Source organism: Kitasatospora sp. NPDC003701 (assembly GCF_053587085.1).
Map to the genome: position 1 here is coordinate 1 of NZ_JBSFNM010000024.1, position 55,246 is coordinate 55,246.

51 protein-coding genes (1 of these 51 cut by a window edge) are annotated in these 55,246 nt (G+C 73.8%); 23 read left to right on the forward strand and 28 right to left on the reverse strand.

Annotation, left to right across the window (positions count from 1 at the left end; translation table 11 throughout):
• The 5 genes from ACWDRR_RS22745 to ACWDRR_RS22765 form a co-directional block, all read right to left on the reverse strand.
• Positions 1-183, reverse strand: a 183-nt coding sequence (locus ACWDRR_RS22745; RefSeq protein WP_449774019.1) for a hypothetical protein, incomplete at its 3' end; no start/stop codon positions are given.
• Positions 180-683 (reverse strand): GntR family transcriptional regulator, encoded by a 504-nt coding sequence (locus ACWDRR_RS22750; RefSeq protein ID WP_449774020.1) that lies wholly within the window; start codon positions 681-683, stop codon positions 180-182. The genes ACWDRR_RS22745 and ACWDRR_RS22750, both read right to left, overlap by 4 nt.
• A 32-nt stretch (positions 684-715) precedes the next feature.
• Positions 716-2,494: a stealth family protein gene (locus ACWDRR_RS22755; protein WP_449774021.1), complete on the reverse strand. Its 1,779-nt coding sequence runs from the start codon at positions 2,492-2,494 to the stop codon at positions 716-718.
• Between the two features lie 414 nt (positions 2,495-2,908).
• The gene (locus ACWDRR_RS22760) at positions 2,909-5,068 is read right to left on the reverse strand and encodes a tetratricopeptide repeat protein (protein WP_449774022.1); all 2,160 of its coding nucleotides are present in this window, start codon (positions 5,066-5,068) and stop codon (positions 2,909-2,911) included.
• A gap of 198 nt (positions 5,069-5,266) precedes the next feature.
• Positions 5,267-5,440: a hypothetical protein gene (locus tag ACWDRR_RS22765; RefSeq protein ID WP_449774023.1), complete on the reverse strand. Its 174-nt coding sequence runs from the start codon at positions 5,438-5,440 to the stop codon at positions 5,267-5,269.
• A 346-nt stretch (positions 5,441-5,786) separates the two neighbouring features.
• Here ACWDRR_RS22765 and ACWDRR_RS22770 point away from each other — a divergent pair, with 346 nt between their 5' ends.
• The 3 genes from ACWDRR_RS22770 to ACWDRR_RS22780 all read left to right on the forward strand — a co-directional run bounded on the left by ACWDRR_RS22770 (position 5,787) and on the right by ACWDRR_RS22780 (position 9,334).
• Positions 5,787-6,953, forward strand: coding sequence for a sensor histidine kinase (locus tag ACWDRR_RS22770; RefSeq protein WP_449774024.1), 1,167 nt, complete (start codon positions 5,787-5,789; stop codon positions 6,951-6,953).
• A 140-nt stretch (positions 6,954-7,093) separates the two neighbouring features.
• Complete coding sequence (locus ACWDRR_RS22775) at positions 7,094-7,750, forward strand: response regulator (protein WP_449774089.1); 657 nt, start codon at positions 7,094-7,096, stop codon at positions 7,748-7,750.
• 669 nt (positions 7,751-8,419) lie between these two features.
• Positions 8,420-9,334 (forward strand): LLM class flavin-dependent oxidoreductase, encoded by a 915-nt coding sequence (locus ACWDRR_RS22780; protein WP_449774025.1) that lies wholly within the window; start codon positions 8,420-8,422, stop codon positions 9,332-9,334.
• 136 nt (positions 9,335-9,470) lie between these two features.
• Here the strand turns inward: ACWDRR_RS22780 and ACWDRR_RS22785 are convergent, their stop codons facing one another.
• A complete protein-coding gene (locus ACWDRR_RS22785) occupies positions 9,471-9,770 on the reverse strand; it encodes a hypothetical protein (protein WP_449774093.1) in 300 nt (99 codons plus the stop codon).
• Between ACWDRR_RS22785 and ACWDRR_RS22790 the strand changes: the two genes are divergently transcribed.
• The 6 genes from ACWDRR_RS22790 (at position 9,678) to ACWDRR_RS22815 (ending at position 14,655) form a co-directional block, all read left to right on the forward strand.
• Complete coding sequence (locus ACWDRR_RS22790) at positions 9,678-10,241, forward strand: terpene synthase family protein (RefSeq protein WP_449774026.1); 564 nt, start codon at positions 9,678-9,680, stop codon at positions 10,239-10,241. The genes ACWDRR_RS22785 and ACWDRR_RS22790 overlap by 93 nt on opposite strands.
• Positions 10,242-10,416: 175 nt before the next feature.
• A complete protein-coding gene (locus ACWDRR_RS22795; protein ID WP_449774027.1) occupies positions 10,417-10,968 on the forward strand; it encodes a YciI family protein in 552 nt (183 codons plus the stop codon).
• 739 nt (positions 10,969-11,707) lie between these two features.
• Positions 11,708-12,118: a DUF6924 domain-containing protein gene (locus tag ACWDRR_RS22800; protein ID WP_449774028.1), complete on the forward strand. Its 411-nt coding sequence runs from the start codon at positions 11,708-11,710 to the stop codon at positions 12,116-12,118.
• A 1,424-nt stretch (positions 12,119-13,542) separates the two neighbouring features.
• The gene (locus tag ACWDRR_RS22805) at positions 13,543-13,728 is read left to right on the forward strand and encodes a hypothetical protein (protein ID WP_449774029.1); all 186 of its coding nucleotides are present in this window, start codon (positions 13,543-13,545) and stop codon (positions 13,726-13,728) included.
• Positions 13,729-13,964: 236 nt separating this feature from the next.
• Positions 13,965-14,297 (forward strand): trypco2 family protein, encoded by a 333-nt coding sequence (locus ACWDRR_RS22810; protein WP_449774030.1) that lies wholly within the window; start codon positions 13,965-13,967, stop codon positions 14,295-14,297.
• Between the two features lie 94 nt (positions 14,298-14,391).
• Complete coding sequence (locus ACWDRR_RS22815; protein ID WP_449774031.1) at positions 14,392-14,655, forward strand: hypothetical protein; 264 nt, start codon at positions 14,392-14,394, stop codon at positions 14,653-14,655.
• Between the two features lie 562 nt (positions 14,656-15,217).
• On the opposite strand, the gene ACWDRR_RS22820 is transcribed toward ACWDRR_RS22815, so the two are convergent.
• Entirely contained in the window at positions 15,218-16,267 is a 1,050-nt protein-coding gene (locus tag ACWDRR_RS22820) for a GlxA family transcriptional regulator (protein WP_449774032.1), read from the reverse strand.
• Between the two features lie 195 nt (positions 16,268-16,462).
• Here ACWDRR_RS22820 and ACWDRR_RS22825 point away from each other — a divergent pair, with 195 nt between their 5' ends.
• The gene (locus ACWDRR_RS22825) at positions 16,463-17,290 is read left to right on the forward strand and encodes a S1 family peptidase (RefSeq protein WP_449774033.1); all 828 of its coding nucleotides are present in this window, start codon (positions 16,463-16,465) and stop codon (positions 17,288-17,290) included.
• A gap of 69 nt (positions 17,291-17,359) precedes the next feature.
• Entirely contained in the window at positions 17,360-18,316 is a 957-nt protein-coding gene (locus tag ACWDRR_RS22830; RefSeq protein ID WP_449774034.1) for a GlxA family transcriptional regulator, read from the forward strand.
• 254 nt (positions 18,317-18,570) lie between these two features.
• Here ACWDRR_RS22830 and ACWDRR_RS22835 read toward each other — a convergent pair whose 3' ends face one another.
• Entirely contained in the window at positions 18,571-19,566 is a 996-nt protein-coding gene (locus ACWDRR_RS22835; protein WP_449774035.1) for a 2-hydroxyacid dehydrogenase, read from the reverse strand.
• A gap of 456 nt (positions 19,567-20,022) precedes the next feature.
• Here ACWDRR_RS22835 and melC1 point away from each other — a divergent pair, with 456 nt between their 5' ends.
• Positions 20,023-20,427, forward strand: coding sequence for an apotyrosinase chaperone MelC1 (gene melC1, locus ACWDRR_RS22840; RefSeq protein ID WP_449774036.1), 405 nt, complete (start codon positions 20,023-20,025; stop codon positions 20,425-20,427).
• A gap of 56 nt (positions 20,428-20,483) precedes the next feature.
• A complete protein-coding gene (melC2, locus tag ACWDRR_RS22845; protein ID WP_449774037.1) occupies positions 20,484-21,311 on the forward strand; it encodes a tyrosinase MelC2 in 828 nt (275 codons plus the stop codon).
• A 98-nt stretch (positions 21,312-21,409) separates the two neighbouring features.
• Here melC2 and ACWDRR_RS22850 read toward each other — a convergent pair whose 3' ends face one another.
• The 7 genes from ACWDRR_RS22850 to asnB form a co-directional block, all read right to left on the reverse strand.
• On the reverse strand, positions 21,410-22,435 hold the full coding sequence (locus ACWDRR_RS22850; protein WP_449774038.1) for a 6-phosphofructokinase: 1,026 nt from the start codon (positions 22,433-22,435) through the stop codon (positions 21,410-21,412).
• Positions 22,436-22,786: 351 nt separating this feature from the next.
• On the reverse strand, positions 22,787-23,515 hold the full coding sequence (locus ACWDRR_RS22855; protein ID WP_449774039.1) for a type 1 glutamine amidotransferase: 729 nt from the start codon (positions 23,513-23,515) through the stop codon (positions 22,787-22,789).
• A gap of 43 nt (positions 23,516-23,558) precedes the next feature.
• Entirely contained in the window at positions 23,559-24,821 is a 1,263-nt protein-coding gene (locus ACWDRR_RS22860) for a MurT ligase domain-containing protein (RefSeq protein ID WP_360625535.1), read from the reverse strand.
• Positions 24,822-25,210: 389 nt separating this feature from the next.
• Positions 25,211-26,626 (reverse strand): GNAT family N-acetyltransferase, encoded by a 1,416-nt coding sequence (locus ACWDRR_RS22865; protein ID WP_449774040.1) that lies wholly within the window; start codon positions 26,624-26,626, stop codon positions 25,211-25,213.
• Positions 26,627-26,814: 188 nt separating this feature from the next.
• Positions 26,815-28,251: a pyridoxal phosphate-dependent decarboxylase family protein gene (locus ACWDRR_RS22870; protein ID WP_449774041.1), complete on the reverse strand. Its 1,437-nt coding sequence runs from the start codon at positions 28,249-28,251 to the stop codon at positions 26,815-26,817.
• Between the two features lie 187 nt (positions 28,252-28,438).
• Positions 28,439-29,566: a hypothetical protein gene (locus ACWDRR_RS22875; protein ID WP_449774042.1), complete on the reverse strand. Its 1,128-nt coding sequence runs from the start codon at positions 29,564-29,566 to the stop codon at positions 28,439-28,441.
• Between the two features lie 202 nt (positions 29,567-29,768).
• Complete coding sequence (asnB, locus tag ACWDRR_RS22880; RefSeq protein ID WP_449774090.1) at positions 29,769-31,619, reverse strand: asparagine synthase (glutamine-hydrolyzing); 1,851 nt, start codon at positions 31,617-31,619, stop codon at positions 29,769-29,771.
• Positions 31,620-31,859: 240 nt separating this feature from the next.
• Between asnB and ACWDRR_RS22885 the strand changes: the two genes are divergently transcribed.
• The 5 genes from ACWDRR_RS22885 (at position 31,860) to ACWDRR_RS22905 (ending at position 36,694) form a co-directional block, all read left to right on the forward strand.
• Positions 31,860-32,144, forward strand: a complete 285-nt coding sequence (locus ACWDRR_RS22885) for a hypothetical protein (protein WP_352294279.1) — start codon at positions 31,860-31,862, stop codon at positions 32,142-32,144.
• 60 nt (positions 32,145-32,204) lie between these two features.
• Positions 32,205-34,031: a glutamine--fructose-6-phosphate transaminase (isomerizing) gene (gene glmS, locus ACWDRR_RS22890; protein WP_449774043.1), complete on the forward strand. Its 1,827-nt coding sequence runs from the start codon at positions 32,205-32,207 to the stop codon at positions 34,029-34,031.
• A 208-nt stretch (positions 34,032-34,239) separates the two neighbouring features.
• On the forward strand, positions 34,240-35,559 hold the full coding sequence (locus ACWDRR_RS22895; protein WP_449774044.1) for an aldehyde dehydrogenase family protein: 1,320 nt from the start codon (positions 34,240-34,242) through the stop codon (positions 35,557-35,559).
• Positions 35,560-35,858: 299 nt separating this feature from the next.
• Entirely contained in the window at positions 35,859-36,062 is a 204-nt protein-coding gene (locus ACWDRR_RS22900) for a cold-shock protein (protein ID WP_042388274.1), read from the forward strand.
• 269 nt (positions 36,063-36,331) lie between these two features.
• Positions 36,332-36,694: a hypothetical protein gene (locus ACWDRR_RS22905; RefSeq protein ID WP_449774045.1), complete on the forward strand. Its 363-nt coding sequence runs from the start codon at positions 36,332-36,334 to the stop codon at positions 36,692-36,694.
• Positions 36,695-36,748: 54 nt separating this feature from the next.
• Here ACWDRR_RS22905 and ACWDRR_RS22910 read toward each other — a convergent pair whose 3' ends face one another.
• The 4 genes from ACWDRR_RS22910 to ACWDRR_RS22925 form a co-directional block, all read right to left on the reverse strand.
• A complete protein-coding gene (locus ACWDRR_RS22910; protein WP_449774046.1) occupies positions 36,749-37,735 on the reverse strand; it encodes a DUF1648 domain-containing protein in 987 nt (328 codons plus the stop codon).
• Positions 37,732-38,079 (reverse strand): GntR family transcriptional regulator, encoded by a 348-nt coding sequence (locus tag ACWDRR_RS22915; RefSeq protein ID WP_449774047.1) that lies wholly within the window; start codon positions 38,077-38,079, stop codon positions 37,732-37,734. Before ACWDRR_RS22915 ends, ACWDRR_RS22910 begins: the two co-directional genes overlap by 4 nt.
• Before the next feature lie 102 nt (positions 38,080-38,181).
• Positions 38,182-39,978, reverse strand: coding sequence for a glycoside hydrolase family 35 protein (locus tag ACWDRR_RS22920; protein WP_449774048.1), 1,797 nt, complete (start codon positions 39,976-39,978; stop codon positions 38,182-38,184).
• 173 nt (positions 39,979-40,151) lie between these two features.
• Positions 40,152-41,120 (reverse strand): carbohydrate kinase family protein, encoded by a 969-nt coding sequence (locus tag ACWDRR_RS22925; RefSeq protein ID WP_449774049.1) that lies wholly within the window; start codon positions 41,118-41,120, stop codon positions 40,152-40,154.
• A 336-nt stretch (positions 41,121-41,456) separates the two neighbouring features.
• Between ACWDRR_RS22925 and ACWDRR_RS22930 the strand changes: the two genes are divergently transcribed.
• On the forward strand, positions 41,457-42,860 hold the full coding sequence (locus ACWDRR_RS22930; RefSeq protein WP_449774050.1) for an amidase: 1,404 nt from the start codon (positions 41,457-41,459) through the stop codon (positions 42,858-42,860).
• A gap of 24 nt (positions 42,861-42,884) precedes the next feature.
• On the opposite strand, the gene ACWDRR_RS22935 is transcribed toward ACWDRR_RS22930, so the two are convergent.
• Complete coding sequence (locus ACWDRR_RS22935; RefSeq protein WP_449774051.1) at positions 42,885-44,879, reverse strand: FUSC family protein; 1,995 nt, start codon at positions 44,877-44,879, stop codon at positions 42,885-42,887.
• Between the two features lie 319 nt (positions 44,880-45,198).
• Between ACWDRR_RS22935 and ACWDRR_RS22940 the strand changes: the two genes are divergently transcribed.
• On the forward strand, positions 45,199-45,564 hold the full coding sequence (locus tag ACWDRR_RS22940) for a hypothetical protein (RefSeq protein WP_449774052.1): 366 nt from the start codon (positions 45,199-45,201) through the stop codon (positions 45,562-45,564).
• 75 nt (positions 45,565-45,639) lie between these two features.
• Here the strand turns inward: ACWDRR_RS22940 and ACWDRR_RS22945 are convergent, their stop codons facing one another.
• The 4 genes from ACWDRR_RS22945 to ACWDRR_RS22960 all read right to left on the reverse strand — a co-directional run bounded on the left by ACWDRR_RS22945 (position 45,640) and on the right by ACWDRR_RS22960 (position 49,286).
• Complete coding sequence (locus ACWDRR_RS22945) at positions 45,640-46,974, reverse strand: MFS transporter (RefSeq protein ID WP_449774053.1); 1,335 nt, start codon at positions 46,972-46,974, stop codon at positions 45,640-45,642.
• Complete coding sequence (locus ACWDRR_RS22950; protein ID WP_449774054.1) at positions 46,971-47,594, reverse strand: ArsR/SmtB family transcription factor; 624 nt, start codon at positions 47,592-47,594, stop codon at positions 46,971-46,973. Before ACWDRR_RS22950 ends, ACWDRR_RS22945 begins: the two co-directional genes overlap by 4 nt.
• A gap of 124 nt (positions 47,595-47,718) precedes the next feature.
• Positions 47,719-48,168 (reverse strand): MerR family transcriptional regulator, encoded by a 450-nt coding sequence (locus ACWDRR_RS22955; protein WP_449774055.1) that lies wholly within the window; start codon positions 48,166-48,168, stop codon positions 47,719-47,721.
• Positions 48,169-48,266: 98 nt separating this feature from the next.
• Positions 48,267-49,286: an MDR family NADP-dependent oxidoreductase gene (locus tag ACWDRR_RS22960; RefSeq protein ID WP_449774056.1), complete on the reverse strand. Its 1,020-nt coding sequence runs from the start codon at positions 49,284-49,286 to the stop codon at positions 48,267-48,269.
• Positions 49,287-49,506: 220 nt separating this feature from the next.
• Between ACWDRR_RS22960 and ACWDRR_RS22965 the strand changes: the two genes are divergently transcribed.
• Positions 49,507-50,250: a PIG-L deacetylase family protein gene (locus ACWDRR_RS22965; RefSeq protein ID WP_449774057.1), complete on the forward strand. Its 744-nt coding sequence runs from the start codon at positions 49,507-49,509 to the stop codon at positions 50,248-50,250.
• A 29-nt stretch (positions 50,251-50,279) separates the two neighbouring features.
• On the opposite strand, the gene ACWDRR_RS22970 is transcribed toward ACWDRR_RS22965, so the two are convergent.
• The 3 genes from ACWDRR_RS22970 to ACWDRR_RS22980 form a co-directional block, all read right to left on the reverse strand.
• The gene (locus ACWDRR_RS22970; RefSeq protein WP_449774058.1) at positions 50,280-50,936 is read right to left on the reverse strand and encodes a DedA family protein; all 657 of its coding nucleotides are present in this window, start codon (positions 50,934-50,936) and stop codon (positions 50,280-50,282) included.
• Positions 50,937-50,985: 49 nt separating this feature from the next.
• Entirely contained in the window at positions 50,986-51,180 is a 195-nt protein-coding gene (locus tag ACWDRR_RS22975) for a DUF1918 domain-containing protein (protein ID WP_449774059.1), read from the reverse strand.
• A gap of 149 nt (positions 51,181-51,329) precedes the next feature.
• Positions 51,330-52,010, reverse strand: coding sequence for a TetR family transcriptional regulator (locus ACWDRR_RS22980; protein ID WP_449774060.1), 681 nt, complete (start codon positions 52,008-52,010; stop codon positions 51,330-51,332).
• Between the two features lie 272 nt (positions 52,011-52,282).
• On the opposite strand from ACWDRR_RS22980, the gene ACWDRR_RS22985 reads away from it, so the two are divergent.
• Both ACWDRR_RS22985 and ACWDRR_RS22990 read left to right on the forward strand, forming a co-directional pair.
• Entirely contained in the window at positions 52,283-52,543 is a 261-nt protein-coding gene (locus ACWDRR_RS22985; RefSeq protein WP_449774061.1) for a hypothetical protein, read from the forward strand.
• A 233-nt stretch (positions 52,544-52,776) separates the two neighbouring features.
• A complete protein-coding gene (locus tag ACWDRR_RS22990; protein ID WP_449774091.1) occupies positions 52,777-54,660 on the forward strand; it encodes an amino acid transporter in 1,884 nt (627 codons plus the stop codon).
• A 91-nt stretch (positions 54,661-54,751) separates the two neighbouring features.
• Here ACWDRR_RS22990 and ACWDRR_RS22995 read toward each other — a convergent pair whose 3' ends face one another.
• Positions 54,752-55,246, reverse strand: partial view of a universal stress protein gene (locus ACWDRR_RS22995; RefSeq protein ID WP_449774062.1) — the 3' portion only. Its footprint extends 24 nt past the window's final position; only the last 495 of its 519 coding nucleotides appear in the window; its start codon lies beyond the right edge, outside the window; the stop codon is at positions 54,752-54,754.

The following is a 55,246-nucleotide window of genomic DNA, read 5'->3' on the forward strand; positions in this document are numbered from 1 at the left end:
CTCCACCGCGTTGGCGATCACCTCGCCGGCGCACAACTCCACCTCTCCCAGGGCCTCCTCCGACAGCGGCACGCCCCACTCCCGGAGGATCGCCGGCCTTCGTCGACGGGAGCCCGGTCGTCCCGGTCGGCTTCCGGGACGTGACATCGCGTCGGCGTCGAGCGGCTCGACGACCGTTGTCACGGGTTGTTCGTTCCGGACTTCCGCGCGCCGTGTCGTCCCGCTCCCCGCTGTTCGAGCGCGCCCCGGGAGACGTAGGTGCCCTTCGCTCCCGGCCGGATCTCGATCAGCTGCTCGTCGGCGAGCAGCACGAGGGCCTTGCCGACCGTGTCCACTCCGACTCCGTAGGCGGCCGCGAGAGGCTTGCGTCCCGGCATCCGCCCGCTCAGCCGGCCTGCCCGGATGCGCGCACGCAGATCCGCCGCCAGGCCGACCCAGGCCGGGCACGCGGGGTCCTCCGGGAGCAGCCGGAGCGGCGGACGTAGCCGGGTGACCGCAGCCCGCCGGACGAACTGCGCGGTGGCCACCGGGATCTGGTACCAGCGTGCGATCTTCCACGGGGGAGGGAGCTGCTCGGGCGCCAGGCCGGGCGGAAGCCCTTGCAGCAGGCGGGCGGCGAGCGATCTGTAGCACGGCCGTGAACTCGTCCCGGTCGGCGTGGTTTCCTGAGGATTCGTCGTCATGTGGTCATCCCGAACGCTCATTACGGTGTCGGTCAAGGACTCTGAGGGGCGGCTTCGAACGGGCCGGCCACGGGGAAGTAGGCCTGGAGGAAGGCCGTCACGATCCGGTCCTGCACGGTACGGTCGAGGTGCTCAAGTGCGCCGTCGTTGAGGCAGAAGGTGTCCGCGGTGCGGTCGTGCAGGCGCGTGGACAGCTGGTCGAGTTCGGCCTGCCGGTCGATGTCCGCGTAGTGGTGGCCCAGCCGGCCCCAGGCGACCTGGCGGGTGAGGTAGCCGCGGGCGATGGCCAGGGTGATCGGGGCGACGTCGGTGGGCGCGCGGAAGGCCGAGCGGGCCGTGTCGGCGAGTTCCGCGGAGAAGTCCTCGGCGCTGCCGGCGAGCAGTGCGCGGGTCAGCGGGTAGGGAGTGTGGCTGAGCGTGTTGGTGGTCTCCTGGCCGAAGCCACGGCGCAGCAGGGCACGGGTGTTCTTCTGTGCGGCGATGTACTCGTCGTCCGAGGCGGTGACCGGTCCCGGCGGGACCACTCGGGAGTCGAGGTTGACGAGGGGGACGCCGTTCCCCTGGAAGAACTGTTCGGGGCGGAGCGGTCGTCCGAGGAACATGTCGTCGTTGAAGTAGAGGAAGTGCTCGGCGAGGCCGGGAATCCGGTGGAGCTGGGTTTCGATGGCGTGGGAGCTGAAGACCGGCAGCATCGAGGGGTCGGCGAAGAGTTCGCGGTGGGGGACCACGGTGAGGCCGGGGTGCTCGGCGGCGAGCCAGTCGGGCAGTTGGCCGTCGGTGACCAGGTGGACGTGGCGGATCCAGGGGGCGTACATGGCGATCGATCGCAGGCAGTAGCGCAGTTCGTCGCGGTTGTGGAAGCGCTCGTCGCCCGTCCCGGCGGCCGGCAGGCCGGGTGGGTCGATCAGTGCGCCGAGTGCGGTGGCGCGGCGGGCGCGCCACGCTGGGTCGCTGTCGTCGACCCAGGTGATCACAGCGTCCACGGGGAAGGTGACGTCGTTCAGCCGGGGTTGGGCGAAGGCGGCCGGTACCCGGAAGTCCCGGTCGGCGATCCTTACGGTGGCATCCGCTTCGAGCGAGGGCACCCACCACCCGAACGGCGGCTCGTGGATCGCGGCGATGGCGCCCTGGGACGGCGCCGCGGAATCCCAGAAGTCCAGGTCGCAGCCGTAGGCGGAGCCGTAGAAGAGGCTCCGCCCGCTCGTCACCACCGGGCGGTAGAGTCGCAGGCCCTTGACCCGTACAGCCTCCGGCGTCGGGTCGACGGTCCCGGCCCCGTTGTCCCGGGGCGCGGTCGGGGGCCGGGTCGGGCTCTCCAACTCTGCTACTGCGTCGGGAAGTTCCTCCGCCAGCACGGTCCGGTGGGTCACGTCGTGGCCCAGCAGGTCGGCGTAGACGGGAAGGCCGCGGAAGGCCGCGGCGCAGACCGCCAGGACGTCGGCCCGCTGTCCCGGCGCGATCACCACCCACTGCCGGGAGCCGTGGCGGGGGATCGGTGCGAACGTGATCCCGCCGGCCCGCAGCACGTCGGTCACCTCGGTGAAGCTGTGCAGGAAGGCGTCCGCGGCGAGCAGGTCGTCCCGTACCTCGGCCACCAGTCCGTGTGCCAGTACCAACTCGGGCCGCAGCAGCATCAGTTCGTCTTCACGCCGACGGCGGCGCTCCTCGGCGCCCGGCGGAGCGGGCTCCGGCGCCGCCGGCCCGGTACCCGAGCGGGTCCTGCGGGTCACGGTGCGGAGGACGCGCCGGACCGTGCGGAGGGCGAGCGCCCCGGTCTCCGCACGCGCGTCGTCGGCCGTGGTCGCTTCCATGATCCGTACCTCTTTCTCCTGTCGGGGCCGGTGCGTGGGCGCGTCGCCGCTTCGTGGGGTCTGCGCCTGCCCGGCGCCGGCGAGGACACGGCGTCGCCGGACGGCTGGGCGGGCGGGGTGAGCGGAAGCCCGCTCGAAGGCGGTGTGCACGGGTTCTCGCTTCGCCCGGGGTCGTGCCCGGTGGTGCTCGCAGGAGGTTCCCGTGGCGCCGTTCCCATGGGAACCCGGCGGAGGCAAACGAAAGTTGGCCGCGGAGGCAGCGGAAGTGATCATTCCCCGGTGCGGGAGGGCGGAGAAGGACGGGCGCCGTGCGCTGAGCTGCGGGCACCTACGCCGTCCGGGCACGACGCGACGGCGGTTCCCGAACCGGAGATCGGATCCGGGAGCCGCCGTCGTGTCACGTCCGGAAGGCGCTCAGTCGTTCTCACCCGGCACGGGTTCCGGCCGGGCCACGAGGACGGGGCCGGGCGCCAGGGCGTCGAGGCGGGCGCGGATCCGCTCGGCGTCAGGTGTCCCGAGCCGGTCCGCGATGCCGAGGGCGCTGCGCAGCCAGATCTCGCCCTCGACCCGCTCACCCTGCGCGCAGAAGCCGGCCCCGGTCTGCTCCAGCGCGAGCATCTCCTGGTGCGGGAGGGGGAGTGCGCGTGCGAGGTCGAGCGCGTGCGCGACATGGGTGCGGGGGTTGGACCAGCCCGTCTCGGCCAGCAGCCGGCCCAGCAGGTTGAGGGTCTGCGCTTCGGCGCCCGGGTCCTGGAGGTCCCGGCAAAGGCTCAGGGCGCGCCACAGGCTCTGCAGCGCCGGCTCGTAGGCGCCGGTGGACCGTTGGGCGTCGCCGAGCGCCGCGAGCGCACGGGCCTGGCCGGACCGCAGGCCGAGCTCGTGGTAGCCGGACACCACGCCGGAGAGCCGCTCGACCGCGGCCCCGGGCCGCCCGGCCGCGTGGTCCAGCCGGGCCAGTCCGGCGAGCGCGTCCAGTTCGCCCCGGCGGCGGCCCGCGCCGCGGTGGAGCTCCAGCGCCGTCGTGAACTCCCGCTCCGCCCGGTCCGTTTCGCCGAGCGCCAGGTGGGCGTCCCCGAGCAGCAGCAGGATGTCCGCCCGACCTTCGTCGGAGCCCAGGGCGCGGTAGATCTCCAGGGCCTCCCCGTGGTTGCCCACGGCCGCGGCGTACTGCCCCATCAGCTGCTGAAGCCGCCCCAGCGCGGAGAGGGCATCGGCCTGGCCCGGCCGGTCGCCGATGGCGACGTAGAGGTTCACGGCCTCCCAGTGCCGGGCCGCGGCCGCCCGGTACTGCCCGGTGAGCTCGCCGACGACGCCCAGGCCGAGGTTGGCGTCGGCGCGGCCGGAGCGGATGTTCAGGGAGTCGAACAGTTCCAAGGCGGGCTGCAGGTTCTGGGTGGCCTGCGGGTGGTCGCCGAGCGCCCGCTGCGCCCGGCCGAGCCCGACCATCGCGGCGGCCTGGCCGAGGCGGTCCCCGTCGGCGAGGTGGAGGTGCAGTGCGGCCTGGTGGGTCCCCACCGCGGCCTCGTACCGGCTCTGGGACTCCTGGATCCGACCGAGCCCTGACAGCGCGTACGCCTCGCCGGTCCGGTCGGCCAGGCCTCGGTACAGTTCCAGCGCCTGGGAGAACCGGTGTTCGGCCGCTGTCGGCTCTCCCGTCAGCCCGTCCAGCTCGCCCAGGTTCAGCAGCGCCTCGGCCCGGCCGGGCCGGTGCCCCGCCAGGATCGCGCTGTCGAGGGCGAGTCGGTGCAGGACGCGGGCCTCCTGCCAGTGGCCCCGGCCGCGCAGGTAGGCGTGCAGGGCGGTCGGCAGGAGCGCCGCGTGCGTGTGGCGGCCGTGCCGGACGGCGAACTCGACGGCGGCTTGAAGGTTCTCGTACTCGCTCTGCATCCAGGCGATCGCCCGCTCCGGGGTGGACAGGTCCGGGGCCCGGTCCGGGGCCGGCGTGAGCGGTCCGGCCGCGCGAAGGGGGCGGCGGGCCAAGTGACGGTCGGCGGCGGCCGCGCAGGCGAGGTAGTGGTCCAGGAGCCGGTTGATGGCGGCGGCCCGCGTGTTGGGGCCGTCCGCGAAGGCCAGCACACGGGCCGGCTCGTGAAGGAGCTCGGGCACCCGGTAGCGTCCGCGGGTCGGCTCCTCGACGAGGCGGCGGTCCACCAGGCTGTCCAACAGGCGACCGACCGTGGGCGGATCGCTGTCGACCAGGGCCGCGGCAGCGAGGACGTCCAGGTCCGGTCCGGGAATCAGTCCGATCCTTCTGAGCAAGCGCTGCTGAGGAAGCGTCAGATCACGGTACGCCCGGTGGAACGCGGCGGCCACGGCTGCGGGGGCAGTGGGCGGGGCCGCAGGACGCCCCGCCGGGACGGCCGGCCCGGCGGTGGGGGCGCCGAGGAACCAGGACGGCTGGTGGCGGAGCCGGGCCGCCGTCAGGCGGATCGCGAGCGGCTGGTGTCCGCAGCTGGTCACCAGCTCGGCCACCACCGGGTCTTCCTCGGCGAACTCCGGCAGACCGGCCTCGGCGACGAACAGCCGGGCGGCCTCCCGCGGAGCCAGGACGTCCGTCGCTCCGGGGAACGGCACCGCCTCCGTCCTGCGGTCGCGTGCTGTCCTTGTTCGGTTGTCGGGTCGGGGCGCGGCCGGACGGCCGGCGGCGAGGCTCACGGCCGCTCGGGCCAGGCCGAGGCTGCGGGTGCGAAGACGGCGGATTCTCATGGTGCTTTCTCTGCAGGGGGCGTGCCGGGGAGTGGTCGCGCCGGATCGGCGGGATGCCGGCGGATGTCAGCGGAGCTGCTCGGCAGGGTGGCGCACCCCGTCCTTCCCCGCGTCGGAACCGGGGTCGGGGCCGTCGGACGCCCCGGCGGATCGGAGGCGGGCCAGGATGCGGCGGAGGACGGCCTCGTCGGCGGTCCAGTCCGCGGGAAGGCCTTCGGGGAGAAGCGGTACCGGGGGCATGGGGGTTCCTGTGGTCGGGTGAGAGTCGCACTGGCCGGGAAAGTCGGGGAAAGGCCGCGGCACACGTGTGCCGGCGCATCGGCCCGGGCGCCAACGATCATGCCCGCGCCGATGCGTCCCCTCCACGGCCGAAGGTGGGCAAGAACGCATCCGAAGTTCTGCGCGGCATCACCATTCGTGCACGGGGAAGCCGACACGGCCGGGGAATGATCCTCCACTCCCGGTGCTCGCCGGGACGCGGCCGAAATTCCACCTGCTGAGACGGTGTGGCGATCGACCGGAACGATATCTAAAGTTTGTCCCTTTCGCCCGAATTTGCAGCTTTTGATCAAGGATTGAGCTTCCCGTGACCCCCTCCATCGCCCCGGACGCCTTCGAGCGCTGGTACTCCGCACTCGCGAAGCCGGCCGGCCGGTCGCGGTGGACGCGCGCCGACCTCCTGATCGTGGGGCTGGTGGCCGTCGGGTCGGTCAACAACGCCCTCAAGCCGACGACCGGACTGCTGTGCGACGCGGTGCCCGCTTCGGCGGTCGCCCTGGTGGTGACGGCGGGCTTCCTGTGGCGTCGGCAGGCCCCCCTGGCCGTGGCACTGCTCGCCATGGTGGGCCTGGTCCTGGACGGCGCCCGCACCCCGGTCTTCCTCGCCCTGTTCAGCCTCGCCCGGTACCAGCCGCGGCACCGGGCGGCCGTCCTCACGGCCGTCGGCGCCGCGGCCGTCCCGCTGAAGGCGATGCTCCCGGGCCACCCCGAGCGCTCGCTGGCGGACGACCTCCTCACGTCTGCCTTCTACGTCCTCTTCCCGGTCGTCTTCGGCCTGGGGGCGAGAGCCTACGAGCGGAGCATCGTCGCCCTCCGTGAGGAGCGCGAGCGCCGGGTCGCCCGGACCAGGGCGGCGGAACGCCTCCGGCTCGCCCGCGAGATGCACGACGTCCTGGGGCACCGCATCGCGATCATCGCCATGCACGCCGGAGCCCTTGAGTTCGTGGCGGGGGTGAAGCCGGAGAGCCGGCAGGTGGCCCGGGCCATCGGCGACACCGCCCGGGCCGGGCTGCGGGACCTGCGCCAGGTGCTGGGCGCACTGCGCGACGGCGACGACTCGGTCGTCGCGGGCCACTGCCTCTCGGACCTGGAGGAGCTGGTGGCCGACGCCCGCTCGTCGGGTCTGTCCGTTACGCTCGCCACGAACGACCTCGGCACGGTTCCACCGGAGATCGCCATGACCGCGTACCGCACCGTCCAGGAGGCGCTCACCAACGTCGTCAAGCACGCTCCGGAGGCCGACGCCGAGGTGTGGGTCTCCACGGCCGACGGGATGCTCGAAGCCGTGGTGTGCAACGCCCCGTCGCCGGTGCCCACCCGGAGGATCACGGTCGCGGGCGACGGCTTCGGGATGATCGGACTGCGGGAGCGCGTCTCCCTGCTCGGCGGGCGGTTCCACGCCGGGCCGACCGACGCGGGCGGCTGGCGGGTCGTGACGTCGGTGCCGCTCGACAATCCGGTTGTGCATCCGTAGCCCACCTTCGGCAGGTGTGCGGTCCACTTTCGTGAACGGCTGCCGTGCGAGTCTCGGAGGTCCTGGAACCGGGACGGTACCGGACGGAGCAGCTCGGGACGGACCGAGGACAGACCCCAGAGGAGTGGGCATTGATCCGCGTGCTTGTGACGGACGACGAGCCGCTCGTGCGGTTCGGACTGCGCGCGCTGCTGGACGCCACCGACGACATCACCGTCGTCGGTGAGGCCTACGACGGGGCCACCGCCGTTGCCCGGGCCCGGGCCCTGGCCCCCGACCTCGTGCTGACCGACCTCCGGATGCCCGGCATGGACGGGATCACCGCGACCAGGCAGCTCCTGGCCCTGCCGAACCCCCCGATCGTCCTGGTCCTGACCACCTTCGACACCGAGGACGGCGTCACCGAGGCCCTCCGGGCCGGCGCCGCAGGCTACCTCCTCAAGGACGCCCCGCCCGAACAGCTGGTCGGAGCGATCCGACTGGTGGCGACCGGCGGCACCGTCCTGGCCTCGGCCTCGGCCGCCCGCCTGGTGAACGCCTCCCGCGACCGCGCCGACCGGCCGACGCGGATCCCCCCGGACCAGCGACGCCGCCTGGAGCGGCTCGGCGTGCAGCAGCGCGAGCTCCTGCGTCTCGTCGGCAACGGCCTGTCCAACGCGCAGATCGCCCAGCGGATGTACCTCGCCGAGGGCACCGTCAAGGCGTACGTCTCGCGGCTGCTCACCGCGCTCGACGTCGACAACCGGACCCAGGCCGCGATCCTGGCGCACCAGGCCGGGATCCTCGACGACGAGTAGCGGCTCACGGTGCCGCGGGGCGGCGCCGTGTTCCAGGCGTTCGAACCGGTGCCCGGCCGGGAGCGGCCGAGCACTCGCTCATCAAACCCCGGCCGGGCCGATCGAAAGCTGATCGCCGGCACGGCGAAAGTTGCACCTTCCCGCCACTTTCGGAGAATTCGGTGTTCCGGGGGCTCCTTCACGACCGGCTCCGCACATTCCGTCCACCCGTGCGACGTCGCGGACCCCACCGGTCTCGAAAGCCGTGCCGGAAGGATATCGACGCGACGACCGCGAAAGGACGTCGGGGAATATCCGGGAGGTGTCGGAACTCTCGACCGGCCCGGGCCTTCGCCCCTGAATGCGCCACGCGGCTGATACGTGGCGTCCTTTCCCGGGCCCGCCAGGGTGGGGACGGAAGCCGCCGAAACAGCCGCCGTGATCTGCGGCCTTCACAAGCCGTGCCCGGCCGGGAGCGGCTGGGCACGGCTTTGTCGGATTCTCGGGGAAATGGACCCATGGTGACGGTGGTGGCAACGAAAGTGACATCCGCCGCTGCTACCGTCGTGCTGTGCCGATTCGAGGCAGGAAATCCGTCAGAATTCGCACCTTCCCCCGCGGGCGCAATGCGCTTGTGATGCGGGGCGGTACTCCACAGCTCCGCGATCCGAAAGGCTTCTCCCAACTCCGATGGAACTGATCGTCGATGATCAGGCGCCGATACACGTGTCGGGCCGTGAGGACGCGCTGACCAGCACGGCATTCGCCGCCCAAGAGGCCGTCCGGCTGGCCCTGGACTGCGAACAGTTGGGCTGGGACGGCTACTGGGCCGCCGCCGGCCCCGGCACGGTCGGCCACTCGTACATGCTGACCGCCATGGCCTCCGCCGCGGCCACCATCACCGAGTCCATCCGGGTGGGTACCGGATTGGTACTGCCGACGGACGGCGGCCCGGCCCGGGGCGCTGCCGGCTTCATCTCGCTCGCGCACCTGCACCCGAGGCGGACCGATCTGATCGTCACGCCGTACCGCGACGCCGCTCGACCCGATCAGCACCCGGGCCCGAGGCTCGCCGCGCTGCTCGGCGTGCTCCGCCAGGACGAGGCACAGGCCGCCTCCGCGGCCTCGCCCCGGACGTCACGGAGGATCTGGTGGAGCGGCCGGCACGGCGACGACGCCGCGGTCGCGGCAGCGTACGGGCTCGCGTTCTGCCTCAGGCTGCCCGCCGACCACCTCCCGAGCCCGGAACCGGTCGACCACTACCGGGAGTTCCGCCGGACGGAGGGCGGCCCCGAGACGTCGCGCGTCGCGCTGGCGCTGCGGATCGCTTGCGCCGCAGACCCCGACGCCGCCGCCGCGCTGCGCGCCCTGCTCGCCTGGGCGGAACCGGCGGAGCACCGTACCGACACGGCTCCCGCGCTCGCCGGTCAGCAACGGACAATGATCGGCACACCGGACCAGGTCAGGCCGCACCTGGCCCACCTCCTCGACCTGTACCGGCCTGACGCCCTGGCCGTCTCCACACCGTGCCCGGACTACCAACTGCGCGTTGCCTCCTACGCGCTCGTGCAGGAGCTCGTCGCCGACCGGCGCCGCTCCCGCTGAGGTCGCCGCCCGCCCCGGCCGACCGGCGCCGTCTTGTGTGCCGCGGCGCTTCGCGCGCGGTGACCGTGGTCGCGTCGTTCCGGAGGAGAGGGCTTCGGGCGGGGTGGCAGCGCGGTTGTCCGGACCTTCCGGGGAGTCAGCCGTCCGCCGCCGGGACGAGGGTGTTCTCGCTGCGCCGGCCGGCTTCGAAGTCGTCGATGTTGCGGGCGGTGGCGTCGATGATCTGGCCGACGGCGGTGCGGGTGAAGTAGGCCTGGTGGGAGGTGATCAGGACCTGGGGGAAGGTGACGAGGCGGGCGAGGGTGTCGTCGCCCTCATCGACAAGTGGGTCTCCTGGGCCCTCTTGTTCGACGACCAGTTCGACAGCACAGACCTCGGACACCGATTGCCCGACACCGCGGCCGTTGTCGATCACATGACTGCCGCGATCGAGCATCCCCCCACCTCGTCCCTGGCAGCCCTCCATCCCTTTTCCCTCGCCGCCACCGATCTCCTCGCCGGCATCGGCGAGATCATGAGTCCGGTCTGGATGCGCCGCCACCGCCACCACCTGGCCCGCTGGTGGAGCGGCATCGTCCAGGCCGTCGTCCACCGCACCACCGCCTCGGGCTCCCTGCCGTTCGAGGAACGCCTGCAGATCCGGCGCCGCAACGTCGGCATGCACAGCTTCGACGACCTCGTCGAACTCGCCTGCAACTGGGAAATGCCCCCCGCCCTCTCCGCCCTCCCGGACATCAAGAGGATCCGCGCCCTTGTCTCCGACATCACCCTTTTCCAGAACGACATGTGCTCCGTGGACAAGGAACGCGCCGGCGGATGCGACGACAACGTCCTGCTCGCCTGGGAAGGCCAAGGTCACACGCCCGAGCAGGGTGCCGGCGACGCGGACGGCGGGGCTCGCCGCTGAGGGAGGGGCGCGAAGGCGCCGGCGCTGCGGGACCTGGAGGACAGCCGGAGGACGGCGAAGCAGCTGGTCACGGCGGTACCTGGAGAGCGTGTCGGTCGACGACGCCCTGGACCGGAGCCTTTCGCGTGGTGAAATCCGCTCGACCCGGTCCCCTCCTTGAAGAGACCCTGTGGGCATGGAGTTCCTCTGCTACCACCGCGACCGGCCCGACTCCCTGGCACTTCGCGACGAACTGCTTGAAGAGCACTGGTCCTACATGGACCAGTACGCGAAGGAGATGATCGCCCGGGGCCCGACCCTCGCCGATGACGGCGGCACGCCCACCGGCAGCGTGCACATCCTCGATCTGCCCGACCCTGCCGCCGCCCGCGCGTTCGCCTTCGACGAGCCTGGCTACCAGGCCGGCGTCTATCGGGACGTGCTGCTGCGACGGTGGAGCAACACGCTGGGGCGCACCATGTGGGACTTCTCCGGAGGCCGGACCGGCGGCAACCGGTACCTCGTGCTCGGCCTCGGCGCAGGACAGCCCGTCGACCTCGCCGTGCCGTCCGACCGGGACGAGCTGATCGCCTACGGGCCGCTTCTCTCCGACGACGGCGGCACCTGGCTCGGCACGGCCGCGTTGCTCCGCGCGCCGGACCCGGATACGGCGGCAGCCGTCCTGACCCGGGAGCGATACGCCGGCATCGAGGTGCACAACTGGCAGTTCGGCGGGCGGCCGTCGTAGCCCGAGGACGTCCGGACCGAGGTCGCACCGGAGCCCTTGGGACGGCTCCGTCCTCGCGTTCCGTCCGAACCCACGGGGCTCCCGGGGGTTGAGGAGCATCGGAACAGCTGGACATCGATCGTGCTGCGTGGTGCTCATGGTGCTCGCGCTGGTGATCGGGATCGGCTGGGCGGCCGCCGCGGGCCGCGATCGGCAACCGTGAACCGCACCACCGGATGGAGGTGTCTGCCGTCCCGACGGGAAGCCACCCCTGGAGGTATCCGTCGAGGACGCGGCGAGTTCGCGCGGCCGGGTGGTGGCCCTCTCCTGTCGCAGGGCATCGACGGACCACCACCGCCACGGCCCCTCGCCCGGTCGGGACCGCGGGCATGCCCGGCCAGCGGGAAGCGGCACCACGGCCAGGTACGCGCCCGCGCCGGCCGGCGGGTGGCCGTGCGGGGTGCCGGAAACAGCGGCGAGGCGGGCCTTGGCCATGTCCCACCAGTGTTCGGCAGCCCGCCGAGCGGCCAACGGGCAGGATCTGGTCCCGGGCACCCAGGTGGTCGGCGCTGTCCATCGGCCGTCCCGGTACCGCAGCAGGACCCGCGAGGCGGGGCGGTCCAGTCGCAGGGTTGCGTCGCAATGCCGTGCCCCATTCTGGCCGATCGACGGGAGGCGCAGGCGCGTGCGCAGGCCGTCGGCCCGGCAGCGGGCGGACTCGGTCGGGAGTGGTCCGGTACCTTCGCGGTACGGTCGCCTTGTGAATCAACTTCCCAGCAGTTCGGCCATGTTGGTGGTGCGTACCGACTTCTCCGGTCCCGCTTCGTGGGAGCGTCTGCGCAAGGTCCTGGCCACCCCGAACGAGGACGGGTTCCTTCCCGGCGTCGAGCTCGTGGACGATCCCCGCTTCGAGGGTGCGACCTGTGCCGGGGCGAGAAACCTGCTGCCCGGCGAGTACCGGCACCCTTTGCTCGTCCTGGCGGACACGGTGGCGCTCGGCTCGGCCGAGCTACCGGTCGTTGTCGTGGATCTGTGGGGTGGGCCGGGGCGCTTCGTCCGGGTTGTCGCCGCAGAGCTTTGGGGGATCGAGAACAACCTGTCGATCGCGAACATGGAATTCGACGATTTCGCCGGAGCCGTCGACGAGGACGGGGTGTTCAGGGGCTTCTGAGACAGGCCGCTCAGCAGGCCAATTCCACCGCTTGCCAGACTGGCCCGATGCCCCGTCCTGAGACCGGCGCACGTACCGTGCCGACGGCGGCGGCGCTCGCCGCCGTGGCTCTGCTCCTCGCCGCGGCTGGGGCCTGCGGTCCCGGCACGTCCGGAGCGGCCCCCCAACGCCGGCCACCTTCACCGAGTCGGAGACTTCGGCCGCGCCGCCCGCACCAGCGCGGTGACCACCGAGCCGACTCCGTCTGCGGCAGCCGCCATGCCGGGCAGACGCGGCGGGGTCGAGCTCGGTGGTGCGCTTGCGGAACTGGTCGAGGACCCGCTCGGGCCGCAGGAGCGATCCGTCCGAGCCTGTGAAGACGAGGCCCTCCGGCCGGCCGTCCCGGGGTCGACGGCCGCCCGGATCGCGGCCTGGCAGTGGAGGACAGCCATGGCTCCGAAGAGCCTGGTCCAGGCCCGGCCAAAACCAGGACCCGGATCGCCGACCCCGACCTTCCGCGTCGGCCCGTCGGCCCGGGGATGAGGCCGTGGCCTTGGTGGAACGTGGACGTTCCGATTGTGGTGGGGTTCCGCGCTTCGGGCCCCGTCAGCGGGGTGCGAGCGGTGTCACCAGGTGATGAGTGCGTAGCCGGGGCCTCCGTCTTGGCCGGCCGTCCCGGGGGTTGCGGTGGGTGCGCTGGAGCCCTTGGAGCCTCCTCCGATGCTGCCGGCCCCGTTGCCGCCCCGTCCTCCTGCGCCGGTCCCGGTGGGCGGGGTTACCGCGCCGCCCGCGCCGCCCGCGCCTCCCGTCCCGCCCCGGCCGCCGGCCTCGCCCGGGCCGGCAGTGGAACTGCGCCCGCCCTCGCCGCCGGTGATACCCCTGCCGCCCGCGCTGCCGCCCTGTCCTGCGGAGCCGAGGCCGCCTCACCGTCCTGCCCGGTCAGCAGATCACCATCACCGTTGGCGCGGGCGGCGCGGCCCGGGCCCACTAGCCGGACGGCGGCGACGGTCCGTGGCCTGCCGTGATGTCACCGCATCACGAGATCACAGGGATGCCGATCGTGAAAACGCGGTCGTAGGGCTTTCCGCTCTCCGGGACGCAACGGAACCGGACCTCGCGTTGAACAACGGTCGGGGCGGTTGGTCCAGCCCCAGTCGAAGCCGTCGAACACCTCCACGAACTGGACGCCGTGTTCGCGGGTGACCTGCGAGGGTGCCGGCGTTGTAGGCGACGGCTGCCCGGGCGAGGGTGGCGGCTTCGGCCCACGCTCGGACGGGGACTCGCGCGCCACTGCGGTAGACGACCCGGTCGAGGGGGTGGGTCGCGGCGAGCTGGTCGACCGGGACCTTGGCGGCCTGGAGTGCGGTGCGCCCGGTGAGGGCGGTGGGGATCTGCTGTCCGGCGGCGCGGCGGTTACTCGGTGTCGGTGCGGACCTTGCGGGCCCGTGCCGGCTTGGCGGACCGTCTCAGGCCGGGCCGCGGACGGCCCCGAACCGGCGGACACGGACCGTGACCGGCAGGAGGTCGTCTGCTTCGCCGAGGTCGCGGTCGTGCCCGTGCTCGGCGACTGGGTCGGCGACCGCGCCAACCAGTGCAGCAACGGCAACGTCATCGACCACCCCGGCCGCTGAACCCGCCCCGTCGCCGGCATGTCCCGGGCGGGCAACGGCTCGTGGTCCTCACCCGCTGAATCCCGGCCTTCGCCGCGCGGCAGCGCGCGGCGAAGGCCGGCTGGCGGAGCCGGAACCCGCTGGCGCCGGGCCCGTCCAGCCGGATTCGGCTTTCGCTGCGAAGGTCCCCGCGTGAGCCCTACGGTGTTCGCATCGACCTGACTGTGGATCAGGTGCTCGGGGGAGGGGTGGGTTCGATGGATGTTCCGCTGGCGGACGCGGTGGCGGCGGTGCGCGACGAACTGCTGGAGGCCGCCGCGAGGGCGGGTAGCGACCCGCAGGTGGTGTTCGCGGTGGGGCCGGTGGAGATGGAGTTCGAGGTCGAGCTGCGCGCCGACACGAAGGCGAAGGCGAAGTTCAAGCTGTGGGCGGTCGGCGCGGAGGCGGAGGCGGGCGTCTCACGCGGCCGTACCCACCGCGTCGCCTTCACCCTCACCCCCAAGCGCGCGGACGGTACCGACCTGCTGGTGAGTTCGGCGCAGGAGCGCCCGGACGGGCCCGGAGACGTGTCGGGGCGCATCCCGGACTGACGGGGGTGGGTGTCCGGCGCTCGGCCGGACCTGCGGCAGGGGTTGGTAGGGGAGCCGGGGAGGGGCGGGCGTGGAGCAGTTGAGGCTGGCGGGGGTGACCGGACCGAAGGGTCCGGGCCCCGGTTCGGGGTCGGGGTACGCGGTCGGCGGCCGGCTGGTCCTGACCTCCGCGCACGTGACCGGCCCGGCCGGGACGCGGGTGAAGGTGTTCCACCCGGGCGCCGGCGGGGACGCGGGTGGGACGGTGGTGTGGGCGGGGACCCCGGGCGGGCGCGACGACGCGGGTCTCGTCCTCGTCGACGACTCGCCGCACTGGCGGCCGCCGACCGCACCGATCGTGTGGGGGCGCCCGGACTAATACGTCGCCCGCTGGACCGTCTCCAAGACCCGCTGGGGCCAAACCGTGGACACCACCGAGAAGAACGTCCTGCGCGACCTCGGCGCCACCTGCCCCAACGAGACCCTGACCATCACCCTCGCACGCTGACCCCCACACCCGGAACCACCGCACCGGACCCCAACCTATCCGGCCGCCGCCCCGAAACCCCGGGGCGGCGGCCGCGCCCACACTCCGGACCCTCGAATCACTCGTGACGGCGGACCACTCTGTCGGAGCTCGTCACGACCATCCGCACAACGCCCCCGAGCCCCGTGGGACACGGCACGGGGCGGCCGGGCCGTGTACGGGCCCGACCGCCCCGAAAGGGCCACGCTGCGGCGCCCGGGCCGTGGGGGTGTACGTGCCGGACGGTGTGGAGCAGGCGCAGCCTCGCGCCCTGGTCGGGGCGCTCGACGGGCCCAACGAGCGGTGGCCGGTTGGGCAACGGGAGGTCAGTCGGCGTGGACGGCCGCAGCATCGGCCGGCCGCGTTGCGGCTGCTCCGCGCCGGATGCGGCCCGCCGCGCGGCGGTGGCCGGGCCTCAGCCGGGCAGGTCCGGCCGGTCCACCGCGGGGGAGTCGGTCGGCGCACTTTGGGCGGGGTCGCCCGGACGGCCGTCGGCCCAGGTCAGGGTGGAGACGAGGGAACGGAAGGCCGTCCGGTAGGTCCGCGGGCTTGTGCCCGTGTGGTGCTGGAAGTGATGGCGCAGGTTGGCGGGTGTGCCGAGCCCCGTGCGGGCGGCGATGCGTTCGACCGGCTCGTCGCCCCGTTCCAGTAGGCGCTGCGCCAGCTGGATGCGCGCGCGGAGCAGGTACTGAAGCGGCGGCAGCCCGGTCTCGGTCCGGAAGCGCCTGGTCAGGCCCCGAACGGTGAGTCCGGCGTGGTCGGCGAGGTCGTTCAGCGTCAGCGGGCTGTCCAGGTGTGCCTCCAGCCACCGGAGCGTGGGTCCGAGGCGGGAGCCTGCCGGGCCGGGCTGGTGGGCGGCCCGGGTGGGCCCGGCCGGTTCGCCGCGTTCGTGGAGCTCCAGGAAGACCTGCCGTTCCGTCTCCACGGCAACCGGATCGCCGTGGTCCAGCGTGATCAGCCGCAGGCACAGGTCGACACCGCCGAGCACCCCCGCCGCGCTGTGGAACGGGGCCGCCTCCGTGACCGAGCCCTCCGGATCGACCGTGATCCGGGGGTGGCGCCCGGCCAGTTCTGCGGCATACCGGCGGCCGGTCGCGGCCCGGCGACCGTCCAGCAGCCCGGTGGCGGCAAGGGTGAACGTCCCCGTCCCGATCGCGCCGATCCGGCTGCCCCGGGCCGCTGCGGCCCGCAATGCCTCGGCAACCCCGGGCGGCGGGTCCGCGCGGAAGCCGTCGTGACCGGGGACCAGTACCGTGTCCGCGTCCTCCAGCCCCTCCAACCCCCAGCGCGTGTCGAGCCGGAACGGCGCCGGACCGCCCGTCGTACGGAAGCCGGGCCCCGCGCAGTACCGCACCTCGTACCCGACGTGCGGGTGATGGCGTGCGGCACTGCCGAAGGCGACTCCCGGCGCGGTGAGCTGGTGGCCCGGTACGCCGTCGAGGGCGAGAACAGCGATGACTGGCATGTCCAGAATTTAGCCCAGGGTGACATCGGGGCCGCTGTTGCGGGCGCGGGCCGGTGCGGAGGATGGGCGGTACGCGGCACCCGAGGTGAGGGGACGCCCGGCTGCGGTGCCCGTACCGCCGGTGCACCCGTCCCACGGTCGCACATCCGCATCTGCCAAGGCGTGCTTGCGCCCACCCCGAAGGAAGGACCTTCCATGCCCATCAGTTCTCTGGCGCGCCGAGCGGCGCGCGTCGCCACCGTCGCCCTGGCCGCGACGGTGTGCGCCACCGCCATGACCGGCAGCGCCGGAGCCATCGTCAACGGGACGGACGCCACGGCGCGCTACCCGTACATGGCCTCAATCCCGTTGTCGGCTCCGACGCAGGGCCTGGCCGACGGTGTCTGCGGCGCGACCCTGATCCACCCGCAGTGGGTACTGACGGCGGGCCACTGCCTCGACCCCGAGATCGGCGTGGTCCTGGACGGCACCGTCCGGATCGGCTCGGACCGGCGCGAGTCCGGCGGCACCGTACGCACCATCCAGAAGACGATCACCCACCCCGGCTACGGAATCGGCACCGGCGGCGGCGGGGCCAACCAGGACGATCTCGCACTGATCCGGCTGGACCGCCCGGTGAGCGAGGAGCCCATCCGGATCGCCGACCGGGCGGCCCGGCCCGGTACGCCGACCCGCCTGCTCGGCTTCGGCAGCGTCGCCAACGTTGACAACCCGCAGCAGGCCGAGTTCGCGAGCCGGCTCCAGCAGTTGGAGACCCGCCGGGGAGCCGTCGACGAGTGCGCCCCCGGCCGGGCGGGGTGGCTGCGCCTCTGCACGGTCAGCCAGGTGCCGGGCGCCATGGCGTGCTTCGGGGACTCCGGCGGCCCGCAGCTCCAGAAGGGCCGGGGCAGCCGCTGGGAGCTCGTCGGGACCACCTCGGGCGACGGGGACACGGACCCGACCTGTTCGACGGGCCCGGGCCTCTACACCAGCGTCCCGGCGTACACGGATTGGATCTGGAAGACGATCCACCAGTACGGCTGATGCCCGCCGGCGGTGCCCCGGCGCCACCGGGGCACCGCTCGCCTGCCCGATTTCGGGTATCTTCCGGGTATGTCGGTCATCGCCGTCCTCGTGCCCGACGGGCTGCCCGGACACCACCTCACCACCCCGGGACTGGTGTTCGGTACCGCGGCGCGCGAGCACCCGGGCGTGGCCTACGACGTGCGGCTCTGCGCCCCTCCCGGCCCGCTGGGCATCGGCCTGCCGGCGCCGCTGGCCATCGCCGTACCGCACGGCCTCGAAGGCCTCGCCGACGCCGACATCGTGCTGCTTCCCGGCCGCGACGGTGTTCCGCTGGAGCCTCCGCCCGTGGTCCTGGACGCACTGAGGGCCGCCACGGCCCGGGGCAGCCGGATCGGCGCGATCGGCGCCGGGGTGTTCACCCTCGCCGCAACCGGCCTGCTCGACGGCCGGCGCGCCACCACCGGCTGGCGCCACACCGAGGAGCTGGCCCGGCGGTACCCCCGGATCGAGGTCGACCTGGTCGGTGCGGCCGTCGCCGACGGCCCCTTCCTGACCTCTGCCGGGATCTTCGGCGGGATGGACGTGTGCCTGCACCTGCTGGCCGAGGACCACGGCGAGCGGACGGCCGGCGAGACCTCCCGGGAACTCCTCACGCCCCTGCTGCGGCACGCCGACCGCGTCCAGGAGTGCATCGATCGCGAGCTGGCCGACAGCGCGGGCCTCGAACCGACCCTGCGCTGGCTGAAGGCCCGTCTCCACCTCCCGCTGACCCCTACGGACCTCGCCGAGCACGCCGGGATCAGTGTCAGCAGCCTCAACCGCCGCTTCCGCGCCCAGGCCGGCGTCAGCCCACCGCAGTACCTGCTGCGCCTGCGGCTGGATCGGGCCCGCGAACTGCTCACGCAGACCGACGAACCGGTGGAGCGGGTGGCGGCGCTGGCCGGATTCACCTCGGCCGCCAGCCTTCGGCAGCACTTCGCCCGGCTGACCGGCACCACACCGCGCTCCTACCGCGCGCGACACTGGGGGTCAAGGGGTTCTTAGGTGCGAGGCGGGTGCCCGACGCTCTCGGATGCTTCGTGGTCTCGCTGTCCCGTGATGATGGGATTGGCCGCGTTCAGGGGCTGGCGGGGGTGGGTAGTTCGTCCAGGGCGGTCTGCTGCAGCCTGGGTATGACCCGATCTCATGCAAGAGTCCGTGGCGGTCGTTTCCTTGACCTTACGGATTTGGACGAACGCTCTCGGAACCGCGTGCCGCGTGGCCCGTGAGCGCCGGAGCGGTTCCGGTGCGTCGGTGGGTCAGCTTTTCGGGACGAGGGTGTTCTCGCTGCGCCGGCCGGCTTCGAAGTCGTCGATGTTGCGGACGGTGGCGTCGATGATCTGGCCGACGGCGGTGTGGGTGAAGTAGGCCTGGTGGGAGGTGATCAGGACCTGGGGGAAGGTGACGAGGCGGGCGAGGGTGTCGTCGCTGATGCCTTCGACGGAGCGGTCGTAGAAGAAGACGCCGGTCTCCTCCTCGTAGACGTCGAGGCCGACGCCGGACAGGCGCCCGGCGCGCAGGGTCTCGACCAGGGCGGTGGTGTCGACGAGGCCGCCGCGGCTGGAGTTGATCAGGATGGCGTCGTCCTTCATCAGGGCGAGGGCGGCGGCGTCGATCACATGGTGGGTGCCGGGCAGCAGGGGGACGTGCAGGCTGATCAGGTCGCTGCGGGCGAGCAGTTCGGCGCGGTCCACGTAGGTCATGCCGAGGGCGGCGCAGGCGGGGTTCTCGGCGATGTCCCAGCCGAGCAGTTCGGTGCCGAAGCCGTGGGCGATCCGGGCGAAGCACTCGCCGATCTTGCCGGTGCCGAGCACGCCGACGGTCATGCCGTGGATGTCGCGGCCGAGCAGGCCGTCGAGGCGGAAGTCGAACTCGCGCGAGCGGTTGGTGGCGCGGGTGAGCCGGCGGTTCACGGCCAGGGCCAGGGCCCAGGCGTGTTCGGCGACGGCGTAGGGGCTGTAGTGCGAGACCCGGGCGACGGTGAGGCCGAGTTCGGCGGCGGCGTCCAGGTCGATGTTGTTGAAGCCGGTGGAGCGCTGGGCGATCAACTCGGTGCCGCCGGCGGCGAGCAGGCCCAGGGTCCCGGCGTCCAGGACGTCGTTGACGCTGCTGCTGATCGCCCGGTACCCGGCGGCGAGCGGCGCGGTGTCGTGGTTGAGGAAGACCGCCAGGCTCCGCAGCGCGTGCCGCTCGGCGAAGGCCTTCTCCAGCAGGGGCCGCTCATCTTGTTGGACGCCGTAGGCGAGGATCTCCATCCCCGCACGGTACCGAGACGCCCCCGGCCGACCCGGCACGGCGTGCCGACGGGCCGGCAGATGCGCGCACGGTGACCGCACTTCGGCCACCGGCGGCCGGACGGAGGCCGTCGCATCGCGCCATCCTGCCCGGGTGAGGCCGGTCACCGGGGTTGGGTCGGAGGCGAAGGATCTTCGGCGCGGGATCTGCACAGCGTGAAGATCCATCTGCTTCTGACGATCTTTCAGTGGAGAAACGGGAGATCTTCCTGGGGCGTCCGAGGCGTGGTCCATCGGTGGATGGCTGGATCCAGGCCAACCGTACGTACCCCCGCCGATCGGCAGTTCTCTAGGTCGACTTGCCCTGAAAGCATCGAAACAGCGAGAGCGATCATGGAATCGCCTCGCATTAACGTTTCTGCAAGCCTTTCTGAACGGCGCCCCAACACCAGACGGGGTGCTCAAGGGGGTACCACCATGTCCGAAGACACCCATGCCTCGGAGCTGACCCGGCGCCGGATGCTGCAGGGGGCCGCCGTGGCCCTGACCGCAGCCGCCGGCACCGTCGTGCTCGGCGTCGCCGGGCCGACCAGCAAGTCGGCGACGGCTGCCGACCCGGGGGCGTCCGACACCTTCGACGAGGTCTTCCAGGGTCGCCGCATCCAGGGCCGCCCGGTCACCGACGGCAGCAGCCACCACCACGGCGGCGCCGGCTACTCGGTGCGGATCGACGGCGACGAGCTGCACATGATGCGCAACGCCGACGGCACCTGGATCAGCGTCGTCAACCACTACCAGACCTTCGCCACGCCGCGCGCGCTCGCCCGCGCGGCCGTCACCGAGCTGCAGGGCGCCACGCTCGTGCCGATCGTGACCGTCTGAGCCAGGAGTCCGAACACCCGGACCCGGAACACCACTTCACACCCAAGGGGGGACTCATGGCAGTCCGCAAGAACCAGGCGACCCTGACGGCCCAGGAGAAGCGCGCCTTCGTGAACGCCGTGCTCGAACTCAAGCGCAGCGGCGGTTACGACTCCTTCGTCACGACGCACAACAACTTCATCACCAGCGACACCGACAACGGCGAGCGGGTCGGCCACCGTTCGCCGTCCTTCCTGCCCTGGCACCGGCGCTTCCTGCTGCAGTTCGAGGAGGCCCTGCAGGCGATCGACCCGACCGTCACCCTGCCGTACTGGGACTGGACGGCGGACCGCACCACCACCGCCTCGATCTGGGGCGCCGACTTCATGGGCGGCAACGGCCGCAGCAGCGACGGCCAGGTCACCACCGGCCCGTTCGCCTTCTCCGGCGGCAACTGGACGCTGAGCGTGCGGCCGGACAGCCGCAACTTCCTGCGGCGCCAGTTCGGCGTCTCGGTCGCCCAGCTGCCGAGCCGCTCCGAGGCCACCGGCGTGCTCGCCATCGCCGCGTACGACGCCGCGCCCTGGAACAGCGCCTCGGACGGCTTCCGCAACAACCTGGAGGGCTGGCGCGGGGTCAACCTGCACAACCGGGTGCACGTCTGGGTCGGCGGTCACATGACCACCGGCATGTCGCCCAACGACCCGGTGTTCTGGCTGCACCACTGTTTCATCGACAAGCTCTGGTCGGAGTGGCAGAAGCTCCACCCGTCGTCGGGCTACCTGCCGACCGCCGGCACGGCGAACGTGGTCGACCTCAACGAGACCATGAAGCCGTGGAACAACGTCACCCCGGCGGACATGCTCGACCACAGCGCCCGGTACACCTACGACACCGGGTTCTGATCGGACCGACCCCCGGGTTCGGGTCCACCCTCCCAGGCTCCGAACCACCGACGGCCCCCGAGCGCGTGCTCGGGGGCCGTCGGCCGGGGCGGGGTAGGTCAGAGGACCGTCTCCGCCTCCAGGTAGCGCTCCTGCGGCACGGTCTTGAGCTCGGCGACGGCCTCGCCGAGCGGCACCAGGTTGATGTTGGTGCCCTGCAGGGCGGTGATGTGGCCGAAGGCGCCCTTGTGGACGGCTTCCACGGCGTGCCAGCCGAACCGGGTGGCGAGCACCCGGTCGTACGCGGTCGGGGTGCCGCCGCGCTGGGTGTGGCCGAGGATCACCGGGCGGGCCTCCTTGCCGAGCCGGTGCTCCAGCTCGCGGGAGAGCTGGGTGGCGATGCCGGTGAACCGCTCGTGCCCGTAGATGTCCTTGCTGCCCTCTTCCCAGTGCATGGTGCCGGGCTCGGGCTTGGCGCCCTCGGCGCAGACCACGATCGCGAACTTCTTCTGCCGGTCGAACCGCTCGCGGACGACGGCGGTGAGCTTGTCGATGTGGAACGGGCGCTCCGGGACGACGATCGCGTGGGCGCCGGCGGCCATGCCCGCGTTGAGCGCGATCCAGCCGGTGTGCCGGCCCATGACCTCGACGACCATGACCCGCTGGTGCGACTCGGCGGTGGTCTTCAGCCGGTCCAGCGCCTCGGTGGCGACCGAGACGGCGGTGTCGAAGCCGAAGGTGACATCGGTGGCGGCGATGTCGTTGTCGATGGTCTTCGGCACGCCGACGATCGGCAGACCCGCGTCGCTCATCAGCTTGGCGGCCTTGAGGGTGCCCTCGCCGCCGATCGGGATGACGGCGTCCAGACCGAGGTCGGCGCAGTACCGCTTGGCGCGCTCGACCCCGTCCCGCAGGTGGCTCGGCTGCACTCGCGAGGAGCCGAGGATGGTGCCGCCCTGGGCGAGGATGCCGCTCACCGAGTCCAGGGTCAGGGGGCGGTGGACGCCCTCCAGGAAACCGCGCCAGCCGTCCTCGAACCCGATGATCTCGTCGCCGTGGTCGACCACCCCCCGGTGGACCACGGAGCGGATCACCGCATTCAGGCCGGGGCAGTCACCGCCGCTGGTCAGCACTCCAATACGCATTGCTTTGCAACTCCCGAGCAGAACCGAGGAACGGCCGGACTACAGGCTGGGACGACGAACCGTCACCGTAGCGGTCTGGTCCCACACCGTGATGGCGGGGAGATGACCGTGGGGTGAAGGACCGGCCGATCCGGACAGAACGCCCGAAAACGGCCGTGCAGTCGAGCATACGGCTCCTGCGTCCGGCCGGGCAGGAGCCGACGCGGGAGCGGCGCCGTCGGCGCCCCCGCGCGGAAGTGCAGCCTGCTGCCGAGGAGGGTGTGCAGCCGGCAGCCCCATTGTCGTACGTTCCGGCCCGCCTGTGGACCGGGTGACCGCATCGCGGGCACCCGGTCGGAGCGGGCCGGCGTACTACGCGGGGCGCGAAGTGGCCGCGATGCGCTCGGCGCGCAGCGCGTCGTACCAGGTGGTGTCGGCCGGCGGCAGGGCGTTCACGTCCAGCGCCAGCTTGATCAGCATGTCCGCGACCGCGGGGTTGCGGGCCATCACCGGGCCGTGCAGGTACGTCCCGAAGACGGTGTCCCGCCAGGCGCCCTCGGTGCCGTCCCCGGTGCCGTTGCCCCGGCCGGCGGTGACCCTGGCCAGCGGCTGGACGCCCTGGCCGAGGTGGGTGACGCCCTGGTGGTTCTCGAAACCGGTCAGCTGCGGCAGGGCCAGCCGCGGGTCGACGTCGGCGAGCACGTCGCCGACGCAGCGGGCGCCCTCGCCGCGGGTGGTCCAGACGTCGAGCAGGCCGAGGCCCGGCTCGCGCTCGCCGAGGTCGTTGACGAACTCGTGGCCGAGGATCTGGTAGCCGGCGCAGACGGCGAAGATGATCGCGCCGTTCTCGGCGGCCCGGACCAGCCCGCTGTCGCCCCGCAGGCGCTCGGCGGCCAGCCGCTGCGGGCGGTCCTCGCCGCCGCCGATCAGGTAGATGTCGCCGCTGGTGGGCACCGCCTGGTCGGAGCGGACGTCGATCCTGGTCACGTTGAGGTGGCGCTGGCGGGCCCGGCGCTCCACGACCAGGGCGTTGCCCCGGTCGCCGTAGGTGCTGAGCAGGTCGGGGTAGACCCAGACCACGCGCAGGCTGCTCTCACTCATCCTCGAAGGCCTTCCGTCGTGAAGTGGGCTGCTGGGCCGGGCATCAGCCGGCCACGACCTTCCGCAGCTGCTGGAAGGCGGTGTAGTTGGCGATCGCCTCGATCCGGCCGGGCGGGGCCATCCGGACGGCCTGCTCCAGCGAGTCCACCACGTGGAACTGCAGCCCGGCGACCTCCAGGCGGACGGCGAGGTCCAGCTTGCGCTGGCCCATCACGAAGACCGGGTGCCCGGCGAGGCGCTCGTAGTCGACGTCCCAGAGCCAGGAGGTGTCGGTGCCGTCGGCGTCGAGCGCGTTGACGGAGAGGATGACCGGCGCCGGCGGGCCGTCGATCAGCGAGAAGGTCTCCAGCCAGCCGGCCGGGTTCTTGGCCAGCAGCAGCCGGATGTCGCGGCCCTGGTACTGGACCACGTCGTAGCGGCCGGCCACGGCCGTCACCGACTGCATCCGCTCCAGCGCGACCTGCGGGGGGACGCCGAAGACGGCGGCGACGGCGGCGGAGCTGGTGGCGTTGGCCAGGTTGGCGCGGCCGGGCAGCTGGAGCTGGATCGGCCAGGCGCCGCGCTGCGGGTCGATCACGTGGGTGCCCTGGAGCGCCCAGTGCGGGTTGGGGCGCCGGAAGCCGCAGTCCTGGCAGAACCAGTCGTCGCCGGGGCGCTGCATCACGCCGCCGCAGGCGGGGCAGGACCAGGCGTCCTCCTTCCAGGCCTGTCCGGCGGCCACCCAGACCACCTTCTTGCAGGAGGAGGCGGCCCAGGTCACCAGCGGGTCGTCGGCGTTGGCGATGACCACGGCCTCGGTGTCCTGGAGGCCCTCGCGCCACTTCTCGGCCATCATCCGGGTCTCGGCGGCGCGGTCCAGCTGGTCGCGCGAGAGGTTGAGCAGCGCGATCGCCTTGGGGTGGGTGTCGCGGGCGACCCCGGCCAGGTACTTCTCGTCCACCTCGATGACGCCGAAGCGGGCGTCCGAGCCGCCGGCCAGGGCGGAGGTGATGCCGGCCGGCATGTTGGCGCCCAGGGCGTTGGAGACCACCGGGCCGGCGGCGCGCAGCGCCTCGGCGATCAGCCGGGTGGTCGTGGTCTTCCCGTTGGTGGCGCTGACCAGCACCACGTCCAGGTGGTCGGCGAGGGTGGCGAGCAGATCGGGGTCGAGCCTGAGGGCGATCTTGCCGCCGATCACCGAGCCGCTGCCTCGGCCCGCCTTCTGGGAGAGGGCGGCGGCCACCTTGCCGGCCGTGACCGCGATCTTGGCGCGGGCGGGCAGCGAGGCGTCGCGTGCGCCTGTGGGCTCCGATTCGGTGCCTGCCATGCTCAGTGGTTCCTCCTTGCTGCGGCACCGCCCGGGGCCGGATAACAGGCCGTCGGGCGGCGGGGACGGGGCCAGCCTACCGACTCCGCCGCCCGGCTCGACGCTCCGGACCCCGTGCCGCCTGCTGCGACGGCGCCGGCTGCCTCGTCGGCGCCGCCCTGACGTGACGTCAGAACGGGCGGTGTACGGAGGGGCCTTTCACTGCGGGGGACGCCTCTGCCGGGTCCGCCGGTTCCCCCCGGGCCCGGCCGGCCGGTGGGCTCGCGGAGGTGTCCGGCGGGCCTGCCGCCGCCCCCACCGGCCCGTCCGGGCCCGGGAACGCGGCGGTCCGGACGGCGTGATCGCCGTCCGGACCGATCGTGCGGAGTGAGGATGTAGTGAAGAAACGACTACCTGCCCGGCCGGGTGGGCCAGGGGACGGGCAGCTCCTCGGCGGCCTCCGCCAGGTGCGCGGTGATCACCAGGGTGCCCTCCTCGACCTGGTAGTCCAGCGGCGCGGCCAGCTTGCGCATGGTGGCGATCAGCCCGGTGTTGGAGGAGTTGGTGACCGCGTACACGGTCTCCACCCCGGCCTCCAGCGCCAGCGCGGCCATCCGCCGCATCAGGTCGAGCCCCAGCCCGCGCCGCTGCCAGTCGTCCTCGACCAGCACCGCGACCTCGGCGCTGTCGTCGTCCCACATCAGGTGGCCGAGGGCGACGATCCGCCCGTCGGCGGCCTCGACCGCGAGGGTCTGGCCGTGCCGGGCGTCCAGCAGGTGGTCCAGGTAGCGGTCGGCGTCCCGGACCGGGCCGTGGTAGCGCTTGCGCAGGGTCTCCGGGGAGCAGCGGTGGTGCATGGCCAGCGCCGCCTCGTGGTCGCCCGCGTCCGCGCGCCGGACGGTCAGGTCCGCCCCGGCGGGCAGCCGCAGCCGGGCCCGGACGTCCGGCACCCGGGGGCCGAGCAGGGTGTCCAGCTCCACCAGGGCCTGCGCCCGGGCGAACTCGGTCGGGGTGAACGGCAGGTGCGGGCGGCTGAGCTCGATGAGGTCGCCGGAGGGCACCGGCAGCCGCATCACGTGCCCGTCCACCCCGCCGCCGCGCCGGCCCGCGCCCGGGTACTGCCGGATGGCGCACTGCCCGAACAGCCGGCGCAGCGCGATCGGCAGCTCGGCGGCGTCCAGGGCGGTACGGGTGGCCAGCGCGAGGACGTGGGTGGGGACGTCCACCAGGTCGTGCGCGTCGGCCGGGTCGCTCCAGATGTCGTGCCCGCCGGCCCCCGCCACCAGGGCGGCCAGATCGGCCCGGGTGAGCGTGTGCGGCGCGCGGACGAAGAACTCGTCGACGGTGCCGTCCGGCAGCGGGTGGGACTGCATCGAGATGATGTTGACCTGCCGCTCGGCGAAGGCCGTGCAGACCCGGGCCAGGCTGCCGGGGGAGTCCTGCACCGTGGTGCGGACCCGCCAGAGCGTGGTCTGCTCGAAGGCGTCCAGCGGCCCCTTCGGTCCGTCCGGCCCGGGTGCGGCCGGGGGCGCCGGAACGTCCGGGGCCGGCGGGCCGTGCAGATGGTGCCGGTGTGACCACCAGGTGTGGAACAGGGCCGTGGCGAGCAGGGTCACCGCGGACGCGGCGAGCACCACCGGGCCCTCCGGGCCGTGGACGACGATCTTGGCCACCAGGTCGGCGGCGGTCACGGAGAGGAAGACCGCGGCGAGTTCCACGGTGTCGCGGCGCCAGCGGTGGGTTCTGGCGCCGCGCCGTTGGGCACGGGAGGGGGTCGGCGAGTGGTCGGTGCGGTCGGTCGTCGTCAGAGGCTCCGTGTGCTCCATGCCATCAATCTGCCGCTTTGGTGTTTCGCGATCACGAATCCCCCGTGACCTGCCGGTAAATGTCGGTGAATCTGCCCACCCGCCTCCGGGCGCCCGGACCCGGTGCCGATGCTCGTCGCCCCGTCGCGTTCTTCGGTTCGGGCACGATTCCCGCCCGCCGCCGGACGGCCTTCGGCCCGGGGTTTCGGCTACGGGGCCGCGTCGGCGAGCAGTTCGGCCGCGGCCGACTTCACCTCGGCGATCAGCAGGGCGAGATCGGCCTCCGTGGTGGCGGCGTTGAGGAGACAGGCGCGGAGCATCTCGTGGCCGCCGAGCCGGGCGCCGGTGACGAAGACCCGGCCGCGCCGCTGCACCGCCGTCGGCAGCTCCCGGTTGAGCGCGTCCAGCGCCGCCGCGTCCAGGCCGGCGGCGCGGTGGCGGAACGCCACGATCGAGGTCTGCACCTCGGCCAGCAGCTCCAACTCGTCGTCCGTCTCGACGAGCTCCCCGAGGTGGCGGGCCAGCTCGGTGCACCGGGCGATGTCCCGGGCGATGCCGTCGCGGCCCCGGTGGGTGATGGTGGCCCACACCTTGAGGGCGCGGAACGGGCGGGTCTGCTCGGTGCCGTACTCGGAGAACCAGCCGAGCGCCCCGGCCGCCTCGTCGCGCAGGTAGGACGGCACCAGGCTGAAGGTGGCGCGCAGTTCCTCGGTGTCGCGCACCAGCGCGCAGCCGCAGTCCACCGGGACGCCGAGCCACTTGTGCGGGTCGAGGGCGAGCGAGTCGGCCCGCTCCAGCCCGGCGTAGCGGTGGGCGATCAGCGGGTCCAGCACGCCGAAGGCCCCGTAGGCGCCGTCCACGTGCAGCCAGAGGCGCTGCTCGGCGCAGACGTCGGCGATCGGTCCGAAGGCGTCCACGGCGCCGGTGCCGACCGTGCCGGCGGAGGCGACCACCAGGAACGGCAGCAGCCCGGCGGCCCGGTCCCGCTCGATCGCGGCCCGCAGGGTGGCCGGGTCGAGCCGGCCGTCGGGGCCGGTGGGGACGGTGCGCAGGTGCCGGCTGCCGAGGCCGAGCAGTTCGGCGGCCTTGCGCACGCAGGAGTGCGTCTCGCCGGTGACGTACCCGACCAGCGGCGGCATCCCGGCCAGGCCGTCCTCGCGGACGTCCCACCCGGCCGCGCGGGCGGCCCGGTTGCGGGCGGCGGCCAGGCAGACGATGGTCGCCATCGAGGTGCCCGAGGTGAGCAGGCCGCCGCCGGCCGGGTGGGGGAAGCCGACCAGCTCGGCGATCCAGCGGACCACGGCCCGCTCCAGGTGGACGTCGGCGTGGTCGCCGCCGGCCGAGCTGGGGTTCATCGCGGAGGCGGCGAGGGTGGCGAGGACGCCGGCCGGTGCGGGGGCGGAGTTCACCCAGCCGAAGAACCGCGGGTTGCCGTTGCCCATCGGGTGGGGCAGCACGTCCGTGCCGATGGTGGCGAGCAGCTCGGTGAGCGGGCGGCCGGCCGCGGGCAGCGGCGCGTCCAGCAGGGTCTGCCGGGCGGCGTCGTCCATCGGCTGCCAGACCGGGCGGTCGGGCAGCTCGGCGAGGTAGTCGCCGACCAGGTCGGCGGCGGCGTGCGCGGCGGCGCGGAAGTCGTCGGAGGTCACGGCGGGCTCCAGGTGGTGCAGGGCCTGGTGGCGCGGCGTCCTCGGCGCACCCGGTTCGCCCCGATCCTACGAAAGCGGGCCCGCGCCGTGCGGCGCGGGCCCGTTCCTCGGGACGGTCGCCGGTCCGGGGCGGCCGTGAATCCGGGACGGCCGTCGGTCCGGGGGAGCCGTCCGTGCGGGGCGGCCGTCAGTCCAGGGAGGCGGAGAGCCCGCCGGCCGAGCGGCAGTAGCCCTGCATCTCCTTGTTCGTGATCTTGGCGCAGAGCCGGCCGGCCGCGCCGCCGTCCGTGTAGTTGACCGTGTAGTAGCTGACCAGGCCCTCGGCGCAGGCCTTGCGCTGCCAGCCGTCGGCGGCGGTCGCGCACTGCTGGGCGGCCCAGTCCTCGCGGTCCAGGTTGTACTTCATGGTCCGGGAGCCGACGCCGCGGCTGCAGTCCACCGCGCCGCCGCTCGCCTTGCCGTTCAGGCACCACTTCAGCGCCTCGCCGTACACCTCGGGGTGGTTCGGGTAGTCGTGCGAGGAGAGGAAGAAGGTCGGCGCGTAGAAGTAGCAGGCGGACTGGAAGAGGGCCGGCTGGTCCTTGCACGGGTAGAGCGGGTCCTGGGCGAGCTTGTCGGCGGGCAGGTTCGCCTTCGCCTTCTCGTCCTCCTCGTCCGGGCCGAAGAGCTGCATGAACAGGCCCTCCGAGCAGCGGATCCGGTTCTGGTCGGTGGTGAACTTGTTGCACAGCTCGCGGGCCTTGGCCACGTCCTGCTTGGCGACGAACATCGTGCCGTGGCCGACGCCGTGGATGCAGGGCCCGCTGTTCTTGGGCGCGCAGAGCTTCAGCAGGTCCACCTCGGGCTGGGCGGAGGCGTTCAGCATCTCCTCGACCGCGCCGTGCAGGTAGCCGGCCGCGCAGGTCTCGTGCGGGAAGGAGATGACCTTCTGGAAGTCGGCGTTGTAGCGCTTGACCGCCTCGTGCCCGAGCTCGTGCGCGATCGGGTGGCAGAACCGCACGGTGTACGGCAGCTGCTTGGTGATCCGGTCGAGGTCGGCCAGTGCGACGCCCGGGTCGGAGGCCTGCATCTCGGTCATCATCTTGTTGCGCAGCGTCGAGCGGGTCCACACGGCCGGGTCGCCGGTCGGGGTGGCGCTCGCGCCGGCCGGCGTCGCGCCGCCCGCGGGAGGTGCGCCCGAGCCCGCCGTACCGGCCACCGCCGGGGCGGTCGCCGAGCTGCTCGTCGCGGGCGTCCAGTCGGTGACGGCCACCGACCCGAGGCCCAGGACTCCCAGCAGGAGCGCGGTGAGAATCGCGAATGCTCGCGGCTGCATGACGGAGATCCCCCGGCGGATCGAGGTGGACGGTTCGCTCCCCATCCTGACGGCACGGGGGCGGGAATCCGCGTTTTCGGCCGCCATTCGGGAGGTGTCGGCGACGCTATCGCACGCCGTACCCGCTCAACGAAGCGGGATGGCCGGGGGTCACCACCCGGACGGCGGTACCCGGCCGCCGCCGTCCGGAGGTGACGGACGTTCACAGCTCCAGCGACACCCGGTACTCCGTCAGCCAGGCGTTGAGGTCCAGCGCCAGGTCGGTGCCGAGCCGCACGGACTGCGGATCGGTGTCCGGGGCGAGCGCGTCGGTGAGCGCCCGGCGGTCCAGCAGGCCCAGGACGGGGGCGCCCGGGTCGGCGGCGAGCTCGGCGAGCTCGGCCCGCAGCAGCGCCGGGTAGCGCGGGTCCTGGACGACGGGGTACGGGGCCTTCGCCCGTTCGGCGATCCCGGCCGGCAGCAGGTCGCGGACGGCGGCCCGCAGCAGGCTCTTCTCCCGGCCGTCGAAGCTCTTCATCGCCCAGGGGGTGTTGAAGACGTACTGCACCAGCCGGTGGTCGCAGAACGGCACCCGGACCTCCAGGCCGTTGGCCATGCTCATCCGGTCCTTGCGGTCCAGCAGGATGCAGACGAAGCGGGTGAGGTTCAGGTAGGAGATCTCGCGCATCCGCCGCTCGACCGGGTCGGCGTCGGGCAGGTGCGGGACTTCGGCCAGTGCCTCGCGGTAGCGGGCCCGCCGGTACTCGTGCAGGTCGAGCTTGCCGATCAGGCCCCGGTCCAGCAGCTGCTCGCGGGGGCCGGTGCCGGTGCCGCCGAGCTGGGTGACCGCGCCCACCCACGGGAAGTCGTCGGCGGCGACGAGCTCCGGGTCGTGGTACCAGCGGTAGCCGCCGAACAGCTCGTCGGCGGACTCGCCGGACAGCGCCACCGTGGACTCCTCGCGCACGCCCCGGAAGAGCAGCAGCAGCGAGACGTCCATGTCGCCGAAGCCGCCCGGGGCGTCCCGGGCCCGCAGCACGGCGGCGCGCTGCGCCGGGTCGGTGAGCGCGGCGGCGGACAGCTCGATGACGCTGTGGTCGGCACCGACGTGCCGGGCCAGCATCCGGGCGTACGGGCCGTCCGGGGTGGAACGGACCTCGTCGGCCCGGAAGTGCTCGCTCTGGCCGGTGAAGTCGAGGGCGAAGGAGCGCACCGGGCCGGCGCCGGCCGTGCGCAGGGCCCGGGCGGCGATGGCGGTGACGGCGCTGGAGTCGAGCCCGCCGGAGAGCAGCGAGCAGAGCGGCACGTCCGCCTCCAGCTGGCGGTGGACGATGTCCTCCAGCAGGGCGCGGACGGTGGCGACGGTGGTGTCCAGGCTGTGGGTGTGCTCGCGCGCCTCCAGCGCCCAGTACCGCCGCTCCGAGACGCCCTGGCGGCGCACCCGGACCAGGTGGCCGGGCCGCACCTCGGCGATGCCCCGGTAGACGGTGCGCCCGGGGGTCCTGGTGACGGCGAGCATTTCGCGCAGCCCGTCCAGGTCGACCACCGGCCGGACGTCCGGGTGGGCCAGGACGGCCTTCGCCTCGGAGCCGAAGACCACGCCGTGCGGCGTCAGGTGGTAGTGCAGCGGTTTGACGCCCATCCGGTCGCGGACCAGCAGCAGCTCCTCGCTGCGGGAGTCCCAGAGGGCGAAGGCGAACATGCCGTTCAGCCGCTCGGCCAGGCCCTCGCCCCACTCCAGGTAGGCGTGCAGCACCACCTCGGTGTCGCTGCGGGTGCGGAACCGGTGGCCGGCCGCCTCCAGTTCGGCGCGCAGTTCGCGGTGGTTGTAGACCTCGCCGCTGTAGGTGAGGGCGGCGAGCACCCGGCCGTCGTGCTCGGCGGTCATGGGCTGGGCGCCGCCCTCGGGGTCGATCACGGCGAGGCGGCGGTGGCCGAGCGCGGCGTGCCGCTCCAGGTGGGCCCCGCCGGCGTCCGGACCGCGGCAGAGCTGGGTCCGCGTCATCGCGTCGAGCACTGGACGCCGCGCGGTGAGGTCGCGCTCGAAGTCGATCCATCCGGTGATCCCGCACATCAGCAAGCCTCCGGTTCCTCCGCTGCGCATCTCCGATGCGTATGCGGAGCATCACGCTACGTGGCGAACGGGTGAGGCGACAAGGGTGTGTCGACGGGGTGGCGGACCGGCGCCGGGCCCGGGTGGCGGCCCGCCACGGTGGCCGCCCGGCGCGCTCCCTGGGCCGAATGTCGCAGGACCTGCCCGAAATCGGGCAGGATCTTTGATATTGGCGCCGGCTCCGGCCTAGGCTCCCGAGTCGTGTCCAGCTCACCCGGCTCCTCGCACCCTCACGAAGACCTGCTCGCCCACCTCACCCGGACCAGCCCGCTCGGGCCCCGCGAGGCGGCGCGGGTGGTGGCGGAGGTGCTGGCGTACTTCTCCGAGACGACCGAGGAGTACGTCCGCCGCCGCCACGGCGAGCTGCAGGCACGCGGCCTGACCAACGAGAAGATCTTCGCCCGGCTGGCCGAGGAACTGCCCGCCCGACGCGTCGCGGCGCCCGGGCTCTCGGCCCGCCAGCTGCGCCGGATCGTCTACGGCTGACCGCCGGCGCCCCCTCCCGTCGAGTCGCCCCTCGCCCTCCCCGTTAAGGAGTCCACCCAGATGTGCGGAATCGTGGCCTACATCGGCCCCAAGGACGCGACCCCCTTCCTGCTGGAGGGCCTGGCCCGGCTGGAGTACCGCGGCTACGACTCGGCCGGCGTGGCCGTCACCGGGCGCACCGGCGGCCTCAAGGTCCGCAAGGTCAAGGGCCGGGTGGCCGACCTCGCCGCGGTCGTGCCCGCCCGGTTCAAGGGCGGCACCGGCATCGGGCACACCCGCTGGGCCACCCACGGCGTGCCCAGTGACGCCAACGCCCACCCGCACCTGGACAACGCCGAGCGCATCGCCGTCGTCCACAACGGCATCATCGAGAACGCCGACGAGCTGCGGGCCAAGCTGGCCGCCGACGGCGCCGTCTTCCGTTCCGAGACCGACACCGAGGTGCTCGCCCACCTGATCGCCGCGCACGCCGCGGAGGGCGCGGAGCTGGAGGACGCGGTGCGCGCCGCGCTCGGCAAGGTGGTCGGCACCTACGGCATCGCCGTGCTCGACGCCGAGCAGCCCGACCGGATCGTGGTCGCCCGCAACGGCAGCCCGATCGTGCTCGGCATCGGCGAGAAGGAGATGTTCGCCGCCTCCGACGTCTCCGCCCTCGTCCGCTACACCCGCCAGGTCGTCCACCTGGAGGACGGCGAGCTGGCCACCGTCCGCGCCGACGGCTTCCGCACCTTCACCGAGGACGCCCGCACCACCCACCGCCAGCCGTCCACCGTGGACTGGGAGATCGACTCCTACGACACCGGCGGCTACGAGCACTTCCTGCTCAAGGAGATCAACGAGCAGCCCGGCTCGGTCGAGCGGACCCTCAGCGGCCGGCTGGACGAGCGGTTCGCCACCGCCCACCTCGGCGGTCTCAACCTGGACGCCCGCGAGCTGCGCGAGATCCGCCGGGTCAAGATCCTCGGCTGCGGCTCGGCCTACTACGCCGGCGAGATGGGCGCCCAGCTGATCGAGGAGCTGTCCCGCATCCCCGCCCACAGCGAGCCCGCCTCGGAGTTCCGCTACCGCAACCCGGTGATCGAGGCGGACACCCTCTACGTGGCGGTCAGCCAGTCCGGCGAGACCTACGACACGCTCGCCGCCGTCCAGGAGATCAAGCGCAAGGGCGGGCGGGTGCTCGGCGTGGTCAACACCGTCGGCAGCGCCATCGCGCGCGAGTGCGACGGCGGCATCTACCTGCACGCCGGACCGGAGATCTCGGTCGCCTCCACCAAGGCCTTCACCTCGACGGTGGTCGCCTTCGCGCTGCTCGCCCTGCACTTCGGCCGCATCCACGACCTCTCGCCCGCCGACGGCCGCCGGATCGTGGCCGGCCTGAAGGCGCTGCCGGACCAGATCCGGGAGATCCTCGCGCAGGGCGAGGAGATCGCCGAGCTCGCGGCCGGGTACGCCGAGTCCGAGGGCATGATGTTCATCGGCCGGGTCCGCGGCTATCCGGTGGCCCGCGAGGGTGCGCAGAAGCTCAAGGAGATCTCCTACGTCCACGCCGAGGCCTACCCCGCGAGCGAGCTGAAGCACGGCCCGCTCGCGCTGATCAGCCCCGAGCTGCCGACCGTCGCGCTGGTGCCGGACGACGAGCTGCTGGACAAGAACCTCACCACCCTCGGCGAGATCAAGGCCCGCTCCGGGCGCGTGCTGGCGGTCGCCCACCGCCGGCCCGAGGCCAAGCTCGCCGACCACTGCATCCTGGTGCCCAAGAGCGAGCCGGAGCTGGACCCGCTGCTCCTCAACATCCCGCTCCAGCTGCTGGCCTACTACGCGGCCGTGGCCCTGAAGCGCGACGTCGACAAGCCGCGCAACCTGGCGAAGAGCGTGACGGTCGAGTAGCGGCCGGGGCCGCGCGGAGCCGGCCGCCCGGGTGCGCCGGTGCGCCCCGGGCGGCCGTCGCCGTTCCGGCGGCCCCTCCGCGGCGGGGCGGACCGGGCGTTCGGGCCCGGAGATGATTGACTTTGCCAACCATCTCGGCCTACTGTCGACAGAAGCTTGATGTTGTCAACTATCGAGCGCTTCAAAATTTCCTGTCGGGAGTACTGTCATGAAGGCCTTCACCGATTCCGATCCCGCCGCGGTCGTCGCCGGGCTGCGCGCCGCCTTCGCCGGCGGCCGGACCCGCCCGGTCGCCTGGCGCCGGGAGCAGCTCGGCGCCCTGCGCGCGCTGCTCACCGAGCAGAGCGAGGAGCTCCTCGCGGCGCTCCGCGCCGACCTCGGCAAGGGCCCCGCCGAGGCGTACCGCACGGAGATCGCCTTCACCCTCAACGAGCTCGACCACACCGTCCGGCACCTGGACGAGTGGCTGAGCCCGCGGCCGGCCGACGTCCCCGAGGCGTTCCGGCCGGCCACCGCCCGGGTGATCCGGGAGCCGCTGGGCGTGGTGCTCGTGATCGCGCCCTGGAACTACCCGCTCCAGCTGGCCCTCGCCCCGGTGGTGGGCGCGCTGGCGGCCGGCAACGCCGTCCTGGTGAAGCCCAGCGAGCTGGCCCCCACGACGTCCGCGGCGCTGGCCCGGCTGGTCCCGCGCTACCTGGACCCGCAGGCCGTCGCCGTCGTCGAGGGCGCGGTGCCCGAGACCACCGCCCTGCTGGAGCAGCGCTTCGACCACATCTTCTACACCGGCAACGGCGCGGTCGGCCGGATCGTGATGACCGCCGCCGCCCGCCACCTGACCCCGGTGACCCTGGAGCTGGGCGGCAAGAGCCCGGTGGTCGTCGACCCGGGCACCGACCTGCGGGTGACGGCGCAGCGGCTGGCCGCCGGCAAGTTCCTCAACGCCGGCCAGACCTGTGTGGCCCCCGACTACGTCCTCGCCGTCGGCGGTACCGGTCCGGCCCTGACCGAGCACCTGGCCGAGGCCGTCCGCGCGCTCTACGGCGAGGACGCGGCCGCCCACCCCGAGTACGGCCGGATCGTCAACACCCGCCACTTCGACCGGCTCGCCGCCCTGCTCGGCGACGGCCGCGTGGTCACCGGCGGCGGCCACGACCGCGCCACCCGCTTCATCGAGCCCACCGTGCTGGCCGAGGTGGACCCGGACGCGCCGGTGATGCGCGAGGAGATCTTCGGCCCGGTGCTGCCGGTGCTGGAGGTGGCCGACCTGGACGCGGCGATCGCGTTCATCACCGACCGGGAGAAGCCGCTCGCCCTCTACGCCTTCACGGAGTCGGAGACGACCAAGCGCCGGCTCGCCGAGGAGACCTCCTCCGGCGCCCTGGTCTTCGGCCTGCCGGTGTCTCATCTGGCGGTGCCGGAGCTGCCGTTCGGCGGCGTCGGGGAGAGCGGTATGGGCAACTACCACGGCGAGTACTCGCTGGCGACGTTCAGCCACACCAAGGCGGTCCTCGACAAGCCGCTGGGCTGATCCCGGCGCCCGGTGCGGGTGCGGCCCTTCCGGGGCGGCGCCCGCACCTCGCGCGCATCCGCGGCCCCGGCGCGGCGGGCCGCGAAGGCGCGCGGAAAAGAACGCCGTTTCGCGTCGGCACCTGCTACAGTCGATGTCAGTTGCAGTTTTGGTTCCCATGAACTTTGTGTGCGCCTGCCGGTTGTAACCGCTGGCGCATTTTTGTTTGTCCGGGATTTTCCTCGGGTGGGCCTCATCGCGGCGACGCGGGACTTCGCGAGGTGCGAAGCTCCGGAATTGCCCTTTCAAGGAGAATTTTTATGGCTAATGGCACTGTGAAGTGGTTCAACGCGGAGAAGGGCTTCGGCTTCATCGAGCAGGAGGGTGGCGGCCCGGACGTCTTCGCCCACTACTCGAACATCAACGCCCAGGGCTTCCGTGAGCTGCTCGAGGGCCAGAAGGTCGAGTTCGACGTCACGCAGGGCCAGAAGGGCCCGCAGGCGGAGAACATTCGCCCCCTGTAGTACGAACCGCTGCCCGGCCTCGGCCGATCAGCACGGGCCTGCACTGCGCTTCACGCGCGGTGCAGGCCTTTCGGCGTCTCCGGGCCCTTCGGCGTCTCCGGCTCCTTCGGTGGGTCCGGCCCGTTCGGCGTCTCCGGCTCCTTCGGTGGGTCCGGCCCCTTCGACGGGTCCGGGCGGGCCCGCGCGGCGCACGGCGCCGGGGCCGGCCGGGACGAAGCGGCAGGCCCGGGACCCTGCCTCAGCCGGGCCCGGTCCGTTAGCCTGGCGGTATGCCGAACCCGGATCCGTTGCTCATCAGTATCACCACGATGGTGGAGTCGACGGGCAGTAATCAGATGCCGATCACCGTGGTCGTCCCCGGCGCGGTCATCACCGGGCGGCTCGCCGCCGAGACCGTCTGGCGCGAACGGGTCGCCGAAGTGCTGGAAGCGTCCGACCACCTCAAACCGTTCGCGCCGCTCTTCGCCGACGAGGTGGTCCCGGCCGACGCCCCGGTGACCCACCTGCACCTGCACCTCGCCAAGATCCTGCAGGGCAGCTTCGGCCTCCCGCACACCGGCGGGATGTACCGCATCGCCATCGAGGACGTCAGCAGCTGGACCCTGGGGGACCTCAGCTACTCGGACCAGTGACCGGCCCGGGCCGCCGCCGACTTCGCGCCGCGGAGGACGGCGGCGGCCCGGGAATTACGGCCGCGGTCGGTCGGTGGTGCGCTGCGCGGCCAGCGTGTTGATCAGTGCGGCGCCGCGCTCGGCGTCGTCGACGCTGACCGCGAACTCCGCCCCCGTCCGCGGGTGGACGACCAGGCACTCGCCGCGCCGGAGCATCACGGTGGTGCCCAGCCCGCTCAGCCGGTAGCCCCAGCCGCCGACCTGGGCGGGGGTGCGCTGCTCGACGCGGGCCGACTCGATGCCCTCGATCGGCCAGCGCAGGACCGGCCAGCCCGCGGGGCCGAAGGCGACCTCCAGCCCCTCGGGCGTCACCCGGGCCTGGACGGAGGAGCAGCCGAGCACCACCCCGGCGACGATCGTCAGCGGGGCGACCACCGCCCAGGGGGCGCCGATCAGGCCGCCGGCCGCGGCGATCGCCGCGGCCGCCGCGGCCAGTCCGAGTACGGCGGCGGTCAGTTGGAGCCAGGGGTTGGTCGTCCAGGAGAGCCAGACGAACCGCTCGCCCACCGGTACGTCGAGCACCGGGCCACCGGCCGGCGCCGGGGTGGACACCGTGCCGCGCCGGCCGGCCAGCAGGCCCAGCAGGCCCGCGAGCAGTGCGGCGACCACGGTGACGGCGACCGCCGGGCCCACGCCGGCCGCTGCCGTCCAGTCGGTCCGGTCCAGGTTGGCGTGCACGATGGACGCCTGCGCGCCGGTGAGCAGGACGCCGGTGAAGAGCAGTGTCGCGCCGTACCAGGCCCGCACCGGCCCGCCCGCCCGCCGGAGCGTCAGGGCGAGGATCACCAGCAGTACTGCCCAGACCAGGGCGGGGAAGAGCGGGACGGCCCAGAAGGGCATCGAGTCGTCCGGCCGGCCGCCGTCGCCCCAGTGGGTGGCCACCCGCTCGGGCAGTCGGTCGCCCGCGCCCAGCGGCAGGGCGACCAGTGCCGTCAGGACACCGGCCCCCCAGGCCGCCGCGCTCCACAGCGCTCCACGATTCCGGTTCCCCCCGCCGCTCACGGCAGCCTCCTGATCAGTTCGACGAGATCGGCCCTGCTGTACCCCAGGCGGGCTGCCTCGGCGACCAGCGCGGTCGCCTGTTGCAGCAGTTCGGCCCGTTGGTCGGCGCCGCCCGCGACGGTCACGCCCCGGCCCCGGCGGAACTCCAGCACCCCTTCGTCCCGGAGGGCGCGCAGGCCCCGCAGGACGGTGTTGGCGTTGACGCCCAGCGCGCGGGACAGCTCCCGGGCGGGTGGCAGCCGCTCGCCCGGCGCGCACTCGCCCTCGGCGATCGCGCGCCGGATCGCACCCGCGACCTGCTCGTGCAGGGGGCGGCTGTCCGTGAGGTCCAGCTTGAGCAACATGATGCTAGCGAGAGTAGCACCATCGATCGAGAAGCCGGCCGGTCCCGGAGGCTCCGGGACCGGCCGGCTCGGCAGCCCGTGCGCGCGGCCGGGGGGATCGGCTCAGTAGTCCACGCTGGGAGCGGCCGCCGTGGTGCCCAGGTCCGGGGTGTCGCGGAGCTCGATCGCTTCGCCGTGGGCCTCCAGTTCGAGCACGATCAGCTCGTTGTGCCCCGGGCGCCAGAGCGGGGCCGGCGCGTACAGCGTGCGCTGCGGGCCCTGCCGGGTGTGGCGGCCGAGCAGGAAGCCGTTCAGCCAGAGCAGGCCCCGGCCCCAGCCCGGGAGGGCGACGAAGGCGTCGGCGGGGGTGGACAGCGCGGCCTCGAAGCGGTGGAACACCGGATCCCCGTCCTCGGCCGGCGCGGTGTCGTCGGCGTCGAAGGCGAGCGGGCCCGGGTCGGTGAGCGGGAGCGGGCGGATCTCCCAGTCGAAGAGCCGCTGCCGGTCGTGCGAGACGCCGCGGCCGATGCCCTTGCGGTCGTCGAGCTGCGGGCCGTAGTTCACCCGGCCGAGGGCCTCCACCAGGATGTCCAGCGTGACGCCGGCCGGCCCGGTCTCCAACGCCAGCGTCTCGCCGGGCGCGTTGCGGTCCAGGACGCCGAGCGGCACCCCGTCGGCGAAGACGTGGGCGCGGTCGCCGATGCCGTCGATCCGCAGTGGCGCGGCGGGGCGCGGGCCGGTGACCCGGGTGCGGTAGTGGATCAGGCCGAGCGACTGGCCGACCCGCTCCATCGGCTCCGGCGTCGCGCTGCGGACCGGTGCGGACAGCGCGTCGAGGGCGGTCAGCAGACGGGCGCGGCCGGTCGGGCCGGCGAGCCGCTGCGGGGCGATGCGCGGGGCGGGCTCCGGCAGCGGTACGTCGGGCAGCGGGGCGTACTTGGCGATGACGGACCGGAACGCGTGGAACTTCTCGGTCAGTTCGCCCGCCTCGCCGATCGGCGCGTCGTAGTCGTAGCTGGTCGAGGTGGGCTCGTAGCCGGCGTCGTACGGGTGGGCACCGAAGTGGTTGGCGCCCGCCCAGAAGCCGAAGTTGGTGCCGCCGTGCGCCATGTAGAGGTTGACCGAGGCGCCGGTCGCGAGGAGGTCGTCGAGCGCCCGGGCGGACTCCTCGGGGTCGCGGACGTGGTGCGGCCCGCCGATCCGGTCGAACCAGCCGATCCAGAACTCCATCGCCGCCAGCGGGCCCTCGGGCTGGTGGCGGCGCAGGACGGCGAGCCGCTCGGCGGCCCGTGACCCGAAGGTCGCGGTGGCCAGGTGGCCGGGGATCGCGCCGCTCTGCTGCATGGCGTCCTCGGCGCCGTCCGCGGTGAAGAGCAGGCAGTCCACGCCCCGGCCGAGCAGGCCGTCGCGCAGGTGGGCCAGGTAGGCGGCGTCGTTGCCGTAACCGCCGTACTCGTTCTCGATCTGGACGGCGACCACCGGGCCGCCGCGGCTCGCCAGCAGCGGCAGGATCTCGGGCACCACGGCGTCGAACCAGCCGTCCACCTCGGCCAGGAAGGCCGGGTCGGCGCAGCGCAGCCGCAGGCCGTCGACGGCGAGCAGGCGGGCCGGGAAGCCGCCGAACTCCCACTCGGCGCAGATGTACGGGCCGGGCCGCAGGATCACGTCCAGGCCGTTCGCCTGCGCCAGTGCGGCGAACCGGGCGATGTCCCGCCAGCCGGTGAAGTCCACGTCGCCGGAAGGCAGTTCGTGGAAGTTCCAGGGGATGTAGGTGTCGACGGTGTTGGCGCCCATCGCGCGCAGCCGGCGCAGGCGGTCGTCCCAGAGGTCGGGGTGGACCCGGAAGTAGTGCAGGGCGCCGGAGATGATCCGGTGCGGTGCGCCGGCGCGGCGGAATCCGGTGTCGTCGTAATCGAGCATGGGGCCTGCCTTCGGTGGGAGCGCGATGGCATCGCGGTGTGCCGGGCGAGGGTCGGTGGTCGGACGGTCGGACGGACAGTCGGTGGACGGCCGATCTTCCGGAGCCTACTCGGGGGCGCCCGGCGGGCCGGCGGGCCACGGGGCGCGGGCCCTCGGGCTACGGGGCTGCGGCGCTACGGGGCGGCCGGGCGGGGGGACGGCCGGAGGTCGGCCGGCCAGGGCGGGTTGGGGCCGGCGACCGAGCAGGTCAGGGCGGCCACCCGGGCGGCGAAGCGGCAGGCGTCGTGCACCTCGTCCGAGGTCAGCCCGTCGAGCCGGCCACCCAGCCGGCCGATCCCGCCGAGCCGGTGCAGCAGGCCGCCGGTGAAGGCGTCGCCCGCGCCGATGGTGTCGACCACGACGGTCTCGGGCGCGGCGACGCTCACCCGCTCGCCGTCCAGCGAGGCGAGCGCGCCCCGGGCGCCCAGGGTGATCACGACCAGCCGGACACCGGCCAGGTGCCAGGCGTCGCAGGCGCGTTCGGGGGAGACCCCGGGCAGCAGCAGGTCGAGGTCGTCCTCGCTCAGCCGCAGGATGTCGGCGGCCGCGCACCACAGCGGGAGCCGGGCGCGGTAGACCGCCGGATCGACCAGCAGCGGACGCACGTTGGGGTCGATCGAGACGGTCGGGCGGCCGGGCACCCGGGTCAGCAGCTCCTCGATGAGGGGGCCGCCGGGCTCGCGCACCAGGGCGAGCGAACCGGTGTGCAGGCAGCTCACGCCGGCCAGCGGGAGGGCGGCGAGCTCGGCCGGCGTCCAGGCCCAGTCGGCGGTGCCCTCGGCGTGGAACGAGTAGGCGGCCCGGCCCAGTTCGTCGACGGTGGCGATGGCCAGGGTGCTGGACTCGGCCGCCGTGACACTCCCGCCGAGATCGACGCCGGACGAGTCGAGGTGCTGCCGGAACAGTGCGCCGAAGGGGTCGGCGGAGATCCGGCCGAGGAAGCGGGTCGGGGTGCCCAGCCGGGCCAGCGCGACGGCGGTGTTGGCGGGGCCGCCGCCGGGCAGGACGCGCAGCGCCAGCTCGCCGGGGCGCCGCTCGGCGGAGGAGTCGGTGAACGCGTCCGCGACGCACTCGCCGAGGACGGCGACCGGGAGTTGGGCCATGACGACCGCCTTCGGGGAGGGCTCGCCGAGGAGCCGCTGCGGGGGAGTGGCAGGGGTGTCGCGGGTGGTGTGGCAGGGGTGTCGCGGGGGATGTTGCGGGGCACCTCAGGGTACTTGGGGGCGCCGGGAGGGCGGGGGCAGCGGGGAGCGCCCCGGGAGCGGGGTGTCGGATCGGACCGGGGCCGGGTGCGAACGCCCGTACGCCCCGGGCCGGTTCGGCGCGCGGGGTGCACGGGCGGGTCGCCCGGCCGTCCGGTGGGGTGTCCGGGCGGGCGGAGCGCGCCTAGACTGCGGAACTCTCGCGGTATTACCGACCGGTAGGGATGGGGAGTTCGGATGGCCGAGGAGCGGGTCCACGCGTTCGGGGACGACGCGCTGGGGGAGCACGACGCGGTCGCGCTGGCGGCGCTGATACGGGCCGGCGAGGTGGCTCCCGGTGAACTGGCCGCCGCCGCGGCCGCGCGCGCCGAGCGGGTCGACGCGGCGCTGGCACCCGTCGCGTTCGCGTCGTACGGGCGGCCGCGAAGCGCCGCGGCCGGCGACGGCGCCCCGTTGTACGGGGTCCCGAGCTACCTCAAGGACAACGTGGACCTGAGGGGGATGCCCACCGGGCAGGGGAGTTCGGCGTTCCGGGCCAAGCCCGCACGGCGTGACGCCGGCTTCGCCGAGCAGTTCCTGAGCACCGGTCTGGCGGTGCTGGGCAAGACCCGGATGCCGGAGTTCGGCCTCAACGCCTCGACCGAGTTCGCCGAGGCCCGGCCGGTGCGCAACCCGTGGCGGCCGTCGCACTCGCCGGGGGCGTCCTCCGGCGGGGCGGCCGCGCTGGTGGCGGCCGGTGTGGTGCCGATCGCGCACGCCAACGACGGCGGCGGCTCGATCCGGATCCCGGCGGCCTGCTGCGGCCTGGTCGGACTGAAGCCGACGCGTGGCCGGCTGGTGGCCAACGACCAGGGCCGCCGGCTGCCGATCGACCTGGTCACGGACGGCGTGGTGACGCGCTCCGTCCGCGACACGGCCGCCTTCTTCGCCGCCGCCGAACTCCACCACCGCAACCCGGCGCTGCCCCCGCTGGGACTGGTGGAGGGGCCCGGCGACCGGCCGTTGCGGGTCGGGCTGGTGGTGGACTCCCCGCTCGCCGTCACCGACGGGCCGACCCGGCAGGCGGTCGAGCGGACGGCGGCGCGGCTGGAGGCGATGGGCCACAAGGTCACGCCGGCGACGCTGCCGTTCGGCGAGGACTTCTCCCGGGACTTCACGCTCTACTGGGGCTGCATCGCCTTCATGATCGCCTCCACCGGCCGCCTGCTGCTGGACCCGGGCTTCCAGGCGCGGAAGCTGGACGGCCTGACCACGGGTCTGCGGCGGCGCTTCCACCGCGAGTTCCTCCGCACGCCGGGTGTGCTGCGCCGGCTGCGGCAGGCGGAGGCGGCGTACGGCGGGCTGTTCCGGGACCACGACGTCATCCTGTCGCCGGTGCTGGCCCATGTGGCGCCGCCGATCGGGCACCTGAGCCCGAACGTGGCGTTCGACGAGCTGCTGGAGCGGCTGGGCCGCTATGTGGCCTTCACCCCGGTGAACAACGTGACGGGTGGTCCGGGGATCTCGCTGCCCGCCGAGTCGGCCGGGAACGGGCTGCCGATCGGGGTGCACCTGTCGGCCGCGCACGGTCGGGAGCGGGTGCTGCTGGAGCTGGCCTTCGCCCTGGAGGCGGACCGGCCCTGGCAGCGGATCCAGGACTGAGCCCGGGCCGGCCGGAGCGGGCGCTCAGTGCGGGCCGGGGGCGGCGATCGCCCGCGCCGCCCGCACCTCGTGGCGCAGCGGCGCCAGGACCTCGCCCTCCCCGTCGCCGTCCGCCGGGGCCGGCACCCCGGACGAAGCGGGTGCGCCCGGCGAGGCCGGATCCGTCGCCCCGGCGCGCAGGGCCGCCGCGAGCTCGTCGAGCTCGCGGGTGATCGCGGCGACCTCGGCGGCGGGCGGCGGGTCCACCCCGTGGTCGATCCGGACCCGGGTGGCGGTGGTGGCCTCGACGATCCGCTCGACGGCGATGACCAGCGGCCACCACGCGGCGGCCCGCGCCCCGGTGGGCGGCGGCTCGGTGAGCGCCCGCTGGAACTCCGACCGTACGGCGGTGAGGTCCCGGTAGAGCCTGCGCCGGTGGCGGAGCCGGGCCGCGTCGTCCCGGCCGGGCTCCGGGGCGAAGGCCAGCGAGACGTAGGCCGCCGTGTCCGCGGCCGCGTCCGCGAGCCGGTCGCCGATCCGGGTGTGCCAGGACTCCAGCCAGAGCAGGTAGCCGGCGATCAGCGAGACCGCGCAGCCGATCAGCGAGTCGTAGAGGCGGGGTGCCACCAGCCGGGAGCCCTGGTGGTTGAGCAGATCGGAGAGCAGCAGGATGACCGGTGTGATGGCGGCGGTCTGGAAGGCGTAGCCCTTCGCGGAGAACGCCGGGATCAGCATCCCGAGCAGCGCGATCGTCGGCACGTCCCACCACCCGCGCGGCACCTCGGCGAGGACCGGGATCGCGATCAGCAGGCCGACCGCCGTGCCGAACGCGCGCAGCACGGCGCGCGAGAAGACCGAGCCGAAGTCCGGCTTCATGACGAAGGTGACGGTCAGCGCCACCCAGTACGAGCGGGGTACCGCGATCACCGAGACCAGCGTCTGGGCGAGGCCGATGCAGACCGCCAGCCGCAGGCCGTAGCGCCAGGACGCCCCGGACAGCAGGGCCGCCCGGGCCGTGCGCCGGGCCCGGACGCCGAGGGCGGCGGGGCGGCCGAGCCGGTCGGCCCCGCCGAACGGGTCGGGCGCGGGCTCCCCGGCGACGTTGGCCGCGTACCGCAGGGCCTGGTCGATGGCCCGCTCCGACGGACCGGTCGGCCGCGGCAGGTCGAGGGCGTGGGGTTCACCGGGGTGCCCGCGCTCGACGGTGTCGGCCAGTGCCAGGGCCGCCGCCGGGTACGCGTCCGGCAGCGGGCCGAGGGTGGCCGCCGGGCGCAGCTTGGCCGCCGAGGCGGCCTCCACGACCGGGATCACGGCGTTGAGCTGGGCGAGCAGCCGGGTGAGGCCGGGGGAGCGGCCGTGCCGGCGGGTGCGCAGGGCGAGCAGCAGATCGTACGACCGGTTGAGCGACTGGGTGACGGCGAGGCGCCGCTCGTCGTGCGCGGGGGTGCCCGCCGCCCGGAGGAAGTCGGCGACGGTCCGGTACGTGTCGGCGACCGCCGCCCGCTCCGGGACGCCACCGCGCAGCGGCCAGGCGAACAGGGTGAGGCCGAGCACCACCAGGCCGCCGAGGAGGAGCAGCAGCGGCGGCTTCCACCAGGGCGCGGGCATCGGCAGGCCGGCGCCGACGACGGCGTTGAGCAGGAGCAGCAGCCCGGACACCGAGGCGACCGCGCCGATCGAGGAGATCATGCCGGAGACCAGCGCGATCAGGGTGAGCACCACGACGGCGAGCCAGCCCTCCCCGTACACCAGGGTGCCGAGCATGACGCCGACGGCGCCGAAGAGCTGGGGGACGGCGATGTTGTAGACCCGCATCCGGTAGGCGTCGGCGGTGTCGCCGATGACGCCGGAGAGCGCGCCCATCGAGGCGAGGGCGCCGTACTCGGGCCGCCCGGTGGCCAGGCCGACGGCGAGCGGCGCGGAGAGGGCGACGGCGGCGCGGGCGACGGCCGCCCAGGGGATCGGCGCGGGGTGCGGGCGCAGGCCGGCGGTGAGCCAGCTGGGGGGTGCGAGCCGGCCGGCTCGTGAGCTCCGTGCCATGGGAGAAACGTACGGCTCCGGGGCGGGGCGGGCCCGGTCCCGGCGGGCCGCCGTCCGGCCGCGTCGGGCCGGACCGGGTCACCTCGGGTCGGTCGTACCGGAAGGGCCGGGCCGTTCGGCCGGTGGTTCCTTGGGGTGGACTCGGCGGACCGCCGGGTGCGCCGCTGCGCGGGACCGGACCGGGTGGGCCAGCATGCCGGACAGGCCCGGGCAGCGTGTCCGACGGCGTCCGGGCCGCAGTTGTCCGTCCGCGCACCCGGAGGGCCGCCGGCCCGGACCCCGCGCGGCGGCCGATCCCCGAAGAGCTGGAGCCCCGCTGATGATGACCGTGTTCCGCATCGACGCTCCCCCGACCGGCATCGAGGTCGCCGGGGGTGGTGCCGACCCCACCGACGAGCAGATCGAGCAGGAGAGCAAGGCGCGGCAGGCCTTCCTGGACGCCGTCTCGCCCCATCTCGCGGCCCTGCCCGAGCGGCCCGTCAGCCACTCGGGCAACGTCGCGAAGGTGGAACTGCTCGGGTCGAACGTGGTGTCCCGGCTGAACCAGTACCTGCTGCTGGTCACCGTCGACATCGGCGATCCGCGGATCGACTTCGACTCCTTCGTGCCGCCCGGCACCACCGTGACCCTGACGGGTGCCGACTTCAAGCCGCTGTCCCAGTGGCCGGGCGGCCCCCGCGCCTGACCACCGGCCCGGACCCGCCCGGCGGGCCCGGGCCCTTCGCTGCCCGCCCGCCGCCGCGCGGGGTCCGCCCGGGCGTCAGGTGCTGCGGACGGCGGTCGGGGAGGCGGCCGGCGCGGTCAGGGTCGAGGAGGTGACGGGGAGGTCGCGCAGCCGGCGCAGGGGGGACAGCCAGAGCACGGTGGCGGCGAGCGGGACGGCGGCGGTGGCCAGCCACATCGCGGGCAGGACGCCGAGGGCGGAGGCGGTCGCGCCGCTGGCGAGCGCGCCGACGGGGATGGTGCCGTAGTTCAGGAAGGAACTGCTCGCGCTGATCCGGCCGAGCACGTGCGCGGGGACGTGGCGCTGCTGGAAGGTGGCCCGGACGACGTTCCCGGCGACGATGCCCGCCGAGACGGCGAAGCCGCCGACGACGTAGCAGGCGACCCCGGCACCCGGCGTGGTCAGCGGGATGAGCAGGGCGAGCGTCGGCACCCAGAACTGGAAGAGCAGCATGGCGCGGGCGGTGCCGATCGCGGCTCCCACCCGGCGGGCGAGGGCCGCGCCGAGCACGCCGCCGGCACCGGCGGCGCCGACGACCGCGCCGATCGCGCCGTCGGAGAGGTGGCCCCGTTCGACCAGGAAGACGACCTGGATCGACTGGTAGCCCATCAGCGCCATGTTGGCCAGGGCGCCGTTGACGGCGAAGGTGCGCAGCCAGACGTCGTGGGTGATCAGGCGCAGGCCCTCGGCGACCTCGCGCCGCAGACTCGGGCCGTTGCCGGTGTTGTTCTCGTTGCTGTTGTCGTTGCCCCGGCCGTCGCGCGGGCGGGGTGCGGGTTCGCGGGTGCGGATCGCGGCGGTGGAGCAGAGCGAGACGAGGAACGTGGCGGTGTTCACGAGCAGGCTGTTGACCGGGCCGAAGACCTGGGCGACGGCCCCGCCGGAGCCGAGGCCGACGATCTGGGCGGCCGAGGCGCTGCCGTGCAGGGCGGCGTTCCCCTCGGCGCGGTCCGGTTCGGCGACGACGGTGGGGAGGTAGGCGGTGTACGCCGTCTGGAAGAAGACCTCGGCGGCGCCGGCGGCCGCGGCGACCGCGAGGAGCTGGCCGACGGTGAGGAGGCCGAACGCCGCGGCGGCGGGGACGGTGAGGTAGAGCACGAGGGCGACGGCGGTCGAGACGAGCATGACCGTGCGCCGGCGCATCCGGTCGACCCAGGCGCCGGCCGGCAGGCCGATCAGCAGCCAGGGCACCCACTTCGCGGCGACCACCAGGGCGGCCTCGAAGGCGTCGGCGTGCAGGGCGCCGACGGCGATCAGCGGTAACGACAGGTTGGTGAGGGCGCCGCCGAACCGGCCGGCGACCTCGCCGGTGAAGAGCAGGCGGAAGTCACGGTTGCGGCGCAGCAGCCCGCCGCGGGCGTCGCGGCTCATGCGGTGCCGCGCGTCTTGCGGGGGAAGGCCTGGAGCTGCACCACGATCGGCAGCGCCTCGGGGGCGGGCTCGGCGTCCGGGGCGGGGGTGTGGCGGTTGACGACCTCGACCAGATCGTCGTTGAGCGCCCTGAGTTGAGCGGGGGTCAGGCGGAGGTTGGTCCAGTCCGCGATGGTCCCGGCGCCCAGCCAGTCGCCCTCCCAGTCCTCGCTGAGGTACGAGGTGACCCGGTTGAAGTAGTGCTGCACCAGCTGGTGCGTGTAGAGCGAGACCGCGCCCCGGCTGTCGGGGTCGTCGCGGAACTCGTCGGTGTTCAGCTCGTTGCGCACGGGGATCCGCCGCCACCAGCGCTCGCGCTTGGTGCCGCGCCCGGTCTCCTCCTCGATGAAGCCGTGCTCGGCGAGGTGGCGCAGGTGCCAGCTGACGGTGCCGGTGTTCTCGCCGAGCCGCTCGGCGAGCCGGGTGGCGGTGGCGGGGCCGTCCAGGTTCAGCAGCTCGAAGATCTGCATCCGCAGCGGATGGGCCAGCCCGCGCAGGCTGCGGGCGTCGAGCCGGCGGAGCGGGCGGTCGGGCTGGGCCGGGAGCTCCGGGCGGCCCGACGGGTCCGGGTGTTCGGTCATGCCGCCATCGTAGGATGCAGAGAGTTCTCTGCATAGGGATATCTGCAGAGAAACCTCTGCAACATGTCCGAGGCGGAGCGGGGCGCCGTCGGCCCTCCGACGGGCGGGGCTCGGAGGACGGGCGCTAGGGGCGCGGGGTCCGGCGGGTGGGGGACGGGCGGGCCGGCCCCGGGGCCCGGTCCACCGGGTCGGGTTCGGGGGGCGACCGCCGGGCCTGCCGGGCCAGGTTGTCGCGCAGCTCGGTCAGACGGGCGATCTCGGCATCGAGGGCGGCCAGCCGCCGGTCGACGACCGGGACGAAGGTCTCGGCCCCCGAGCCGTCGGCGGAGCCGCAGCTGCGCGGCTCGCCCTCGGTCAGCCGGTGGAGCCGGTGGGCACGGCTGCGCAGGTCCTCGACGGTGAGGCCGAGGGCCAACAGCTCGCGGATCACCCGCACCCGGGCCACCTCCGCCGGCCCGTACTCGCGTTGGCCGGCCGCCGTCCGCGCCGGTGGCGGCAGCAGCCCGCGCTGTTCGTAGAAGCGCAGCGCCCGGGGTGTGGTGCCCGCCGCTGCCGCCGCGTCCCCGATCCGCATCCGGCCTCCCGCCCCTCCCCGGCCCGTGCCGCCGACGTCCCGCCCGCCGGTCGTTCCGGTGGGGGCGAGCGACGCCGCCCCCACCGTGCCGGCGTTCCTCAGAGCTCGACGATCGTGGCCCCGAAGGTACGACCTCCGATCAGCTGGGGCAAGGCCTGCGGGGCCCGGTCGAGGCCCGCCACGGCCGTCCACGGGAAGGTGATCCGGCCGGCGCGCAACCAGTCGCCGAACTGCCGCCGCCACTGCGCCTCCAGGTCGGGGTGGTCCTGGCCGCGGAACCCGCGCACGGTGACACCCCGGGTGAGCAGCCGGAAGGTGTCGACCGTCGCCGGGGAGCTGCCGCCGAGGCGGTCCGGGGCCAGCTGTCCGGCCAGCGCCCCGACCAGGGCGAACCGCGCGCCCGGCCGGGCCGCGTCGACGGCGGCGGTGAGCTGTTCGCCTCCGACGGTGTCCAGCAGCACGTCGATGCCGTCCGGCGCGGCCTCGGCCAGCTGCTCGCGGATCGGCCCGGCGCCGCGGACCAGGACCGCGTCGAAGCCGAGTTCGGCCGTCAGCCGGGCCGCCTTGGCCGGCGAACCGGTGGTGCCGATCACCCGGGCGGCTCCCAGCAGCCGGGCGACCTGCCCGGCCACCGTGCCGACCGCGCCCGCCGCGCCGGTCACCAGCACGACGTCGCCGGCGCGCACCCCGGCCGACCGGGTCAGCCCGCCGTACCCGGCGGAGCCGGGGGAGAGCAGGGCGACCGGGTCCGGCAGCGAGTCGTCCACCGGGGTGAAGTCCGTGCTGTCGCCCACCACGTGGTCCCGCCAGCCGTGCAGGTGCGTGACCAGCCGGCCGGGGCGCAGCGGGCCGTCCGCCGGGGCGGCGAGCACCTCGCCGAGCGCGGGGCCGAACAGCGCCCGGCCCGGCCGGATCGGTGGCAGCGGGAGGCCGGCGACCTCGCCGCCGATCAGCGTGCGCAGGCCGGGGAAGACCAGGAAGGCGCGGTTGCGCACCAGGACCTGGCCCGGGCCGGGTGCGGGCAGCGCGGTCTCGACGAGGGCGAAGTGCTCCGGGGCGGGCAGCCCGGCCGGGGCGGCGGTCAGCCGGACCTCGCGGGCGGTCGTGGGGAGGGGCATCGCGGTTCTCCGGTGGAGCCGGGGCAGCGGGCCGTCCCGCCGCGGGTGCCGGGACGCTAACCCCTGACCCGCGCGTCAGGGGCAAGCGGTCGGGCGGGGGCGGTGTCTGACGGTCGATCGGCCGAGTGATCTTCTAGAGTCGCCAGCGGTACGACCGTACGACCATCGTGCGGTCGGCCGTTCGACTGCGCGGAGCGCGACACCGAGAGGCGGCACCACCATGAGCGACCAGCAGGCACCCGAGCCGTTCGAGCCCGTCGACGAGGACTGGCAGACCGCGCTGGCGGTCGTCGCCCACCCCGACGACATGGAGTACGGCGGGGCCGCCGCCGTCGCCCGCTGGACGGCCGGGGGCAAGAAGGTGGTCTATGTGATGGTCACCAGCGGTGAGGCCGGCATCGACACGATGAGCCCGGAGGAGTGCGGCCCGCTGCGCGAGGCCGAGCAGATCGCCTCCGCCGCCGTGGTCGGCGTCGACACCGTCGAGTTCCTCGGGTACCCGGACGGTGTGCTGGAGTACGGGCTGCCGCTGCGCCGCGACATCGCCCGGGCGGTCCGCCGCCACCGCCCGGACATCGTCATCACCAGCAACTTCCGTGAGACGTACGGCGGGACGTTCCTCAACCAGGCCGACCACATCGCGGTCGGCCGGGCGACCCTGGACGCGGTCCGGGACGCCGCCAACCGCTGGGTGTTCCGCGAGCTGGTGGCCGAGGGGCACGAGCCGTGGGGCGGGGTGCGGGCGGTCTGGGCGGCCGGCTCGCCCGAGGCGCGGCACGCCGTGGACACCACCGAGCACTTCGACAAGGGCGTCGAGTCGCTGGCCGAGCACAAGGCGTACCTGGCCGGACTGGGTGGTGTGATGGCCGAGCCCCGGGAGTTCCTGGAGGGCTTCGGCCGGGGCGCCGGCAGCCGGCTCGGTACGCGCTTCGCCGTCCCGTTCGAAGTGTTCCCGCTCCGCTGAGGGGCGCGGCGCGGCGGGCCCGGCGGCGCTCAGGAGCCGTCGCCGGCCCGGTCGGCGTGCTCGCGACGGCGCCGCCGGTGGCGCAGCAACTGCCGGACGGCCAGCGCCGCGCAGAGCACGCCGAGGGCGATCAGCAGCCACAGCTGGTACCGGATCGCCGTCCGGTACACCGCGCCGATGTTGGCCCCGGCCAGGTAGCCGAAGGCGGACCAGACCCCCACCCAGAGCGCCGCGCCGAGCACGTTGAAGGGCTGGAACCGCCGCCAGGGCATCTCGGTGGTGCCGGCGATGATGCCGCTGGTCTGGCGCAGCCCGTCCACGAAGCGCGCGACGGTGACGACCTTGCCGCCGTGCCGGGCGAAGAAGGCGTCGGCGCGCCGCATCCGGGCCGGGGTGAGCAGCACGTAGCGGCCCCACCGGTGGACGAAGGCGCGGCCGCCGGTGCTGCCGATCAGGTAGCCGAGGCTGTTGCCGAGGACCGCGGCCGCGAAGGCGATCCCGACCACGCCGGCGAAGCTGAGGTGCCCGGCGCCGGCGTAGACGGCGGCCAGCACCAGGATGGTCTGGCCGGGAGCGGGGACGCCGCAGTTGTCGAGCAGGACGAAGAGCGCCACGGCCGGGTAGCCGTACTGGTCGAGCAGTGGTGCCAGCCCGGCGAGCGGCCCGGGCAGGGCGGGCTCGGACACGTGACTCACCACCCCGTGCCGGTCGGGCGCGGGGTGGTGGCCGGATGGGTCAGCGGAGCGCCTCGCGGCGTTCGATGTTGCAGTCGGGGCCGGGGTAGACCAGACCGGTGTGGCCGTCCTCGAAGCGGACCATGTACGGCGGCTCGCCCTCCGCGCCGCGCACCTCGATGATCTCGCCCTTCTGGTCGACCATGCCCACCGACCTGCTGTGGATGTGGAGCTGGTCACCTACCGCTGCGTGCATGGTCTGCTCCTCGGGTAGCGATGGCCGCGCCGGCGGCCGTTCTGCTTCCACTGTGCTGCGGCCCGGGCGGGCCCGCAACGGCGTGGCCGCGTGGCCGGTGCGGCGCCCCGGGCGCCGTCGGAGGGCCGGCCGCCGTCCGTCGGGGCCGGTCAGCGGGGGCCGAGCTGCTCGGCGAGGTAGCAGCGGACCAGCCGCTTGCACTCGGCGATCAGCGCCGGGTCGCCGTCCGGAGCGCTGCGGAAGGCGAGCTTGAGCACCGCGTCCGCCGCCTCCAGGGCCACCCGCAGGGAGAGCGTGAGCGCCGCCGGGTCGGCCGTCGTGAAGAGTTCGCCGCCGAGTGCCTGCAGGCGCAGTGCGACGGCGGTGTTGTTGTCGAGGTCGCTGTCGAGCAGGTGCCGGTCGTCCCGGACCCCGGCGGGGACGGCCGCGCCGGCCAGTCCGAAGTCCACCTGGCCGAAGCCGGGCACCGCCCGCTTCATCGCGACGAACTCGTCCACCGCGAGGTCGGTGAACCCGGCGGTGCCGGCCGGCGCCTCGTCGCGCAGCCGGCGGTCGAGGCGCTCCAGGTACCGGTCGAGGTTGCGGCCGGCGAGCGCGGCCAGCAGGTCCTCCTTGCCGGCGAAGAACTGGTACAGCGTGCCGATCGGCACCTGGGCGCGGTGCGCGACCTCCTTGGTGGTGAGCGCGGTGGCGCCGACCTCGTCGAGCAGCCCCGCGCAGGCGTCCAGCAGCCGCTGGTAGCGCTCCTGGCTGCGCTGCTGCACCGGCCGCCGCCGGCCCGGTCCGCTGTTCTGCCCGGCCACCCGGTGACTCCTCGTGTCCGCGCTCATGGGGCCACTGTGCCGCATCGGGTGTTCCACCGGCGAATCATCGACATGAGAGGTGCTCATATTCTGCGTTCCGGTCGCGCGCCGGGGTGCAGCCGTCCCCGGGACGGGAGCAGCGACGCCCGGCCTCCGGCTCGGGTGTCAGTGTTCCGTCAGCAGTCGCGTCGGCGGAATCAAGGAAGCGTCAGCGCCCGTCCACGGCCACCCGGCGCGGATTAGCGTCGTGCTCTCCGGGCGACCCGGGCCGGTCGCCCTCTACCGGAGGTGAGGTCCACGTGGCCGTTCTCGGTGCCTTCCAGCGCCTGCCGTTCCACTCCGGCGCCCGTAGCCGGGGGTCCGCGGGGGCGGCCCTGGCGGCGGTCGTCCGCAGGCTCGCCGACAGTCCGCTCGACAGCAGCGTGCTCCGGGCCGTGGGTGGTGCGACGGCCTCCGGCGCGGTCGGCGGCGGGCGGGGCGGGCTGAGCGCGGCCTGGCGCTCCGTGGCCGGGCCGGACGGCGTCCGGCGGCTCGAAGCGCGGTGGGAGTCCGGGCGCTGAGCGTGCCTGCGGTCGGAGGAGAGCGTTCCGCCATTGCGGCGACATCGTTCCGGCGCTGCGCGGTCTGATCATCCGAGCCGCATACCCTGTCGCTTTGCCGTCGCTGCGACGGCGAGGCGGTGCGAATCTGTGGACAGGGGTGCGGCGTGGTTTCGTCGGGTGCAGCCGATCCGGGGCCCGTGCCGTCGGGGCGGCACCGCTTGCGCGCGTGGTTGCTGGAGGGGCTGGCCGACATGGCCAAGCAGTACCCCGGGCCGCACGCGCAGGCGCCCGTCGAGCACAAGGGCGCCCGCTGGTGGCGGGTGATGTGCCTGACCGGTCTGGACTACTTCTCGACGCTCGGCTACCAGCCGGGCATCGCCGCACTGGCGGCCGGCCTGCTGTCCCCGGTGGCGACGATCGTGCTGGTGCTGGTCACGCTGTTCGGCGCGCTGCCGGTGTACCGGCGGGTGGCGCAGGAGTCCCCGCACGGCGAGGGCTCGATCGCGATGCTGGAGCGGCTGCTGTCGTTCTGGAAGGGCAAGCTCTTCGTCCTCGCGCTGCTGGGCTTCGCCGCCACCGACTTCATGATCACCATTACGCTGTCGGCCGCCGACGCCACCGCGCACATGGTGGAGAACCCGCACCTGCAGAGCGCGCTGGGCGGCCGGCAGGTGCTGATCACGCTCGTCCTGGTCGCCCTGCTGGGCGGCGTCTTCCTCAAGGGGTTCAGCGAGGCGATCGGCCTGGCCGTGGTGCTGGTCGCGATCTACCTCACGCTGAACGTGGTCGTCGTCGCCACCGGGCTCTGGGAGGTCGCGCAGTCCCCGCACCTGGTCACCGACTGGTCGGACGCGCTGACCGCCGAGCACGGCAACGTGGTCGCGATGATCGGCGTCGCGCTGATCACGTTCCCCAAGCTCGCGCTCGGCCTGTCCGGCTTCGAGACCGGCGTCGCGGTGATGCCGCACATCGAGGGCGACCCGGAGGACACCGAGGAGCGGCCGACCGGCCGGATCCGGGGCGCCAGGAAGCTGCTGACCACGGCCGCCCTGATCATGAGCGTCTTCCTGATCACCACCAGCTTCATCACCACCCTGCTGATCCCCAAGCCGGCCTTCGAGCCCGGCGGGGCGGCCAACGGCCGGGCCCTCGCCTATCTGGCGCACGAGTACCTGGGCAACACCTTCGGCAGCATCTACGACCTCTCCACGATCCTCATCCTCTGGTTCGCCGGCGCCTCGGCGATGGCGGGCATGCTCAACCTGCTGCCCCGCTACCTGCCGCGCTACGGCATGGCGCCGCAGTGGGCGCGCGCGGTGCGGCCGATGGTCATCGTGCTCACCCTGATCGCCTTCCTGGTGACCTGGATCTTCGACGCGAGCGTGGACGCCCAGGGCGGCGCGTACGCCACCGGCGTGCTGGTGCTGATCAGCTCGGCCGCGATCGCCGTCACCATCGCCGCCCACAAGGCCCGGCAGCGCAACTGGACCATCGGCTTCGCGGCGATCGCGGCGGTCTTCGTCTACACCACGGCGATCAACATCGACGAGCGGCCGGACGGCGTGAAGATCGGTGCCTGCTTCATCGCCGCCATCATCCTGGTGTCGCTGCTCTCCCGGCTGAAGCGGGCCTTCGAACTGCGGGTGACGGACGTCGTGTTCGACGAGGCCGCCGAGCGGTTCGTCCGCGACTACACGCACCGCCCGCTGCGGCTGATCGCCAACGAGCCGAACAGCCGCGACCTCGCGGAGTACCAGGAGAAGAAGCGGCAGATCCGGGCGGACAACGACATCCCGCCCGAGGACGACCTGGTCTTCGTCGAGGTCACCGTGCTCGACCCGTCGGAGTTCGAGACCGTGCTGACGGTCCACGGCGAGGTGCTGCACGACCGCTACCGGGTGCTCACGCTGGAGAGCTCCAGCGTGCCGAACGCCCTGGCGGCGCTGCTGATCGAAGTCCGGGACCGGACGGGGCAGCAGCCGCACATCTACTTCGAGTGGACCGAGGGCAACCCGTTCGCCCAGTTCCTGCGGTTCTTCCTGTTCGGCCACGGCGAGGTCGCGCCGGTCACCCGCGAGGTGCTGCGCGAGGCCGAGCCGGACCGCAGCCGCCGCCCCCGCGTCCACGTCGGGTGAGCGCGCCGCCGCGGGGGGCGGGTCCCGTCGCGGTGCGACGCCCGCGGAGAGCCGGTCCCACCGGGTGCCGGAGCCGCCGGGAGTGCCGTGCTCAGCGGGCCCGGACGCCGGCCGCCGCCCGGTCGTGCCGCCCGGCGGCGAGCGGGACGGGGCCGCCGCTGCGGGCGGTGAGCTCCAGCGACTCCAGCAGCTCCGACGGCGAAACGGCGACCACGGGGCAGGGCGCGTGGGTGCGGCAGTGGCGGGTGACGGAGCCGCGCAGCAGGTGGTCGAGGCGGCCGTGACCGCCGGCGCCGAGCACGATCAGGTCGTCCGGGCCGGCGGCGGCGACCAGGGCCGGACCGGCCGGGCCGCGGATCACCAGCGGGTGGAGGACGAGGCCGGCGGGGTAGCCGCCGTAGGCCTGCTCGAAGGTGGTGTCCAGGCGCTTGCGGGCACCGTGCTCCAGCTCGGAGAGGGGCCGCAGGCCGTCGCGGTCCGACGGCTCCCAGGCGGTCAGCGGGACGAGCGTCGCATCGCGCCGGGCGGCTTCGTCGACGGCGCGGTACAGGGCCGCGAGACTGCTCAACGACCCGTTGAGTCCGAC

Excerpts from the sequence above, each read along its gene's own strand:
- ACWDRR_RS22750 (WP_449774020.1), bottom strand. The coding sequence starts at position 683 with ATGACGACGAATCCTCAGGAAACCACGCCGACCGGGACGAGTTCACGG.
- ACWDRR_RS22755 (WP_449774021.1), bottom strand. The coding sequence starts at position 2,494 with ATGGAAGCGACCACGGCCGACGACGCGCGTGCGGAGACCGGGGCGCTC.
- ACWDRR_RS22765 (WP_449774023.1), bottom strand. The coding sequence starts at position 5,440 with ATGCCCCCGGTACCGCTTCTCCCCGAAGGCCTTCCCGCGGACTGGACC.
- ACWDRR_RS22780 (WP_449774025.1), top strand. The coding sequence starts at position 8,420 with ATGGAACTGATCGTCGATGATCAGGCGCCGATACACGTGTCGGGCCGT.
- ACWDRR_RS22785 (WP_449774093.1), bottom strand. The coding sequence starts at position 9,770 with ATGCTCGATCGCGGCAGTCATGTGATCGACAACGGCCGCGGTGTCGGG.
- ACWDRR_RS22795 (WP_449774027.1), top strand. The coding sequence starts at position 10,417 with ATGGAGTTCCTCTGCTACCACCGCGACCGGCCCGACTCCCTGGCACTT.
- ACWDRR_RS22810 (WP_449774030.1), top strand. The coding sequence starts at position 13,965 with ATGGATGTTCCGCTGGCGGACGCGGTGGCGGCGGTGCGCGACGAACTG.
- ACWDRR_RS22820 (WP_449774032.1), bottom strand. The coding sequence starts at position 16,267 with ATGCCAGTCATCGCTGTTCTCGCCCTCGACGGCGTACCGGGCCACCAG.
- ACWDRR_RS22825 (WP_449774033.1), top strand. The coding sequence starts at position 16,463 with ATGCCCATCAGTTCTCTGGCGCGCCGAGCGGCGCGCGTCGCCACCGTC.
- ACWDRR_RS22830 (WP_449774034.1), top strand. The coding sequence starts at position 17,360 with ATGTCGGTCATCGCCGTCCTCGTGCCCGACGGGCTGCCCGGACACCAC.
- ACWDRR_RS22835 (WP_449774035.1), bottom strand. The coding sequence starts at position 19,566 with ATGGAGATCCTCGCCTACGGCGTCCAACAAGATGAGCGGCCCCTGCTG.
- melC1 (WP_449774036.1), top strand. The coding sequence starts at position 20,023 with ATGTCCGAAGACACCCATGCCTCGGAGCTGACCCGGCGCCGGATGCTG.
- melC2 (WP_449774037.1), top strand. The coding sequence starts at position 20,484 with ATGGCAGTCCGCAAGAACCAGGCGACCCTGACGGCCCAGGAGAAGCGC.
- ACWDRR_RS22850 (WP_449774038.1), bottom strand. The coding sequence starts at position 22,435 with ATGCGTATTGGAGTGCTGACCAGCGGCGGTGACTGCCCCGGCCTGAAT.
- ACWDRR_RS22855 (WP_449774039.1), bottom strand. The coding sequence starts at position 23,515 with ATGAGTGAGAGCAGCCTGCGCGTGGTCTGGGTCTACCCCGACCTGCTC.
- ACWDRR_RS22860 (WP_360625535.1), bottom strand. The coding sequence starts at position 24,821 with ATGGCAGGCACCGAATCGGAGCCCACAGGCGCACGCGACGCCTCGCTG.
- ACWDRR_RS22865 (WP_449774040.1), bottom strand. The coding sequence starts at position 26,626 with ATGGAGCACACGGAGCCTCTGACGACGACCGACCGCACCGACCACTCG.
- ACWDRR_RS22875 (WP_449774042.1), bottom strand. The coding sequence starts at position 29,566 with ATGCAGCCGCGAGCATTCGCGATTCTCACCGCGCTCCTGCTGGGAGTC.
- asnB (WP_449774090.1), bottom strand. The coding sequence starts at position 31,619 with ATGTGCGGGATCACCGGATGGATCGACTTCGAGCGCGACCTCACCGCG.
- glmS (WP_449774043.1), top strand. The coding sequence starts at position 32,205 with ATGTGCGGAATCGTGGCCTACATCGGCCCCAAGGACGCGACCCCCTTC.
- ACWDRR_RS22895 (WP_449774044.1), top strand. The coding sequence starts at position 34,240 with ATGAAGGCCTTCACCGATTCCGATCCCGCCGCGGTCGTCGCCGGGCTG.
- ACWDRR_RS22900 (WP_042388274.1), top strand. The coding sequence starts at position 35,859 with ATGGCTAATGGCACTGTGAAGTGGTTCAACGCGGAGAAGGGCTTCGGC.
- ACWDRR_RS22905 (WP_449774045.1), top strand. The coding sequence starts at position 36,332 with ATGCCGAACCCGGATCCGTTGCTCATCAGTATCACCACGATGGTGGAG.
- ACWDRR_RS22915 (WP_449774047.1), bottom strand. The coding sequence starts at position 38,079 with ATGTTGCTCAAGCTGGACCTCACGGACAGCCGCCCCCTGCACGAGCAG.
- ACWDRR_RS22920 (WP_449774048.1), bottom strand. The coding sequence starts at position 39,978 with ATGCTCGATTACGACGACACCGGATTCCGCCGCGCCGGCGCACCGCAC.
- ACWDRR_RS22925 (WP_449774049.1), bottom strand. The coding sequence starts at position 41,120 with ATGGCCCAACTCCCGGTCGCCGTCCTCGGCGAGTGCGTCGCGGACGCG.
- ACWDRR_RS22930 (WP_449774050.1), top strand. The coding sequence starts at position 41,457 with ATGGCCGAGGAGCGGGTCCACGCGTTCGGGGACGACGCGCTGGGGGAG.
- ACWDRR_RS22935 (WP_449774051.1), bottom strand. The coding sequence starts at position 44,879 with ATGGCACGGAGCTCACGAGCCGGCCGGCTCGCACCCCCCAGCTGGCTC.
- ACWDRR_RS22940 (WP_449774052.1), top strand. The coding sequence starts at position 45,199 with ATGATGACCGTGTTCCGCATCGACGCTCCCCCGACCGGCATCGAGGTC.
- ACWDRR_RS22945 (WP_449774053.1), bottom strand. The coding sequence starts at position 46,974 with ATGAGCCGCGACGCCCGCGGCGGGCTGCTGCGCCGCAACCGTGACTTC.
- ACWDRR_RS22950 (WP_449774054.1), bottom strand. The coding sequence starts at position 47,594 with ATGACCGAACACCCGGACCCGTCGGGCCGCCCGGAGCTCCCGGCCCAG.
- ACWDRR_RS22955 (WP_449774055.1), bottom strand. The coding sequence starts at position 48,168 with ATGCGGATCGGGGACGCGGCGGCAGCGGCGGGCACCACACCCCGGGCG.
- ACWDRR_RS22960 (WP_449774056.1), bottom strand. The coding sequence starts at position 49,286 with ATGCCCCTCCCCACGACCGCCCGCGAGGTCCGGCTGACCGCCGCCCCG.
- ACWDRR_RS22965 (WP_449774057.1), top strand. The coding sequence starts at position 49,507 with ATGAGCGACCAGCAGGCACCCGAGCCGTTCGAGCCCGTCGACGAGGAC.
- ACWDRR_RS22975 (WP_449774059.1), bottom strand. The coding sequence starts at position 51,180 with ATGCACGCAGCGGTAGGTGACCAGCTCCACATCCACAGCAGGTCGGTG.
- ACWDRR_RS22980 (WP_449774060.1), bottom strand. The coding sequence starts at position 52,010 with ATGAGCGCGGACACGAGGAGTCACCGGGTGGCCGGGCAGAACAGCGGA.
- ACWDRR_RS22990 (WP_449774091.1), top strand. The coding sequence starts at position 52,777 with ATGGCCAAGCAGTACCCCGGGCCGCACGCGCAGGCGCCCGTCGAGCAC.